The following is a 56,174-nucleotide window of genomic DNA, read 5'->3' on the forward strand; positions in this document are numbered from 1 at the left end:
GCGGGTGCGCCGCGTAGCGGCGGTCTACGGTCGATAGGGCAGAAGCTCGCTACGCTCGCCACCCACCCCAACCCCTCCCTGGAAGGGAGGGGCTATGTCTTGTTCCAACCCAACTCCGTCATCCCCACTCAGCGTGGCGGATGGAGGCCGGGGATATTGTCGATCGTGACCCAGCCCTGCACATAATTGGCATAATAGAGGCCGAACAGGACGGCCGAGAGCAGGGTTGCGCGCAGCATGACGCGACCGGGACGGAAGTTGCTGGGGGCGCTGTCCGCCTGGCCTTTCAGCAGTAGCTCGCCCGTCTCGTCGGGCGTGCGCAGGCCGAAGGGCAGGACGAGGAAGGCGCTGATCACCCAGAACAGCACATAGATGGCGAAGATGGCGTACCAGTTCATCCGGCCCGCCCGTTATTGCAGCGCATGCCTCTACCCTCTCCCGTCACAGCGGCGTTTCGCTCGCTATGACGATTCAATTTTGATCGGCCCGAGCCTAAAGGCTTCCGGCTGTCAACGAAAGCGCCGTTCGCGTTGCTCCCGCAGGATAGCGAACGGCGCTCTCTTATATCATGCGCGGATCAGCAGTACGTCGACGATCGGCTTCTTGCCGGTCCAGCGGGTCGCGGTGCGGCGCACGGCGAGGCGCAGGCGTTCGCGCAGGGCTTCCTGCTCCATCGATCCCTTGGCGACGGCCGCCGCCGCTTCCTCGGCCGCTTCGGCGAGGAAGGCGTCCTTGTCTTCCTCCACCGGCACGCCCTGGGTGCGCAGCACGGGTTCGCCGATCAGGCGGTTCTTCGCGTCGAGCGCCACGGCGACGCTGATCTGACCGTGCAGGCCGAGCTTGCGCCGTTCGTTCATGGTCGCGCCGTCGGCGGGCAGGATGACGTCGCCGTCGAGGACCAGACGGCCGGTATCCTCATGGCCGATGATCGTCGGCTTCCCCGGTGCCAGGCGCAGCAGGTCGCCGTTCGACTGGACCACGGCATCGGGGATGCCGGTGGCGAGGCCAAGCCGCGCCTGTTCCGCCATGTGGCGGCGCTCGCCATGAACCGGCAGCAGGATGGCGGGGCGGATCCAGCGATACATGGATTCCAGTTCCGGACGGCCCGGATGGCCCGAGACATGGACCTCGGCCTGGCGGTCGGTCACCATGATGATGCCCTTGGTCGCCAGCGCATTCTGGATGCGGCCGATCGCGATTTCATTGCCCGGAATCTGCTTGGACGAGAAGACGACGGTGTCGCCCTCGGCCAGCTTGATCGGGTGGCTGTCAAAGGCGATGCGCGAGAGCGCGGCGCGCGCCTCGCCCTGGCCGCCGGTGGCGATGAACATCACTTCCGAACGCGGCAGGTCCATCGCATCATCCCAGTCGACCAGCGGCGGGAAATCCTTGAGATAACCGGCGGCCTTGGCAGTGCTGATAATGCGGTCGAGCGAGCGGCCGGCGACGCACAGCTTGCGCCCGGTGGCGGCCGCGACCTCGCCCAGCGTCTGCACGCGCGCGGCGTTGGAGGCGAAGGTCGTGACCAGCACGCGGCCCTTCGCCGCTGCGACGGTCTGCATCAGGCCATCGCGCACCGTGCTTTCAGAACCCGATGGTTCTGGATTGAAGACATTGGTGCTGTCGCACACCAAGGCCAGCACGCCCTCGTCGCCGATCGCGGTCAGTTCCTCCGGGGTGGAGGGCTGGCCAAGCAGCGGGGCGGCGTCCAGCTTCCAGTCGCCGGTGTGGAAGATGCGGCCGTGCGGCGTATCGATCAGGACGGCATTGCCCTCCGGGATCGAGTGGGCCAGCGGCACATAACGGAAGCCGAACGGGCCGAGATTGAAGCTGCCCTCATTCTCGATGACGTGGAGCTTGACCTCCTTGGTCAGGCCCTCTTCCTCCAGCTTCAGGCGGATCAGGCCTGCAGTGAAGGGCGTGGCATAGAGCGGCACGCCCAGGTCCGCCGCGAGGTAGGGGATGGCGCCGATATGGTCTTCATGGCCATGGGTCAGCACGATGCCGAGTAGGTCGTCCTTGCGCTCCTCGATGAAGGCAAGGTCGGGCAGCACCAGCTCCACGCCGGGATAAAGCGGATCGGCAAAGGTCAGGCCGAGGTCCACCATGACCCATTTGCCCTGGCAACCATAAAGATTGACGTTCATGCCGATCTCGCCCGAGCCGCCGAGGGCCAGGAAGAGCAGCTCGTCCTTGGGTGTCATTCTGTCTGTAAACTCCGTTCGTACAGCAATGCGAGGCCCTGGATCGTCAGGTCGGGCGCGATCGCATCGAAAATATCGCTATTGTCATTGAAGAGGACAGCGAGTCCTCCGGTCGAAATCACTTTGGTCGGGCGGCCGATCTCGGCCCGCATCCGGGCGACCAGCCCCTCCATCATCGCCACATAGCCCCAGAAGACGCCGATCAGCATGGCGTCGGCCGTGGTCCGACCGATAACCGATCGGTTCTCTGGCGGGGCGATCGCGATGCGGGGCAGCTTGGCCGCGGCCGCCACCAGCGCATCGAGCGACAGGTTGATGCCCGGCGCGATGATGCCGCCCTTATAGGCGCCGCGATAGTCCACCACATCGAAAGTCGTCGCCGTGCCGAAATCGATGACGATCAGGTCGCCCTCATAAAGATGGTGGGCCGCGATCGCGTTTACAACCCGGTCGGCGCCGACCGAGGCCGGTTCCGCCACGTCCAGTTCGATGCCCCAGTCGACCGGCGACTGGCCGGCGACCAGCGCGGTCGTCTTGAAATATTTGTCGGCCAGCACCTGAAGATTATGCAGCGCGCGCGGCACGACCGTGGCGACGATCACCGCGTCGACATCGGCCATGGCATAGCCTTCCAGCATCAGCAGCTGGTTCAGCCACACGGCATATTCGTCGGCCGTGCGGCGCGGGTCGGTGGCGATGCGCCAGCGCGTCTTGATCTCACGCCCGTCGAGCAGCGCGAAAACGACATTGGTGTTGCCCGCGTCGATCGCGAGAAGCATGGCCGAACCCTCAGATGAGAAAGATATCGCCGGCATGAATGGCACGGGTATCGCCATTCGCCAAGCGCAGGATCAACATGCCCTGGCTGTCGAGCGTGCCGAAGCCACCCTCCACCACGTCGCCATCGGGCTGGACGACACGCATCGGCGTGCCGGTCGGATGGGCGTTGAGCAGCCAATGGGTGCGCACCGGATCAAGTCCCTGGGCACGCCAGATCGCCAGCCAATGGCCGAAAAGCTGGGCGAGCCGTTCCAGCAGCGCGGCGGCGTCCGCGCCCTGCCCGTCCGCGCCTTGCGCGACGAGGCTGGTCACCGGACGGTCGAGCCCTTCCGGGAAATGGGTGACATTGATGCCGATGCCGACCACCACGGCATCGCCGGTGCGTTCCAGCAGGATGCCGGCGATCTTCGCGCCGTCGACCAATATGTCATTGGGCCATTTGATCCGCGCCTGTCCGGCACAGAGCGGCGCGACCAGCGCATGGACGGCGTTCGCCGCGACCAGCGCCAGCGTGTGCGCCATCGGGTCGCCCGGCTGCAGCCGGATCAGGGTGGAGCAATAGAGATTGCCGACCGGACTTTCCCACGCCCGGCCCAAACGACCGCGGCCTCCGGACTGTCGCTTTGCGCGCAGCCAGAGGCCCTCGGTTTCACCCTGCTCCGCCAATGCCAGCATGTCGGCATTGGTGGAGCCGGTTTCTTCTACGGTGCGAAACTGCGTCAGAACAGCGAAGCCGCCGCAGCCGCGCTGGCCTTGTCCAGCAGCGGGTTGAGCAGATAACCGAAGACGATCACGATGGCGCAGGCAGCCATGATGATATTCTCGACCGCCCCGCCCTTCGCCTCATAGGGCGCGGCCGGTTCGTCGAAATAGATCGTCTTGATGATCTTGAGATAATAGAAGGCGCCGATCACCGACATGGCGATGCCGAAGGCGGCGAGCGCGGTCAGATTGGCGGCGACCGCGGCATCGAACACCAGGAACTTCGCCCAGAAGCCGAACAGCGGCGGGATACCGGCCATCGAGAACATGAAGATCGCGAAAGCGGCCGACAGGCCCTTGCGCGACTGCGACAGGCCGGCAAGGCTGGCGATCGTGTCGACCGGCTTGCCGTCGGCGGTGCGCATCTGGAGGATGCAGGCGAAGGCGCCGATGGTCATGACGACATAGATCGCCATGTAGCTCATCGTCGCGGCAACGCCGGCGGGCGTGCCGGCGGCGAGGCCGACCAGCGCGAAGCCGACATTGTTGATCGACGAATAGGCCATCAGACGCTTGAGGCTGGTCTGGCCGATCGCCGCGACTGCACCGAACAGGATCGAGGCGAGCGCAACGAAGATGATGATCTGCTGCCAGTCGAGGCCGGCCGGGCCAAGCGCTTCGATCGCGACGCGGACCATCAGGCCCATCGCGGCGACCTTGGGCGCGCTGCCGAAGAAGGCGGTGACCGGGGTCGGCGCGCCTTCATAGACGTCGGGCGTCCACATGTGGAACGGCACGGCGCTGATCTTGAAGGCGAGGCCCGCGAGCACGAAGACCAGGCCGAACAGCTCGCCCTTCGACACGCCGTCACCCATGGCAATGGCAATGCCGTCAAACGCGGTCGAACCGGTGAAGCCGTAGAGCAGCGAGATGCCGTAGAGCAGGATGCCGCTGGCCAGCGAACCGAGCACGAAATATTTGAGGCCCGCTTCCGACGACTTCTCGTCCTGGCGCATGAAGCTGGCCAGCACGTAGGATGCGAGGCTGTTCATTTCCAGGCCGACATAGAGCGTCAGCATGTCACCGGCCGAGACCATCATGCCCATGCCGATGGCGGCAAAGACGATCAGGACGGCATATTCGGGACGCAGCGCGCCGCCGGTGGCGAAGAAGCGCGGGGCCAGCAGGATGGCCGCACCGGCCGCGCCATAGATCAGCGCCTTGGCGTAGACCGAGAAGGCGTCGGCACGGACCAGGCCGTCGAACGCGACCGGGCCATGCGCCATCGAGGTGCAGAGGCTGAGGCCGGCGGCGAGCAGTGCCAGCACTGCCAGCCAGTTGACGGCATGGGTCGAGCGGTCACCACCGAAGGCGGCGATCAGCATCAGCACCAGGCCAGAGCCGGTGAGGATGAGTTCCGGCAGTACGGCCAGAAGGGAAGCGGTTTCGATCATTAGTGCGCCTCCCCGTGCGCAGCGGCTTCTTCATGATGGCCCTCGCCTACCGGCTTGGGCGCACCCATCTTGATCTGGGAATCTCCTGCGGGAGCCGCAGGGGCGAGACGCGCTTCGAGCGCGCGGATGTCGGGACGCATCGGGGCCAGGAAGCTTTCCGGATAGACGCCCATCCAGAGCACCGCCGCGGCAATCGGGGCGAGCAGCCAGATTTCACGCGCCGACAGGTCAGGCATGGCGGCGGCATCGGCGTTCACCTGATCGCCGTAGCAGATGCGGCGATAGAGGTAGAGCATATAGGCCGCACCCAGGATGATGCCGGTGGTGCAGATCAGTGCTGCCCAGGTCGAGACCTGATAGATGCCCATCAGCGACAGGAATTCACCGACGAAGTTGCTGGTGCCCGGCAGACCGACCGAAGCCATGGTGAAGAGCAGGAACAGCACGGCGTAGCGCGGCATGTTGATCGCGAGGCCGCCATAGCGGTTGATCTCACGGGTGTGCAGGCGGTCATAGATGACGCCGACACAGAGGAACAGCGCGCCCGAGACGAGGCCGTGGCCCAGCATGACCATCATCGCGCCTTCCAGGCCCGCCTGGTTGAAGGCGAACAGGCCGATGGTGACGATCGCCATGTGCGCGACCGACGAATAGGCGATCAGCTTCTTCATGTCCGACTGAACCAGCGCGATGAGGCTGGTATAGACGACGGCGACCATCGACAGGCCCCAGACCCAGGGCGCGAGCTGCGCCGAGGCTTCCGGGAACATCGGCAGCGAGAAGCGGATGAAGCCATAGCCACCCATCTTCAGCAGCACGCCTGCCAGGATGACCGAACCGGCGGTCGGCGCCTGAACGTGCGCGTCGGGCAACCAGGTATGGACCGGCCACATCGGCATCTTCACCGCGAAGCTGGCGAAGAAGGCGAGGAACAGCCAGATCTGGATCTTCGGATCGAAGTTGTAGGCCATCAGGTCGGGGATGCGGGTCGTGCCGGCCTCATGCACCATCCACATCATCGCGATCAGCATCAGGACCGAGCCGAGCAGCGTGTAGAGGAAGAATTTGTACGAGGCGTAGATACGGTTCGCACCACCCCAGATACCGATGATCAGATACATCGGGATCAGGCCGGCTTCGAACATGATGTAGAAGAGGTAGAGATCCTGCGCGGTGAAGACGCCGATCATCAGCACCTCCATGAACAGGAACGCCGCCATATATTCGCCGACGCGCTTGTTGATCGCGTTCCAGCTGGCGCCGATGCAGATCGGCATCAGGAACACGGTCAGCGCGATCAGCAGCAAGGCGATGCCGTCGATCCCGAGCGCCCACGCGAAGCGGCCGAAGATCGGCGCATATTCGGTGAACTGCCACTGGGCGCCTGCGCCCGACTGATCGAAGTTGACCCACAGGACGATGCCCAGGACCAGATCGACCAGCGTGGCGATCAGCGCAATCCAGCGCGCATTATTGGCGCCAGCGAAGAGGCAGGCGATGGCACCAGCCATCGGCACTGCCATCATCAGGGAGAGGATGGGGAAGCCGTCCATTATCGTGTCATCGCCCAGGTTGCAGCCGCGGCGAGGCCAATCAGCATCACCAGCGCATAGGTGTAGAGGTAGCCGGACTGAAGCCGACGGGTGATCTTGTTGCCCTGCACGACCAGAGCAGCCAGCCCGTTGGGGCCGAAGCGGTCGATGAAGCCGACGTCACCGAACTGCCAGAAGAAGCGGCCGATGGCGAAGGCGGGCTTGACGAACAGGAAGTTGTACAGCTCGTCAAAATACCACTTGTTGAGCAAGAACTGGTGCAGGGCGCCGAAGGTGGCGACAAAGCGCTGCGGCCAGTCGGTGTTCTTGATGTAGGCGAGCCAGGCAATGACCAGGCCGGTCAGCATCACGGTGAACGGACCGAACTTGACCCAGGTCGGCACTTCATGCGCGGCGTGCATCAGGTGGCTGTCGAACGCGAGCGCGCCCTTCCAGAACTCGATGCCCCCTTCCGGACCAATGAACTGGTCGTGGAAGACGAAGCCGGCGAACACGGCGCCCAGGCTGAGCACCAGCAGCGGGATCAGCATGACCAGGCCGCTTTCATGCGGATGGTAGCCACCGGTGCCGTCGCCAGCGTCATGGGCATGATGGTCATGGCCATGATCGGCGTGGGCGTGGGCATGATCGTCATGACCATGGCCCGCATGGGCGTGATCGTCATGGCCGTGGCCGTGATCGTCATGCCCATGGGCATCATGGAGCGCATGCTGGATATGCTCGGACTGGGTCCAGCGCGGCTTGCCGAAGAAGGTCAGGAAGACCAGGCGCCAGCTGTAGAAGCTGGTCAGCAGCGCGGCGAACACGCCGACATAATAGGCACCGATGCCCGCACCGCCCGACGCGAAGGCCGCTTCGAGAATGCCGTCCTTCGAATAGAAGCCGGCGAAACCGACGCCGACGAGCGGCAGGCCGACGCCCGTGATGGCGAGCGTGCCGAGCGTCATGGTCCAGAAGGTCACGGGGATCTTCTTACGCAGGCCGCCATAGTAGCGCATGTCCTGCTCATGGTGCATCGCATGGATGACCGAGCCGGCGCCCAGGAACAGCAACGCCTTGAAGAAGGCATGGGTGAAGAGGTGGAACATCGCCGCGCCATAGGCGCCGCAACCGGCCGCAAAGAACATGTAGCCCAGCTGCGAACAGGTCGAATAGGCGATGACGCGCTTGATATCGGTCTGCACGGTGCCGACGGTGGCGGCGAACAGACAGGTGGCGGCACCGACATAGGTGACCACGGTCAGCGCGGTCGGCGACATTTCGAACATCGGCGACAGACGGCAAACCATGAAGACGCCAGCGGTGACCATGGTGGCCGCGTGGATCAGCGCCGACACCGGGGTCGGGCCTTCCATCGCGTCGGGAAGCCAGGTGTGGAGGCCAAGCTGTGCCGACTTGCCCATCGCGCCGATGAACAGCAGCAGGCAGAGCACGGTCATGGTGTCAAAGCGGTGTCCCAGGAAGCCGATGGTCGAACCGGCCATCGACGGGGCCATTTCCAGGATTTCCGGGATCGAGATGGTATTGAACACCAGATAGGTGCCGAAAATGCCCATCATGAAGCCAAGGTCGCCGACGCGGTTGACGACGAACGCCTTGATCGCAGCCGCGTTTGCACTCGGCTTACGGAACCAGAAACCGATCAGCAGGTAGGAGGCCAGACCCACGCCTTCCCAACCGAAGAACATCTGCAGCAGATTGTTCGCGGTCACGAGCATCAGCATCGCGAAGGTGAAGAGCGAGAGATAGGCGAAGAAGCGCGGCTGATCCGGCTCTTCGTCCATATAGCCCCAGCTATAGAGGTGGACGAGGCTGGACACGCTGGTGATGACCACCAGCATGACCGCCGTCATGGTGTCGACCCGCAGCGCCCACTGGGCATCGAAGCTGCCGCTTTCGATCCAGGTGAAGACGGGCGCGACATAGGGTTCGGCGTGGCCGGTCAGGAAGCTGATGAAGATCGGCCAGGACATGGCGCAGGCTGCGAACAGCGCGCCGGTCGTGACGATCTTCGCCGGGATCTTGCCCAGGGCCTTGTTGCCAAGGCCGGCGATGGCTGCGGCGAGCAGCGGGAGAAGGACGATAAGCTGGATCATGGGATTTGGCTCAGCCCTTCATCCGGTTGACATCGTCGACGGCGATGGTGCCGCGACCACGGAAGTAAATGACGAGGATGGCGAGGCCGATGGCCGCTTCACCCGCCGCGACGGTCAGCACGAACATCGAGAAGACCTGGCCCACCAGATCGCCCAGGAAGGCGCTGAAGGCCACGAGGTTGATGTTCACGCTGAGGAGGATCAGCTCGATCGCCATCAGGATGATGATGACATTCTTGCGGTTGATGAAGATGCCGAGCACCCCCATCACGAAGAGGATGGCGCTGACCACCATATAATGTTGAAGGCCGATCACAGCTCCACCCCCTGCCCCACGGGCTGATTGATGTTGCGCACGGCGTCCTGCGGACGACGGCGGTTCTGCTTGGCAACATTCTGACCACGGACGCCGCCACGGGCACGATGGGTCAGCACGATGGCGCCGATCATCGCGACCAGCAGGACGATACCCGCCGCCTCGAACAGGAAGATGTAGCGGGTATAGAGAATGCCGCCGATCGCCTGGATGTTGGAAAGTTCCGGATTGGCCGGGGCCGCACGCTGCGCAAGCTCGATCGGACCGGCGCTCCACAGGCCGATGCCCAGGACGATTTCCGCCAGCAGCACCAGCGCGATCAGCAGGCCGAACGGCAGATAGCTGACGAAGCCGGCGCGCAGTTCGGCGAAGTCGATGTCGAGCATCATGACGACGAACAGGAACAGCACCGCGACCGCGCCGACATAGACGATGACAAGCAGCATCGCGATGAATTCGGCGCCGAGCAGGATCATCAGACCGGCAGCGTTGAAGAAGGCCAGGATCAGCCAGAGGACCGAGTGGACCGGGTTGCGCGACAATATCGTGAGCGCGCCGCTGCTCACCACCAGAATGGCGAACAGGTAAAAGGCGAGGACGTGGATCACAGGTTCATATTCCCTTTGACGCCGGCGGCTTAACGATAGGGGGCATCGGCAGCAAGATTGGCAGCGATGGCACGCTCCCACTTGTCACCGTTTTCCAGGAGCTTGGCCTTGTCGTAGATCAGCTCCTCGCGGGTTTCGGTCGCGAACTCGAAGTTCGGGCCCTCGACGATCGCATCGACCGGGCAGGCTTCCTGGCAGAAGCCGCAATAGATGCACTTGGTCATGTCGATGTCGTAGCGCGTGGTGCGGCGGCTGCCATCGTCGCGCGGCTGCGCCTCGATGGTGATCGCCTGCGCCGGACAAATGGCCTCGCACAGCTTGCACGCGATGCAGCGCTCTTCCCCGTTGGGATAGCGGCGCAGCGCATGTTCACCACGGAAACGCGGCGAAATCGGGTTCTTCTCGTACGGGTAGTTGATCGTCGCCTTGGGCTTGAAGAAATACTTCAAGGTCAGCCAGTGCGCCTTCACGAACTCCCAGAGGGTGAAGCTTTTGACGTAGTAACCGAGGCTCATTGTGCGCCTCCATAGCGCGTCAGCATGAGGAAGCCCGAAACCAGGAAGACGAAGAAGAGCGAGGTCGGCAGGAAGATCTTCCAGCCCAGCCGCATCAGCTGGTCATAACGGTAGCGGGGCACCGTCGCCTTCACCCAGGAGAAGACGAAGAAGAAGAAGGCGATCTTGAGCAGGAACCAGATGATGCCCGGCACCAGATACAGCGGCGCCCAGTCGAACGGCGGCAGATAGCCACCCCAGAACAGGATCGCGTTGAGGCCGCACATCAGGATGACGTTGGCATATTCGCCGAGCCAGAACAGGGCGAAGGCCATCGACGAATATTCGGTCTGGTAACCCGCGACCAGTTCGGATTCCGCTTCGGTCAGGTCGAACGGCGCGCGCGCCGTTTCCGCCATGGCCGAAATCAGGAACATGATCGCCATCGGGAACAGCAGCGGGTTGAAGCCGTTGCCGTTGAGGAAGCCATAATAGCCCTTCTGGCTTTCCACGATCGCCGACATGTTGAAGCTGCCGGCCCACAGCACGACGGTGATCAGGATGAAGCCGATCGAGACTTCATAGGAGATCATCTGCGCGCTGGCACGGATCGCGGAGTAGAAGGGATATTTGGAGTTGGACGCCCAGCCCGCCAGCACTACGCCATAGACGCCGAGCGACGAGATGGCGAGGATGTAGAGCAGGCCGACATTGACGTTCGACACCATCACGCCGACGCCGAAGGGGATGACGGCCCAGGCCATCAGCGCCACGGTGAAGGTGATGATCGGCGCGATCAGGAACAGCGCCTTGTTCGACGCCGAGGGAACGATGGTTTCCTGCAGGAAGACCTTGAGGCCGTCCGCGAAGGACTGAAGCAGGCCCAGCGGGCCGACGACGTTGGGACCACGGCGCAGCGCCATGGCCGCCCAGATCTTGCGGTCGGCATAGATGATCATGGCGACGGCCAGCATCAGCGGCAGTGCGATGACCAGAATGCCGATAATGGTCGAAAGCAGCCAGGCGCCCTCGAAAGGCAGGCCAAGGCCTTGGAAGAAAGCGGTCACTCTGCGGCCTCCGCGAAGCTTTCACCATGGATCAGCTCGGCCGAGCATTGCTGCATCGTCGGGCTGGCGCGGCAGATCGCGTTGGTGAGGTAGAAATCCTTGATCGGCGAACCCAGCTCGCCGGTCGCACCGGTCGGCAGCGACGGGACCGACCAGCCATAGTCGGCGATACCCTCGACGCCGAGCGCGGGAACCGCCTTGACCATTTCGGCGCGCAGCGCGTCGAAGCTGTCGAACGGCAGCTTGGCACCCAGCGCTTCCGACAGGGCGCGCAGGATCGACCAGTCTTCGCGGGCGTCGCCCGGCGCGAACACAGCCTTTTCACCGAACTGCACCCGGCCTTCCAGGTTGACGTAGGTGCCGGCCTTTTCGGCATAGCTTGCGCCCGGCAGGATCACGTCCGCCGCATGGGCGCCCTGATCGCCATGATGGCCGACATAGACCTTGAAGCTGCCCTCGAAGGCCGAATAGTCGACCTCGTCGGCGCCGAGCGAGAAGAGCAGCTTGGGCGCGGCAGTGGCCACGGCCTTGATGCCGCCCTTGGTCGCATAGCCCAGCATCAGGCCGCCCATGCGGGCCGCCGCGAAGTGCAGGACATTATAGCCGTTCCAGCCGTCCTTGATCAGGCCCAGCGTCTCGACCAGCGCCAGCGTGTCGCCATGCGCGCCGTCCTTGGCCAGCACGCCGCCACCGACGATCATCGCCGGACGGGCAGCGCCCTTGAAGGCTTCGACCACGGCGTCCGGCAGCTTGGCCAGCAGCGACGCGTCATTGCCCAGCCATTCGACCTTGTAGGTAAGGTCGAATTCGGGACCAACGGCGAAGACCTTCGCGCCCTTCTTGATCGCCTTGCGGATGCGGGTGTTCACCAGCGGCGCTTCCCAGCGCAGGTTGGTGCCGACCAGCAGGATGACGTCCGCGGTTTCGAGATCGGCGAGCGGCGTGTTGAACACCACCGACGACAGGCTCGACACATCGTAGGACAGGCCGGTCTGGCGGCCTTCCAGCAGCGAACCGCCGAGCTTTTCGACCAGCGCCTTGCCGGCGAACATGGTTTCGCAATCGAGCAGGTCGCCGGCGATCGCCGCGACGCTGCCGCCATGCTGGACAGCGGCGACGGCGGCGAAAGCTTCCGCCCAGGTCGCCGGAACCAGCTTGCCATCCTTGCGCACGAACGGCTTGTCGAGGCGCTTGCGGACCAGACCGTCGACATTGTGCCGGGTCTTGTCCGACGCCCACTCTTCGTTCACGTCGTCGTTGATGCGCGGCACGGCGCGCAGCACCTGACGGCCACGGCTGTCGAGGCGGATGTTGGTGCCGACCGCGTCCATCACGTCGATCGCATGGGTCTTCTTGAGTTCCCACGGACGCGCTTCGAATGCGTAGGGCTTCGACGTCAGAGCGCCGACCGGGCAGAGGTCGACCACGTTGCCCGACAGCTCGCTCTTGGCGGCATGTTCGAGATAAGTGGTGATCTGCATATTCTCACCGCGATAGATCGCGCCGATTTCCGGCACGCCCGCGACTTCTTCCGCAAAGCGCACGCAACGGGTGCACTGGATGCAGCGGGTCATGACCGTCTTGACGATCGGACCCATATTCTTCTCGGTGACGGCGCGCTTGTTTTCGTCATAGCGCGACGAGCCGCGGCCATAGGCCACCGACTGGTCCTGAAGATCGCACTCGCCGCCCTGGTCGCAGATCGGGCAATCCAGCGGGTGGTTGATGAGCAGGAACTCCATCACCCCTTCGCGGGCCTTCTTGACCATTTCGCTGTCGGTGCGGATTTCCTGGCCTTCCGTGGCCGGAAGCGCGCACGAAGCCTGCGGCTTGGGCGGTCCAGGCTTCACCTCGACCAGGCACATGCGGCAATTGCCGGCGATGGAAAGGCGCTCATGATAGCAGAAACGGGGGATTTCCTTCCCCGCCTGCTCGCAAGCCTGGAGGACTGTGGCGCCCGCCGGGACTTCGAGTTCTACGCCGTCTACTTTGACCTTCGGCATGGTTACTCCGCTGCCTCCATGACGGGGGCACTACCCTTGTTCTCGTTGATCCGGCGCTCGATTTCCGGACGGAAGTGCCGGATCAGCCCCTGGATCGGCCATGCCGCCGCGTCGCCGAGCGCGCAGATGGTGTGGCCTTCAACCTGCTTGGTCACCTGGAACAGCATGTCGATTTCGCTCTGGTCGGCGTCGCCGGTGCGCAGACGCTCCATGACGCGCCACATCCAGCCGGTGCCTTCGCGGCACGGCGTGCACTGGCCGCAGCTCTCATGCTTGTAGAAGTAGGAGAGACGCGAAATGGCGCGGACGATGTCGGTCGACTTGTCCATGACGATGACGGCGGCGGTGCCAAGGCCGGAGCCCAGCGCACGCAGGCCGTCGAAATCCATCGGCGCGTCCATGATCTCCTTTGCGGGAACCAGAGGCACCGACGAACCGCCGGGGATGACCGCGAGCAGATTGTCCCAACCGCCACGAATGCCGCCGCAATGGCGGTCGATCAACTCGCGGAACGGGATCGACATCGATTCCTCGACGACGCACGGCTTGTTCACATGGCCGCTGATCTGGAACAGCTTCGTGCCGCGGTTATTCTCGCGACCGAAGCCGTTGAACCAGGCCGCGCCGCGACGCAGGATCGTCGGCGCAACCGCGATCGATTCCACATTGTTCACAGTGGTCGGGCAGCCATAGAGACCTGCGCCCGCCGGGAAAGGCGGCTTCAGGCGGGGCTGGCCCTTCTTGCCTTCGATGCTTTCGATCTGCGCGGTTTCCTCGCCGCAGATGTAGGCGCCCGCGCCGCGATGGACGAAGACGTCGAAATCATAGCCCGAACCGCAGGCATTCTTGCCGATGAAGCCCTTTTCATAGGCCTGTTCGACGGCGGCGAAGAGCACCTTCGCCTCATAGATGAACTCGCCGCGAATATAGATGTAGGCGGCACGCGCCCGCATCGCGAAACCGGCGATCAGCGCGCCCTCGATCAGCTTGTGCGGATCGTGGCGAATGATTTCGCGGTCCTTGCACGAACCCGGTTCGGATTCGTCGGCGTTGATGACCAGGAAGCTGGGACGGCCGTCCTTGCTTTCCTTGGGCATGAAGCTCCACTTCATGCCGGTCGGGAAGCCGGCGCCGCCACGGCCGCGCAGGTTCGACGCCTTGATGGTGTCGATGATCGCGTCCTGGCCGATTTCCATCAGCTTCTTGGTATTGTCCCAATCGCCACGCTTCATCGCGGCGTCGACGCCCCAATCCTGGAAGCCGTGGACGTTGGTGAAGATGCGGTCCTTGTCGGACAGCGGCCCGACGAAGGGGGCCGGAGTCGGAGCTGCTGCGGGTGCATCGGTCATGCCGTCGCTCCTTCGTTCCATTGACCGCGATAGTCGTGATTTTCGCCGACCATCTCCTTGAGGGTGGTCGGGCCACCTTCCGGCGCGCTGGTCTGACGATCGATCTGCGGGCCGATCTTGGGCTGGCCGCCGGCGGCCAGCGTTTCCAGGATGGCGATGGTGCTGTCGTAGGTCAGATCTTCGAAATTATCGTCGTTGATCTGGACCATCGGCGCGTTGGCGCAGGCCCCAAGGCATTCGACCTCATTGAGGGTGAACAGGCCGTCGGGGGTCGTGCCGCCCTTGACCAGGCCCTTGTTCTTGCACGCGGCGAAGACATCGTCCGACCCGCGCAGCATGCACGGCGTCGTGCCGCAGACCTGCACATGATAGCGGCCGACCGGCGCCAGATTGTACATGGTGTAGAAGGTCGCGACCTCATAGACGCGCATGTACGGCATATCGAGCTGGCGCCCGATATATTCCATGACCGGAACCGGCAGCCAGCCATTGGTCTGCGTTTCCGCACCGACCTGACGCTGGGCCAGGTCGAGCAGCGGCATCACCGCCGACTGCTGGCGACCGGCGGGATAGCGCGCGATGACCTTCTTGGCCTGCTCGGCATTTTCGGGCGTCCACTCGAACGCGCCCCAGCGCGCGCGGGTTTCGGCCTCATCGGGGATATGAACTGCGTCAGCCATTATCGGTCACATTCTCCGAACACGATGTCCATCGCGCCCAGTACAGCGGTTGTATCGGCCAGCATGTGGCCCTTCATCATGAAGTCCATCGCCTGCAGATGGCTGAAGGCGGTCGGGCGGATCTTGCAGCGATAGGGCTTGTTGGAGCCGTCGCTGACCAGATAGACGCCGAATTCGCCCTTGGGGCTTTCGGTCGCCACATAGACTTCGCCCGCGGGGACGTGGAAGCCCTCGGTATAGAGCTTGAAGTGGTGGATCAGCGCTTCCATCGACTTCTTCATCTCGCCGCGCTTGGGCGGGGAGACCTTGCGGTCGAAGCTGGCGATCGGCCCTTCGGGCATCTCGTTGAGGCACTGCTTCATGATGCGCGCGGACTGGCGCACTTCCTCGACGCGGACCATGAAACGGTCATAGCAGTCGAACGCAGTGCCGACCGGAACGTCGAAGTCCATGCGGTCATAGACGTCGTAGGGCTGCGCCTTGCGGATGTCCCAGGCGATGCCCGAGCCACGCAGCATCGGGCCGGAGAAGCCCCACTTCAGCGCGTCTTCCTTGCTGACGATCGAAATGTCGACATTGCGCTGCTTGAAGATGCGGTTGTCGACGACCAGGCTCATCGCGTCCTCGAACAGGCGCGGCAGACGGGTGTCGAGCCAGTCGGCGATGTCGGTCAGCAGCTTGAGCGGCACGTCCTGATGCACGCCGCCCGGCCGGAAATAGGCCGAGTGCATGCGGGCGCCCGACGCGCGCTCGAAGAAGTTGAGGCAGTCCTCGCGAATTTCGAACAGCCACAGGTTCGGCGTCATCGCGCCGACGTCCATGACGTGCGAACCCAGGTTCAGCATGTGATTGCAGATGCGGGTCAGTTCCGCGAAGAACACGCGCAGATATTGCGCGCGCAGCGGCACTTCCAGGTTCAGCAGCTTTTCGACCGCCAGGACATAGCTATGCTCCATGCCGAGCGGCGAACAATAGTCCAGCCGGTCGAAATAGGGCAGCGCCTGCATATAGGTTTTGTGCTCGATCAGCTTTTCGGTGCCGCGATGCAGCAGGCCGACATGCGGGTCGCAGCGCTCGACGATTTCGCCGTCCAGTTCCATGACCAGACGCAGAACGCCGTGCGCCGCAGGGTGCTGCGGACCGAAGTTGATCGTGTAGTTCTGGATTTCCGTGTCACCATAGGCCGGGTCGGCCGCATCGGTGACATGATCCATCTTTTCGAGATAGTCGGACATCAGGCCTTACCTTCGGGCTTGGCAGCCCCCTTGCCTTCATCGGTTTCGGCGGCGGGCTTGGCCGGCGCGTCGGCCGACTTTTCCTCGGCCTTCTTGTTGGCGGCATCGCCAGCACCGGTGTCGGCCTTGCTTTCCGTCGCCTTGGGCGTGGGTGCGGCTGCGGGCGCAGCAGCAGGTGCTGCGGCCTTTTCGTCACCCGGCAGCACGTACTGCGCGCCTTCCCAGGGCGACATGAAGTCGAAGCTGCGGAAGTCCTGGGCCAGCTTCACCGGCTCATAGACGACGCGCTTGTCTTCTTCGGAATAGCGCAGCTCGACATAGCCGGTCAGCGGGAAGTCCTTGCGCTGCGGATGCCCCTTGAAGCCATAATCGGTCAGGATGCGACGCAGGTCGGTATTGCCGTCGAAGATGACGCCATACATGTCGAACACTTCGCGCTCCAGCCAGCCGGCGACCGGCCAGAGGTGCGTGACGGTCGGCACCGGCGTATCCTCGTCGGTCGATACCTTCACGCGAACGCGATGGTTCCGCGTGACGCTCAGCAGATGGTAGCAGACCTCGAACCGGTCCGGACGCTCCGGATAGTCGACGCCGGCGATTTCCATCAGCTGCTGATAATGGCCCATGTCGCGCAGCGCGACCATGGCGTTGGCCAAATCCTCGCGCACGACGGTAAAGCTCAGTTCGTCGGCATGGTCGACGGTTTCGACCAGCATCGAACCCAGCAGGGCGGCGATTTCCTCGGCAATCCCCTCGGGGTTCACGATCTTGGGTGCAGAATGGCCCATATTAACGCTCAATCGTCCCGATCCGGCGGATCTTCCGCTGCAGCTGCATGATACCGTAGAGCAGAGCCTCGGCAGTCGGCGGGCAACCCGGCACATAGATGTCGACCGGCACGATGCGGTCGCAGCCACGGACCACCGAATAGCTATAGTGGTAGTAACCACCGCCATTGGCGCAGCTGCCCATCGAAATCACATATTTCGGGTTGGACATCTGGTCGTAGACCTTGCGGAGCGCCGGAGCCATCTTGTTGCACAGCGTGCCGGCGACGATCATCACGTCCGACTGACGCGGAGACGCGCGCGGCGCGGCGCCGAAGCGCTCCATGTCGTAGCGCGGCATGTTGACGTGGATCATTTCCACCGCGCAACAGGCGAGACCGAAGGTCATCCACCACAGCGAACCCGTGCGGGCCCACTGGAACAGTTCCTCGGTCGAGGTGACAAGGAAGCCCTTGTCGCTGACTTCACTGCTGAGCGCGTTGAAGAAGTCCTGGTCGGGCTGCGTCCCCATTGGCGGCATGGTGCCGGGAATGGGGCTGGTCAGTTCTACTCCCAATCGAGTGCTCCCTTCTTCCACGCATAGACGAGGCCGAGCACCAGCTCCGCTATGAAGATCATCATCGTCGCCCAGCCGGCCCAGCCGATCTGGTCAAGGCTCACCGCCCAGGGAAAGAGGAATGCCGCTTCCAGGTCGAAAATGATGAACAGGATGGCGACAAGGTAGAAACGCACGTCGAACTGGCTGCGCGGCTCTTCAAATGCGGGGAAGCCGCATTCATATTCGGACAGCTTGGCAGGATCGGGCTTGTGCGCACCGGTCAGGCGGCCAACCAGCATCGGCAAGAAGACGAAGGTGCTGGAGAGCAGCAGAGCGATCCCGAGAAAGATCAGGATCGGCAGATATTGGCTGAGATCGACCAATGGAATCCCCTGGGCGAAAATTGTTCTGGGGGGCCTTTAGGCCTGCTGCATATGCGAAGCAAGGGGCGAACCTATGAGAATGATTCGCAACAATTGCAAAGGCTTGATCGCGTTACCAAAAGCGCAAGAGACGATTGCCGCAGACACAAAAAAACAGGCGCCGGACCACCTTTGGAAGCCCGAAGACTCGCCGCGGTGGGCCGACGCCCTTTGCTCTTAAATCAGAAGCTTAGCAGAGCCCGATTCACGCCATCGGCGGAAGCGCGGAGCGCCTCCCCCAATCGCGACCAGGCTCTTAGCGCAGCGCGCCTGCGACCAGCTTGTGCAGCTTGCTGTGGGTCGCGTCATTGCCGGCGATCACTTCCTTGCGGTCGATCATCTGGTCGCCGCCGCGGAAGTCGCTGACGAAGCCACCAGCTTCGCGCACCATCAGGATGCCAGCCGCCACGTCCCAGGGCTGGAGGCCGCTTTCCCAGAAGCCGTCATAGCGGCCCGAGGCGACATGGGCGAGGTCGAGCGAGGCGGCACCGAAGCGACGCAGGCCGGCGACCGAAGGCGCCACCGCACCGAAGATGCGCGTCCATTCGGCCATGTTGCCATGACCCATGAACGGAATACCGGTGGCGATCAGGCAGTCGGCGAGGTCACGACGGGCCGAGACGCGCAGGCGCTGATCATGACGCCAGGCCCCGCGATTCTTTTCCGCCCAATAGCTTTCGTCGGTGACCGGCTGGTAGATCAGGCCCGAGGTCACTTCGCGCTTGCCGCCGAACAACGGCTCCTCGACCGCGATCGAGATGGCGAAGTGCGGGATGCCATGCAGGAAGTTGGTGGTGCCGTCGAGCGGATCGATGATCCAGCGCGGCTTGTTGGGATCTCCTTCGATTACCCCGCCCTCTTCCAGCAGGAAGCCCCAGTCGGGACGCGCCTTCTGCAATTCCTCGACCAGCGTCTGTTCGGCCTGCTTGTCGGCCTTGGACACGAAGTCCGCCGGCCCCTTGCGCGATACCTGCAGATGCTCGACCTCGCCGAAGTCGCGGCGCAGCTTGGAGCCGGCCTTGCGGGCGGCGCGTTCCATGACGGTGAGAAGGCCGGAATGGGATACCATGTAAAATCTCCGCCGCCCCGGTGGGCGGCCTTTGCTTTATTTCTTGGGGGCGGGCTTGGCGGCGGCCGGACGATAGCCACAGGTGCCGGCGATCACCGCCAGCATCTGCGAGGGATCCTTGCGGTTCACCTTGCCCGGATTGCCCGCGATCACCTTGTCGGTCGCCGCACTGATCTGCGACAGCGAATTGCTGTAGAGGCATTCGAACAGCGCGGTCTTGACCGGCTGTTCGACCTCCTTCGACTCCAGCGCGCTGCTGATGACCTGCAGCACATAGGCCGCACTGTCGATCTGCGCCTTGGACGGCTTGTTGACCGTCTGGGCAGGGAGCGCAGCCGGCACAGCGCCGATCGCGAGGATGGCGGCGACTGCCGTGCTGCGCCCGAACCGCATCAGTCGGCCCGCTTCACATATTCGCGCTCATAGACATCGACCACGATGCGCGTGCCGGTGACGATGTGCGGCGGAACCATGACGCGGACGCCATTATCGAGGATCGCCGGCTTGTAGCTGGCCGATGCGGTCTGGCCCTTCACCACGGCGTCGGCTTCGACGATGGTCGCTTCGACCGTCTCGGGCAGCTGGACGCTGATCGGACGTTCTTCATACATTTCCAGCATGACCATCATGCCGTCCTGCAGGAAGGCGGCGGCATCGCCGACCAGGTCCATCGGCAGGTTGATCTGGTCATAGGTTTCGGTGTCCATGAACACCAGCATGTCACCCTCGGGGTAGAGATACTGGAAATCCTTGGTGTCGAGGCGGATGCGCTCGACGCTCTCGGCCGAGCGGAAGCGGACATTGTTCTTGCGGCCATCGATCAGGTTCTTCAGCTCCACCTGCATATAGGCGCCGCCCTTGCCGGGCTGGGTGTGCTGAATCTTGACGGCGCGCCACAGGCCACCCTCATATTCGATATTGTTGCCGGGACGAATGTCCACGCCGCTGATCTTCATGGGAAGAGCCTGCCTATATGTCTGAATGTGGAAAAGAGCCGGCCTCTGCGAGGCTGGCCGCGCCTTTACCGCGAGACGGCGCCAAGGGCAAGAGGGCGGCGTTTCCGCTTAACTTCGCACATTTCCCGCACATTTTGAAATTCGCTTTCCTACTTGAGCAATTTTCGGTCGCGGCTGGCCCCGATGATAGCCGATCGCGGGCCGATAGGACAGGTCATTGGCCGACCAGCAGCGGATAGGGATTGACCGGCTGGCCACCATACCAGGGATCAGCCGGCGCCATGCGGTTAACGGCGAAATGGAGGTGCGGCGCGGCGGGATCGGCATTGCCGGTGCTGCCCACGGTCGCGATGCGCTGCCCGCGCCTGACCGCCTGCCCTTCGTGCAGGCCGGGCGCATAGCTGTCGAGATGGGCATAATAATAGAGGGTGTGCCCGTCGGGCGCGCGTTCATAAAGGGTGCGGCCACCCACCTCGCTCCAAAAGATCTTCTCGATCCGGCCGTCGGCAGCGGCCAGCACCGCCCTGCCCCGCGCCGCCATGATGTCGATCGCATCATGCGGGCGGGCGCCGCCTGCCCGCGCCTGGGTGAAGGTGTCGGTGAGCGCGGACGCCGGCACGCCCTCCACCGGGATCAGCAGCGCGCCGTTGCTGACGGTTGGCGGCGCGGATGCAACGGATCGCACCGGCGCATCGGCCGGGACGATCCGCACGCAATAGCGGGCGAAGGCGATGCAGAGCAGCAGCGCGACCGCGACACCGCCCCACAGCCGGACGTTCATGCCTGGAACTTCGCCTTGACGCCGCTCTTCACCATCTGCGCCAGCCGCGCGGCATCCCAGTTGGTGAGGCGGATGCAGCCATGACTTTCGGTGCGGCCGATCAGTTGCGGCTCGGGCGTGCCATGGATGCCATAATGATCCTTGGACAGATCGATCCACACGACGCCGACCGGGCCGTTGGGACCGGGTTTCAGCACCGCCTTCTGATCCTTCGACGCGGCATCCCAGAACAGGTCGGGATTATAATGGAAATCGGGATTGCGGCTGACGCCCTTGATCGTCCATTCGCCCAGCGGCAGCGGATCATGCTGTGACCCGGTGGTGACCGGGAATTGCGCGATCAGGCGGTTGTCCGCGCCATAGACCTTGAGCAGCCCTTCCGACTTGTCGACCACCAGATGGTCGGCCTGTGGCTGGTCCCTGGCGACGCCCAGGCTGGCGAGCGTTTCGCCCCAGCCACGCTCGTCGCCCTCGATCCGTGCCACTGGCTGGTTGGCGATCGCCGGCACACGGACGGTCGCACCAGCAGCGACCTTCGTATCGGGCGGGTTCATGCCGGTCAGCACTTCGGGCGTGGTGTGGAAGCGCTCCGCCAGCTTTTCGAGCAGGTTGCGATAGGTAAGCACGGGCAGGCTCGCCTGATTGTTCAGGCCCTTGGGGATGTCGAAGAAGGGCCCGCGGGCAAAACCGTCGGGAATGCGCACCAGCCAGGTGGTCGGCTTCGCCTCCCCCTCCAGCAGCGCGGCCGAGGTCTTCTGGTCATAATCGCCAGTGACCGGCAGCTTGTTCGCCTCCTGGAAGCCGCGCAAGGCCGCCTTGAAGCTTATCCCGTCCTTGCCGTCGATCACGCCGGGCGAGAAGCCCCAGCGATCGAGCGCCACCTGCGCCTGCAATATCTGGTTGGGCTGCCAGGGCTTGCCGCCGGGTTCCTCCACGACCTGGAAAGCATAGGCAGCCGAAGGGTCGGGCGCGGCCTGTGTCTGGTTGATCGGTGTCTGGTTGGTTGGAGCGGCTGGCTGGCTTTCATTGGCGTCGGTGGTCGACACATTGCAGGCCGCGCACAGCAGCGGCAGGCCGAGAAGACGATATTTCAAGGCGATACTCTCCCACATCATGGAAGAGACAACGCAGCAGGCGGCAGAAAGCTGCCTGTGCCGCTGCGATCAGATGGCTTCGGCCTCCGCCTTGGCCTTCTCGCGCTCGCGTATCCCCTCCAGATCGCGATCGAGGAAATAGTTGAGGAAGGTGCGGATGGCCGCGATCGCCCCGAGCTTGCCGATTTCCGCCCAGGTCGGGGCGATGCTGGTTTCCACGATATCAGCCGCAAGCTGGAAACTCAGTCCGGCGACCGCCCAGCGGCCAAAGCTCATCCAGACCGGCATGAGCTTCGATTCGTCCGCCTTGAAAAGCAGCAGCCCGGTCAGGCCGATCGCACCCTGAACGGAGCCGATGGCGATCGCCAGGATCGCCAGCAGATTGACCAGCAGCGCGACATATTCCGCCAACTGATGGACGAATTCTTCCAACGCCATGCCCAGCACCCCTTGCCCGATTGCAGGGATGCTGGCCCGGCGGCGGCCCTTTGCCTATCGGGATAAACCCGCGATTAGGCGCCGCCCAGCACCGACGCGAAGGCGGCGACCCCGGCCTTGGGCCCTTCGGGGTGATTCCACACCGTGCCGCTGACCGCCAGGAAGTCGGCGCCTGCCGCGATCAGGGGGGCGGCATTGTCCGGCGTGATGCCGCCGATCGCGACGCAGGGCAGTTCGAACAGGGTGGTCCACCAGCCCAGGATCGACGGTTCGGCGCGGTGCGTCGTTTCCTTGGTCGTGGTCGGGTAGAAGGCGCCGAAGGCGACATAGTCGGCTCCCGCCTCGCCCGCTTCCATCGCCAGATGGCGGCTGTCGTGACAGGTGACGCCGATCTGGACCTTGGGGCCAAGCTGCTTGCGCGCCTCGCGCGGGTCGCCATCTTCCTGCCCCAGATGGACACCATCAGCGTTCAGCCGCTTGGCAAGGCCGATGCTGTCATTGATGATGAAGGCGACCTCGCGCTCGGCACAGAGCGCTTGGATCGGCCCGGCGAGTGCCGCGATGGCATGATCGTCGATCCCTTTGAGGCGCAACTGGAAGGCGGCGACCTTGCCGCCGTCGAATGCCTGGGCGAGCTGATCGACGAAAGTCTCGTCGATCGCCGGCGGCGAAATCAGATAGAGTTGGCAAGCGGGGCGAAAGCCCTTTTCGAACTGCTCGGCAAAATGGGGGTCGAGCGCCAGTTCTTCGTCAGTGAAATCGGTCATGCGCGCCTTATAGCCGCTCGCGCGGCCGCGCCAAGTGCGGCTATGACCGCGATCACAATACCGAAGGATATTCCATGCGCCATGCTTTCGCCGCCCTGCTGCTCCTGTCCGCCGCGCCCGTGCTGGCGCAGGAGGCGCCGCGGCCGCGCGCGCGGGAGGCAGGCGTGACCGTCGGCATCCTCCAGCCCGGCCCGCTCAACGCGATCACCGATGTCGCGGGGGTGAAGGTGGGCCAGGTGACGCTGCCGCGCAGCAAGGACGTCAACACCGGCGTCACCGCGATCCTGCCTCATGGCGGCAACCTGTTCCAGGACAAGGTGCCGGCCGGCTTCGTCGCCTATAATGCGTTCGGCAAGTTCATGGGATCGACCCAGGTGGCCGAACTGGGCGAGATCGAGACGCCGATCCTGCTGACCAATACGCTGAACGTGGCGGAGGCGAGCGCAGCCTCGGTCGAATGGACGCTGGCGCAGACCGGCAATGAGGAGGTGCGGTCGGTCAATGCCGTGGTGGGCGAGACCAATGACGGCATGCTCAATGACATTCGCGGGCGGCATGTCACCATCGCCGACGCGCGGCGCGCGATCGAGAGCGCCAAGGCCGGCCCGGTCGAGGAAGGCGGCGTGGGCGCGGGCACCGGCGCGGTGGCGTTCGGCTTCAAGGCGGGGATCGGCACATCCTCCCGCAAGCTGCCTGCGTCGCTCGGGGGCTGGACCGTGGGCGTGCTGGTCCAGGCCAATTATGGCGGGGTGCTGACGATCGCGGGCGTGCCGGTGGGGGTGAAGCTTGGCCGCTACGACTATCGCCAGCAGGTGGAGGAAAAGAAGGCGGACGGATCGGTCGTGATCGTGATCGCGACCGATGCGCCGCTGTCCGACCGCAACCTGCGCCGCGTCGCCGAGCGCGCCTTTGGCGGCATCGCGCGGACCGGGTCGAGCTTCTCCAACGGGTCGGGCGACTATGCCATCGCCTTCTCCACCAGCGATGCAGTGCGGCGCACGACGGCGAAGCGCAATGCCGTGGCGGCGGTCGATGACCTGCCCAATGACCGCATCTCGCCGCTGTTCCAGGCGACGATCGAGGCGACCGAGGAAGCGGTGTTGAACGCGCTGTTCAGGGCGCAGACCGTGGCCGGCAATCGCGGGACGGCAGAGGCCCTGCCGCTCGACAAGGTGCTGCCGATGCTGAAGCGCACGCGCTGAAGGCAGCGATGAAGGCGACTGGATCGTCAAGCCGGTGGGCAAGGTAGCGGATCGTGCGCCGACCTGCCTTGGCCGGTGGGTCGAGCGCGATGACGACGTTGGGATGGGCGACCAGCGCGCCGTTGAAGAGGCCTGCCGCCTTGAGATCGGCCAGCGTCCAGTCGTCGCGCAGCCCTGCGACTTGCGACCAGGGGATGGAGAGGCTGCGCAGCTTGCCCACAGGCCAGACCAGCCCGTCCGGGCCGATCCGCACCGGATGGTCGCGGAAGGATCGGATGAAAAGGATGAACCAACCGATCGTGGCGAGGCTCAGCAGCGAAAGGACAAGCGCCGCGCGCGGGCTCCACAGCGCGACCAGCAGATGGACCACGGACGTCTCGACGACCATCAGGCCCAATAAAACCCAGAGCATCGGCGCGACCGCGCGATGATAGGAAAAGACGGCGCCGGCGGGATTTTCCCTCTGCCCGGCGCCGTCCATATGCGTCAGGCCGCGACCGGGGTCTTGGTGGCCGAAGCAGCGTAGATCTCGTCGATCGCGCCGCCCAGCGACGCGTTGAATTCGTCGTCGCTCATCTGGTGGCGCAGGTCGTTCAGCAGCGCGCGGCTGAAGCTGGCGATGATGCCGCGATTCTTGGCCAGTTCGGCGCAGGCTTCGGTGCGGCTGAAGCCACCCGACAGGGCGACGACGCGCAGCACCTTGGGATGATCGACCAGCGGATCGAACAGGCCGGCCTTGGCGGGCAGCGAGAGCTTGAGCATCACCTGCTCGCCTTCGGGCAGGGCGTCGAGCTGCTTGAGGATTTCCTCGAGCAGGATCTGGTCGGCCTCGGCGCGTTCGGGCGACTTGATGTTCACTTCGGGTTCGATGATCGGCATCAGGCCGCCGGCCAGCACTTGGCGGCCGACTTCGAACTGCTGCGCGACCACGGCGGCAATGCCCTCACGGTTGGCGAGGTTGACGACCGAGCGTTCCTTGGTGCCGAACACGCCCAGGCCCTTGGCGCGGGCGAGCAGCGCGTCGAGTTCGGGCATCGGCTTCATCAGCTGCACGCCGTTCGCCTCATCCTCCAGCCCCTTGTCGATCTTGATGAAGGGCACGACGCCGCGTTCGAGCAGCGCGGTCGGGGTCGGCTTGCCGTCGACGGTGCCGTCCATGGTGCGCTCGAACAGGATCGCGCCCAGCACCTTGTCGCCGGTGAAGGCGGGCGAAGTGATGACACGGCTGCGCATGCCATGGATCAGGCCGAACATCTCCTCGTCATTGCTCCAGGCGCTTTCTTCGACGCCATAGCCCTTGAGCGCCTTGGGCGTGGAACCGCCGCTCTGGTCGAGCGCGGCGATAAAGCCCTGACCGTCGGAAACCTTCTTGACCATGTCCTGATCCAGCATCTGCACATACCTTCTCTTGGGGCGCGCCGCCCCCTCGGCAGCGCGGAAAGATGGAAGCCATCGGGCAAACCCGAGGGCATGACTGTAGCGCGCCGTCAGGCCCGCCGGTATCCGGGCTGTTAGCTAGTCCCATGTCGCACCGCAAGATGCTTGACCCCGCGCGGCGACGGGGCGGCCGCCAATATCGTTGGCGCGTGCGAAAGTGCCTGATAGGCTGTGGCCAAAGGTCTGAATCGGGGGAAGAATGGGGATCGGGAAGATGCGGCCCGTCATGGCGGCCGCGCTGATGCTGGGGCTGCTCGATATCGGGGCGGCGCAGGCGGCGACCAAGCCGGTCGTCGGCGAGATGGCGCCGGATTTCGAGCTGACGCTGATCGACGGCAGCAAGGTGTCGCTGACGGAACTGAAGGGCCAGGTGGTGCTGCTCAATTTCTGGGCGACCTGGTGCGTACCGTGTCGCAAGGAATTACCGACGCTCGACAGCTATTATGGGCTCCAGAAGAAACATGGGCTGAAGATATTCGCGATCACGACCGAAGGATCGGTGCCGATCGCGCAGCTGAAGCAATTGTTCGCTGCGATGCACATCCCGTCGGCCAAAAGGATCAAGGGGCCTTATGGCCCACTGACCGGGGTGCCGACCAATTTCGTCATCGATCGGGCGGGCCGGCTGCGCTACGCCAAGTCAGGCGCGTTCGATCTGGAGGATCTCAATGCGCTGCTGGTGCCCTTGCTCAACGAACAGCCGCCCGCCTGAGGCCAATTTCCGTTGCATTGCACAATGAAATTTCCGTCATCGGGTTGAAAGCGCTTCCGGGGGTGACCATTAGGGCGGCATGACCCATTCTGCCGCCCTGCCCCTGCCGCGCGATGATGCGCCCCTGTCCCGCTTTGCCATATTGCTGATGGCGGTCGCGTGCGGGACGATGGTGGCCAACCTCTATTATGCCCAGACACTGATCGACGTGATCGGGCCGGAGATCGGCATGTCGGCCGGGGTCGCAGGCCTCATCACCACGCTGACGCAGCTTGGCTATGGCCTGGGCATCATCCTGGTGGTGCCGCTGGCCGACCTGTTCGAGAACCGGCGGATCGTGCTGATATCGGCGGTGGCGACGGTGCTGGGCTGTATCGCCATCGCCCTGTCCAATGGTCCCGCGACCTTCCTGATCGCGTCGGTCATGACCGGCGTCGGCGCGACCGGCGTGCAGGTGCTGATCCCGCTGGCCTCTCACCTCGCCCCACCCGAGCGGCAGGGGCGCGTGGTCGGCACAGTGATGAGCGGGTTGCTGTTCGGCATCATGCTGTCGCGGCCGATCGCCAGCTTCCTTGCTGGTTCGATGGGCTGGCGTGCGACCTTCCTGCTGTCGGCCGGGGTGATCGCGCTGGTCGCGATCGCGCTGCTGATCGCCTGTCCGCAGCGCCGGCCCAAGGGCGGCATGCATTATGGCGAAGTCCTAAGCTCCACCTTCTCGCAGCTTGGCAAATATCGCGTCGTGCGGATGCGCGCCTTCTACCAGGCCTCGATGTTCGCGGCGTTCAACCTGTTCTGGACCGCCGCGCCGCTAAGCCTGATCCATGACTTTGGCCTGGGCCATAACGGCATCGGCGCCTTTGCGCTCGCTGGCGCAGGCGGCGCGCTGGTGGCGCCGGTGGCGGGCTGGCTGGCGGACCGGCGCCTGACCGGCCCGGCCTCGCTCGGCGCGCTGATCGCGCTATCGATCGGCTTCCTGCTGGCGGACTGGACGGTGGCGGCGGGCAGCCTGATCGGCTTCACCATCATGGCGGTGCTGATCGATGCGGCGGTGCAGGTCAGCCAGATCACCGGGCAGAAGCTGATCTTCTCGCTCGATCCCCATGCGCGCGGCCGGATCAACGCGGCCTATATGACGGTGATGTTCGTGGTGGGGGCGCTGGGATCGGTGATCGGGTCGACCACCTATGAAGCGGGCGGCTGGAGCCTGAGCGCGATCGCCGGTGCAGCGATTGGCGGCGTGGCCGCGCTGGTCTTCATCCTGTTCGACCGGGGCGCCAGCGCCACGCGCTGACGCCCCCGCCGTCAAAAGGCTTAGGCGTAGAGCGCCTTCACGCCCGGCAGTTCCTTGCCTTCCATCCATTCGAGGAAGGCGCCGCCAGCGGTCGAGATGAAGGTGAAGTCGGCGGCCGCGCCGGCATGGTTGAGCGCGGCGACGGTGTCGCCACCGCCCGCGACCGAGACCAGCTGCCCTTCCTTGGTGAGCGCCGCCGCGGTCTTGGCAAGGGCGACGGTCGCGGCGTCGAAGGGCGCGATCTCGAACGCGCCGAGCGGGCCGTTCCACACCAGGGTGCGGCAATTCTTGAGCGCATCGCCCAGCGCCTCGACCGCGGCCGGACCGACGTCGAGGATCATCTCGTCCTCGGCGACTTCATGGACGTTGCAGGTCCGGACCGACGGCGGGTTGGCGGCAAATTCCTTCGCCACGACCACGTCATAGGGCAGATGGATGATGCAGCCGGCTTCTTCCGCCTTGTCGAAGATGGCGTCCGCCGTGTCGGCCAGATCCTTTTCGCACAGCGACTTGCCGACATCGACGCCACGGGCATGGAGGAAGGTGTTGGCCATGCCGCCGCCGATGATCAGATGATCGACCTTGGTGACGAGATTGTTGAGCACGTCGAGCTTGGTCGACACCTTGGCGCCGCCGACGACGGCCGCGACCGGCTTGACCGGGGCACCGAGCGCGGCTTCGAGCGCGTCCAGCTCCTTTTCCATCGAGCGGCCGGCAAAGGCGGGCAGCTTGTGGGCCAGCCCCTCGGTCGAAGCATGGGCGCGGTGCGCGGCGGAAAAGGCGTCGTTGACATAGAGATCGCCGATCGCGGCGATCGCATCGACCAGCGCGGGGTCGTTCTTTTCCTCGCCGGCATGGAAGCGGGTATTTTCGAGGATGGCGATGTCGCCGTTGCGCATCACCTTGATACCGTCGGTCGCGGCTTCACCCTGGCAGTCGGGAATGAACTGCACCTCGCGGCCCAGCACCTGGGTCAGCGGACGGGTGATCTTGCTCAGCGAAAATTCCGGGTTCTTCTGACCCTTGGGCCGGCCGAAATGGGCCAGGATCAGCACCTTGGCGCCGCGATCGGCCAGTTCCAGGATAGTCGGCATCGCCGCGCGCAGACGGGTGTCGTCGCTGACCGAACCGTCCTGCATCGGCACGTTCAGATCCTCGCGCACCAGCACCACCTTGCCGGTGATGTCGCCCATGTCGTCGAGTGTCTTGAACGGCTTTGCCATGATCGCTCCTAGAATTTGGAATTATATTAGAAGAAAAACCCCGCCGGTTGATCCGGCGGGGCTGAGAAGGCTTAGAGGAACTTCGCCATGACACCCGAGGTGTCGATCATGCGGTTCGAGAAGCCCCATTCATTGTCGTACCAGCTGAGCACGCGGACCAGGTTGCCCTCGATCACGGCCGTTTCCAGGCTGTCGACGGTCGAGCTGCGCGGATCGCCATTATAATCGATCGAGACCAGCGGCTCGTCCGAATAGCCGAGGATACCCTTGAGCGGGCCGGATTCCGACGCAGCCTTGAGCAGGCCGTTGACTTCCTCGACCGTGGTGGCGCGGCTGGGGATGAACTTCAGGTCGACGACCGAGACGTTCGGGGTCGGCACGCGGACCGACGAACCGTCCAGCTTGCCCTTGAGCGCCGGCAGAACCTCACCCACGGCGCGGGCGGCACCGGTGGTGGTCGGGATCATCGACAGGGCAGCGGCGCGGGCGCGACGCATGTCCTTGTGGATCTGGTCCAGCGTGTTCTGATCGTTGGTGTAGCTGTGGATCGTGGTCATGAAGCCGCGTTCGATGCCGATCGAATCGTTCAGCACCTTGGCGAGCGGCGCCAGGCAGTTGGTGGTGCAGCTGGCGTTCGAGATGATGATGTCGTCGGCGGTCAGCTCGTCATGGTTGACACCGAAGACGACAGTCTTGTCGACATTGGTACCCGGTGCCGAGATGACGACGCGCTTGGCGCCGGCGGTCAGGTGGGCGCCGGCCTTGTCCTTGCTGGTGAAGATGCCGGTGCATTCCAGGGCGATTTCGACGCCCAGTTCGGCGTGCGGCAGGTTGGCGGGATCGCGCTCTGCCGTCACCTTGATCTTCTTGCCGTCGACCACCAGGAAATCGCCGTCGACGCTGACTTCGCCGGCCCAGTTGCCATGGACCGAGTCGCGCTTGAACAGCAGGGCATTGGCCTTGGCATCGCCCAGGTCGTTGATGCTCACCAGTTCCAGATCATGGTCGGTGCGCGAGAGGATGGCGCGCGCCACCAGACGACCGATGCGGCCGAAACCGTTGATTGCTACCTTCGTTGCCACTGCACTTGTCTCCCGGTTTGCGTGTAGGTCTTGGGCTCAGGCGCCGAGCGCGGCCTTGATCTGCGGAGCGATCTTGGCGGCGGTCAGGCCGAAATGGTCGTAGAGCACTTCGGCAGGGGCCGACGCGCCGAAGCTGTCGATGCCGAAGCGCAGGCCGTCAAGGCCGGTATAGCGTTCCCAGCCGAAGGTGGTGCCGGCCTCGATCGAGGCGCGCAGCACGCCGGCGGGCAGGATGTCGGCCTTGTAGGCGGCGTCCTGCGCGTCGAAATGGGCCCAGCTGGGCATCGACACGACGTCGGCGCCGATGCCCTGCTCTTCCAGCGCCTTTGCGGTGGCGACGGCGATCTCGACTTCCGAACCGGTGGCGAGCAGCACGACCTTGCGATCGGCGGTCGCGGCGACCAGGCGATAGGCGCCCTTGGCCGACAGATTCTCAGCTTTTTCCAGGCGCAGCTGCGGCAGGTTCTGGCGGGTCAGCGCCAGCACCGACGGGCCGGTCGCATCCTTGAGCGCCAATTCCCAGCACTCCGCCGTCTCGACGATGTCGGCCGGGCGATAGACGTCGAGGTTCGGGATCATGCGCATCGACATGACATGCTCGATCGGCTGGTGGGTCGGGCCGTCTTCGCCCAGACCGATCGAGTCATGGGTGAGGACGTGGATCACGCGCTGTTCCTGCAGCGCGGCGAGGCGGATGCCGGCGCGCATATAGTCGGAGAATACCAGGAAGGTGCCGCCATAGGGGATCACGCCACCATGCAGCGCCATGCCGTTCATCGCGCAGGCCATGCCGAATTCGCGGATGCCATAATAGACATAGCGGCCCGAATAATCGTCACGGGTCAGCGGGCCGGTCGACTTGGTCTTGGTGTTGTTCGAGCCGGTGAGGTCGGCCGAGCCGCCGACGGTTTCGGGCAGCAGATCGTTGATCGCGCCCAGCGCCAGTTCGCTGGCCTTGCGGGTGGCGACCTTCTGCGGGTTGGCGATCAGGCTGTCGATATAGGCGTCGAGCGAGAAGCCAGCCGGCAGTTCGCCCGCCATACGCCGCAAAAATTCAGCGCCTTCCGAAGCATTTGCCAGGCGACCTTCCCAGGCCTTGCGAACATCACCACCCTTGGCACCGATCGCCTTCCAGGCGGCGTCGATGTCGGCGGGGACGACGAAGGGTTCGGCGGTCCAGCCCAGGAACTCGCGGGCGGCGGCGACTTCGGCCTCGCCCAGCGCCGAGCCGTGGACGCCCGAGGTGCCGGCCTTGTTCGGCGCGCCATAACCGATCTTGGTGGCACAGGCGATCAGCGAGGGACGCGGATCGGCCAGTGCTTCGTCGATAGCGCGGCGGACATCGGCAACGTCATGGCCGTCGCACGACACGACATGCCAGCCGGTGGCGGCATAGCGGGCGCGGACATCTTCGTTGCTCGACAAATCGACGGCGCCGTCGATGGTGATCTTGTTGTCGTCCCACAGCACGATCAGGCGCGAGAGGTTGAGGTGACCGGCAAGGCCGATCGCCTCATGGTTGATGCCTTCCATCAGGCAGCCGTCGCCGGCGATCACCCAGGTGCGGTGATCGACCAGATCGTCGCCGAACTCGGCATTCAGGTGACGCTCGGCAATCGCCATGCCGACGGCGGTGGCAAGGCCCGAACCCAGCGGGCCGGTGGTCGCTTCGACCCCTGCCAGCTCGAAATTCTCCGGGTGGCCGGCGCAGGGGCTGTTGAGCTGGCGGAAGTCGCGGATGTCGTCCATCGTCGGACGGGCATAGCCGGTGAGGTTCAGCAGCGAGTAGATCAGCATCGAGCCATGGCCGGCCGACAGCACGAAGCGGTCGCGATCGGCCCATTTCGGCGCGGCCGGATCGAACTTCACATAATCCTTGAACAGCACGGTGGCGACGTCAGCCATGCCCATCGGCATGCCGGGATGGCCGCTGTTGGCAGCCTGCACGGCGTCCATGGAAAGCGCCCGGATGGCGTTGGCGAGCTGCGTGTCGGAAACGGTCATAGCGGGAAGATGTCTTTCATGACTGGCATGGAATGCCCGCGCGAACGGGCGAGTCGATTTGGGTTCCCTTTGTCGCGTCAATCCACATGCGTCAACCGCAGGCGGGGCGCGGCGCGCGGCAAGCCGTCCAAACAGCGCTTTTGCAAGGCGAAAACATTGGCTATGCAGAAAATATGGCAAGCGACCGCATGATGCAGGCGATCGGCACGCTGGAGCGCGCGATCAGTCGGCTTGAACAGAATGTGGCCAGCCTTTCGCAGGCTGTCCCCCATGGCAATTCCGGCATCGACCAGATGGCCGCCCAGGCGGCATTGCAATCGCTGGACGATCTGATCGGAGAATTGCGAGGGCGCACCGATGGCTGAAATCATGCTGCAGATCGCCGGCCGCCCCTATCAGCTGCGCTGCCGCGATGGCGAGGAAGCGCATATGGCGCATCTGGCCCAGATCATCGAGGACAAGGCCTATCAGGCGCAGCGCAGCACGCCGGGCCTGACCGAGGTGCGCACCTTGCTGTTCGCGGCGCTGTTCATGGCGGACGAACTCAACGAACTGAAGCGCGCCGCAGCCGGCCGACAGGAGCAACTGGCGCTGGATGGCGATGACGAACCGACCGCCCGCGCGGTCGAGGCGTTGGCTGCGCGCGTAGAAAAGCTGAGCGAGGCTCTTGCCGCCCGCGCCGCCGACGCCTAGATTGGCGGCGACGGGCACTGCCTGGTGCGAGCTTTAGCGAACATCCCTGAGGCGATAATCACATCCACGGGGGCTGTCCCTGGGCGGGCTCTGGCCCGATCTACATGGTCCCCACCTGACGTTGAGGCGTCAGAGGATATTCCAGCAAACGGCCAAGGCGGTCCCGTCACCCTCCTCTTCCCAGCAAAGGCACCCCATGCCCGACGACAGTGATGCCGCCGACAAGTCGACCCTGCGCGCGATCGCCCGGCAGCGGCGGCGCAACTTCGTCGCCTCGCTCGACGCGCTGACCCACAGGCTGGCGTTCAAGGCCGTCCCCTCCCCGCTCGCCCAGCGTATCGCCGACGCGCAGGTGATCGCACTCTACATGGCGCTGGATGACGAGGCGCCGGCGCAGCGTCTGGCCCCGCAACTGGGCGTTATGGGCAAGCAGGTGGCGTTGCCGCGCGTACTCGATCGGCTCGGCAGCATGGATTTCCTGCTGTGGCGTCCCGAGGACCAGCTGTTCCCCGGCCTGTTCGGCACCAGCCACCCCGAGCCGTCAGGCGGTGCGGTGGTGCCGGATGTCATCATCGCGCCGCTGCTGGGTTTCGACCAGCGGATGAACCGCCTTGGCCAGGGTGGCGGCTATTATGACCGCGCCTTTGCCCGCCATCCCGATGCCTTGCGCGTCGGCCTTGCCTGGTCGGCGCAGGAACTGGATGATGTGCCGGCCGACCCGTGGGATCTGCCGCTCGACATGATCCTGACCGAAACCGCCGTGATCGAGGCAGGCTGAACCCGATGAGCATCGACCCGCGCCATTATCATCAGCCCAGCTGGCGCAAGCCGGCCGGCATGTTCGCGATCCTGGGACTGATCCTGGGCTGGGCCGTGCTGGTCGGCAGCCTGTCGCCGCTGATCGGCCAGTTGCCGATGTGGGGCCAGGTGCCGGTCTATATTTTCCTGGGCCTGATCTGGATCTGGATCCTGCCGCTGCGGCGGCTGCTCGCCTGGATGGAAACGGGGCGCTGGCGTCAGGGTTAATCCCGATGCCCAGCCCATGGTGTTTCGCCTTATCCCTGAGCGTTAGGCGACCGTAACGGACGCATCGCGGCTCTGCGCGATGCAGGCGGCTCGCCGGAAACGGGGGCAACGGCATGTCCATGCGCCAGTCACCAGCATCGGCCGCCCATGCCGCGGACCGCCCCTCCTGTCATCCTGCATTCTCCGGGCGGCGCCACCCCGCACCGGTCTCAAGCCATGTCCGGTGGCGGGCGCACAGTGCAACAGGAGGATCCGATGGTTCCATTGAGCAAGCGACTATTTGCCGAATGTTTCGGCACATTCTGGCTGGTGTTCGGCGGGTGCGGCAGCGCCGTGCTGGCCGCCGCCTTTCCCGATGTCGGCATCGGCCTGCTGGGCGTGGCGCTGGCCTTCGGCCTCACGGTGCTGACCATGGCCTTCTCCATCGGTCATATTTCGGGCTGTCACCTCAATCCGGCGGTAACGATCGGCCTGTGGGCCGGCGGGCGCTTCCCGGCCCGCGACATCGCCCCCTATATCGTCGTGCAACTGGTGGGCGCGGTGATCGCAGCCGCCCTGCTGCTGTTCATCGCCAGCGGCCAGCCGGGCTATGAGCTGGCGCCCAACGGCCTGGCGGTCAATGGCTATGGCCTGCATTCGCCGGGCGGCTACACGCTTTCATCGGGGCTGGCGATCGAGATGGTGCTGACCTTCGGCTTCCTGAGCGTCATCCTGGGCGCGACCGACAGCCGCGCGCCGGCGGGCTTTGCCCCGATCGCGATCGGCCTGGCGCTGACGCTGATCCACCTGATCAGCATCCCGGTCACCAACACCTCGGTCAATCCGGCGCGCAGCACCGGCCCTGCCCTGCTGGTCGGCGGGCTGGCCCTGCATCAGCTCTGGCTGTTCTGGGTGGCGCCGATCATCGGCGCGCTGGCCGCCGGCGGCGTCTATCGCTGGCTCGCCAACGAACCGCTGCCGCCGCATGTGACCGGCGAGCACCTCTGAGACGAATCGTCACGGGCCGATACCGTTGGTGTCGGCCCGCCGCCAATGTCGATGTGAGGAAGAAGGGATCGCCTTGCGATCGGATCACTTCAAAGATGAAGTGGCGCGAGTGACGGGGCTCGAACCCGCGACCTCCGGCGTGACAGGCCGGCGCTCTAACCAACTGAGCTACACCCGCGCAGGGCGGCATCCTATCGTGACCCATGGCCACCAGATGATGCAAATCTGTTTACCTTCCGACTTTCCTGTCAGGGAAAGTGGCGCGAGTGACGGGGCTCGAACCCGCGACCTCCGGCGTGACAGGCCGGCGCTCTAACCAACTGAGCTACACCCGCGTTCGGTGTGGGCGGCCGTCTATGCGGGTCCGGCCAAGCTGTCAACCGTCCTCGCCATCAGTTTCTTCACTTGTTGCATTTTCTTTGCGACGGCTGACCGTCAGCGTCCCCTGTTCGAACAGGAAACCGGCAATGTCGGGCGTGCCGGCGGCGGCCACCACGGTCTGCACGATGATGAGCAACGGGACGCCGAGCAGCGCACCGGGCGTGCCCCAGACCCAGCCCCAGAAGGTCAGCGAGACGAGAATCAGCAGCGGGTTCATCGTCAGGCGACGGCCAAGGATGGTGGGCGTGATGACATTGGCCTCCACCAGATGGAAGCCGATCTGGAGAAAGGCGGGCAGCAGCGCCGTCCAGACATCGTCGAACACCATGAGGCCGCCCAGCGCCAGCAGCACGGCGGCCAGCATCGGCCCGAAATAGGGAATGAAGTTGAGCAATGCGACGATGCCGCCCCACATCCAGGGCGAGGGCATGCCGATAAGCCAGAGCGCCAGCGCCACGGCGAGCCCCAGGCACAGGTTGATGGTGGCGATCGTCATCACATAGGCGGAGGTCGCGTCGACCACATTCTGGATCACCCGCGCGACCGCCATGGCGCCGTCGAAACTGCCCCGGCTGTTGATCGTGCGGCGGCGCAGCCGGGTCCAGCCGGCAAGGAAGAAATAGATGATGAGCAGCGCAAACACCATCTGGATGATCGCGGACGGGGCGGAGGCGGCCGCGAACTGCAGCAGCGATCCGGGCGTTTCCACCGCCGCCCGGTGCGCGACCGATGCCGGCCCCGCGACCAGCATCTGGACGGTTTCGTCGACGAATCGCTGAGCCTGCGAATAAAAATCGATGAGCGGCGCCAGCGTCGCCTGAATCTTGGGTAGGCGCTGGGGCAGGATGCGGAACCAGTCGGTCGCCGGCACCACGATCAGCACCAGCGCGGTGTTGGCGACGCTGAGGAAGGCGACGACCGCCAGCAGCGCCGACAGGCCCGAGGGCAGCCCGCGCCGCTCCAGCCATTCGAGCAGCGGCACCAGCGCGATCGCGATCACCAGCGCGGCGGTCAGCGGCAGGAAAAATTCGGCCCCCGCGCGCAGCGCGAAGGGCAAGGCCAGCAACAGGCCGACGCCCGAGGACAAGGCGATCGACGCCAGCAAACGGTCGCGCCGCCGATTGACTTCCAGTTCCTCGTTGGTGGTCACGCCCGATCCGTCCCCTGTGCATTCGCCATGTTGCTCTGCACCCGGCGCTCCGGCCGGTCAAATGCCATCGGCGAATCGCATCAGGAAGACGGCAAACAGGGGCTTAACCAAATATTGGGGAGACTGGCCGTAGGAGATGCGGACATTCGATAAGGGGGATATCGCATGGCAAGAGGGTTGATCGCGGGACTGGGCCTGATCGCAGGCATGGCCGCATCCTGGCAGGCCGGGGCGCAGGATATGCGGCTCGACAGCCGGACCTTCGTCGAACGGGTGCAGGCCGACATCAATGGCCGCCCGCGCCGCACCATCGCCAATGCCGAACGCGCCATGTCGGGCGACCAGTTGATCGTCGTGGTCGACTGGCGCCATGAAGGCAGCCGGACGGCCCATGGGCTGACCGTGGTTCGCCAGGTGCCGCGCGGCACCCTGCTCGACCTGACCGATCCCGCCATGCAGGCATCGGTCGATGGCGGCGCCCATTGGGGCCGACTGGAGCAATTATGGCTGCCGACGCCGCTGGGCGGTGTCCGCCGCGCTACGCCCGAGGATATTACCCATATACGCTGGCGCCTGCCCGACAGCGTGGCACCGGGACAATCGGGACGGCTGACCTATCGGGCGCAGGTGCGCTGACGCAGGCTGGACCGGGGCGACAATGGCCGCCCCGGTCCCGTGCATTCATCAGCCCTCGAACAGCAGGACCGGCGTTTCCAGCAGCTTGCGCACCGCCTGGACGAAGCTGGCCGCGTCCCAGCCGTCGACCACGCGATGGTCGCAACTGATCGACAGGTTCATCAGCTTTGCCGCGACGATCTCCTTCCCCCGGAACATCGGCCGCTCGATCACCCGGTTGGGGCCGATGATCGCCACTTCGGGTCGGTTGATGACCGGGGTGGTGGCGATGCCGCCGAGGGCCCCAAGCGACGTCAGGGTCAGGGTGGAACCCGACAGTTCGGCCGACGTCGCCTTGCCGCTGCGCGCGGCGTCGGCGAGGCGGCGGATCTCGGTCGCGAGTTGCCAGACATTCCTGTCCTGCGCGTCGCGGATCACCGGGACCATCAGGCCCGCGTCGGTCTGCGTCGCCATGCCGAGATGGACGGCGCCATGGCGCGTCACCACGCCCGCCTCGTCATCATAACGGGCGTTGAGCATCGGGAAGTCGGGCAGCGTCCTGCAGATCGCCACGATCAGCAGCGGCAGCATGGTGAGCTTGGGCCGATCGCCGCGGTGCGCGTTGAGCTGCGCCCGCGCCTCCTCCAGCGCGGTGACGTCGATTTCCTCGACATAGGTGAAATGCGGGATGTGGCGCTTGGACGCGGCCATATTTTCGGCAATGCGGCGGCGCATGCCGATCACCTTCACCTGCTCGTCGGCGCGCGGTGCGGTACGGCCGGCCGGGCGATAGCCCTGCCCCGAACCGTAGAGGAGATAGGCGTCGAGATCGGCGTGGCGGATATGGTCGCCGTTCGGCTTCACCAGGGCGAGATCGACACCCAGTTCCCTGGCGCGTGCGCGGACGGCAGGGGACGCGAGGATGGGGGCGGCAACATCAGGCCCCCTCCCTTCCAGGGAGGGGTTAGGGGTGGGTACCGGCGAAGCCGGTGCTTCTGGCTCAACGGCAGGCAGCTCGCTTTGCTCGCCACCCACCCCCGGCCCCTCCCTGGAAGGGAGGGGAGCATCAATGGAGGCCTCGACCGTTTCGACCGACGGCACGGGCGCGGCAGCCGCCCCCTCGCCTTCCGTCTCGATCTCCACCAGCATCGATCCGATCGACACCTGATCGCCCGGCTCGCCGGCCAGGCGGACGACCGTGCCCGCGACCGGGCTTTCCATCTCGACCGTCGCCTTGTCGGTCATCATGTCGGCGATCGGCTGGTCTTCCTCGACCCGGTCGCCGACCTGGACGTGCCAGCCGACAATCTCCGCCTGCGCAATGCCTTCGCCGATGTCCGGCAGCTTGAAGGTGAATAGGGCCATCTTACTCTCCGTTCGTGTCGAGCGAAGTCGAGACACGTTTATCATAGGGCGGCGCTTCCGTTTCTCGACTTCGCTCGAAACGAACGGAAGGGGTGCGGGATGGTCAGTCCCGCATGATCTTGTTGATGGCTTCGCGGATGCGCACGGGGCCGGGGAAATAGGCCCATTCCAGACTGTGCGGATAAGGCGTGTCGAAGCCGGTGACGCGCTCGATCGGCGCTTCGAGATGATAGAAACAGCGTTCCTGCACCAGCGCCGACAGTTCGGCGCCAAAACCGCTGGTCCGCGTCGCTTCATGCACGATCAGGCAGCGGCCGGTCTTCCTGACCGACGCCTCGATCGTGTCGATATCGAGCGGCACCAGGCTGCGCAGGTCGACGATCTCGGCATCGATGCCCAGCTTCGCCACGGTATTTTCGACGACATGGACCATCGTGCCATAGCAGAGGATGGTCAGCGCCGCGCCGGGGCGGGCGATCCGCGCCTTGCCAAGGTCGATGCGATAATAGCCCTGCGGCACCTGCGCATCTACATGGCCCGCCCAGCTCTTGGCCGGCGTGTCATAATGGCCGTCGAACGGGCCATTATAGATGCGCTTGGGCTCGAAGAAGATGACCGGGTCATTATCCTCGATCGCCGCGATCAGCAGGCCCTTGGCATCATAGGGGGTGGACGGGATCACCGTCTTGACCCCGGACACATGGGTGAAGATGCCCTCCGGGCTCTGGCTGTGGGTCTGGCCGCCGAAGATGCCGCCGCCAAAGGGCGAGCGCACCGTCATCGGCGAGATGAACTCGCCGGCCGAGCGATAGCGCAGCCGCGCCGCCTCGCTCACCAGCTGGTCGAGCGCGGGATAGATATAGTCGGCGAACTGGATTTCGGGGACCGGCCGCAGGCCATAGGCACCCATGCCGACCGCGACGCCGATAATGCCGCATTCGGTGATCGGCGTGTCGAACACCCGGTTCTTGCCATATTTCTGCTGCAAGCCCGCGGTGGCGCGGAACACGCCGCCGAAATAGCCGACATCCTCGCCCATCACCACGACATCGGGGTCGCGGCCCATCATCACGTCCAGCGCGCTGTTGATCGCCTGGATCATGTTCATCTGGACGGGTTCGTCCTGGCCGCCGGCGGCGACCGTTTCCATGCGCATGTCGTTCACAGCCCTGCCGCCTTCCATTCGTCGAGCATCTGCTGCTGCTGTTCCTTCAGGTGCCAGGGAATGTCCTCGAACACGTCCTGGAACATGCTTTCCATCGGATGGTGGAGGCCATGGCCCAATATGCCGTTCTTTTCGGCCTCGCGCGCGGCGTCGCGGACCATCTCGGCCAGTTCCTGGTCCATCGCGGCGTGGCGTTCCTCGTCCCAGATGCCCAGCGTGATGCAATGCTGCTTCAGCCGCGCGATCGGATCGCCGAGCGGCCATTTGCTGCTTTCCTCGGCCGAGCGGTAGGCGGTCGGATCGTCGGACGTGCTGTGCCCTTCGACGCGATAGGTGAAATGCTCGATCAGGGTCGGGCCGCCATTGGCGCGGGCGCGATCGGCGGCCCAGCGGGTGGCGGCATAGACGGCCAGCACGTCATTGCCGTCGACGCGCAGCCCGGCAATACCATAGCCGATCGCGCGCGCGGCGAAGGTGGTCGCTTCCGCCCCGGCAAAGCCGGAGAAGCTGCTGATCGCCCACTGGTTGTTCACCACATTCATGATGACGGGCGCGCGATAGACGCTGGCGAAGGTGCAGGCCGAATGGAAGTCGCCCTCCGCCGTGGAGCCCTCGCCGCACCAGGTGGCAGCGATGCGGGTATCGCCCTTGGCCGCGCTCGCCATCGCCCAGCCCACAGCCTGGGGATATTGGGTGGTGAGGTTGCCGGAGATGGAGAAGAAGCCGGCCTCGCGCGCCGAATACATGATCGGCAGCTGGCGCCCCTTCATCCGGTCGCCCTTGTTCGAGTAGATCTGGTTCATCATGTCGACGATGGACCAGTCCCGCGCGATCAATATGCCCTGCTGGCGATAGGAGGGGAAGCACATGTCGTCGCGCGACAGGGCAAGCGCGGCGCCGATCGACACCGCCTCCTCGCCGGTCGACTTCATGTAGAAGCTGGTCTTGCCCTGGCGCTGGGCGCGGAACATGCGGCCGTCGAAAGCGCGGGTCAGCGCCATGTAGCGCAGCATTTTGAGCAGCGTGTCCGCCGGCAGCTTGGGGTCCCAGGCGCCGACCGCATGGCCATCCTCGTCCAGCACGCGGACCAGCCCATAGGCGAAGTCGCGCATCTGCGACGGGTGGGTCGCCTCGTCCGGACGCGGCGCCGCGTCGGCCGCGGGAATGTCGAAATGGGTGAAGTCCGCGCTTTCACCGGGCCGCGCGGGCGGCTCGGGCACATGCAGCTGCAGCGGCGGCAGGTTGCGCCCCTGCCCGTCCGTCACAGCGCCGGATTCGATCGAATCGGTCATCCTGCCTCCTATTGTGCGTTGCAATAATATTGCTTGTGGCAATTATTATATTTCAACGCCGCGCAAGGCAAGCCTTACTGACCCAATTCCTTTTCGCCTGTCGCCTTCGCTGTCACCTCAGACGGCGACGGGCGCGGAAATATGGGCCTGCGGCGCATAATCCTGCACCTCGAAATCCTCGATCCCATAGTCGAAAATGCTTGAAGGCCGGCGATTGATCCGCAGCTTCGGCGCGCCCGCCGGGGTGCGGCTGATCTGCTCCTCCACCAGATCGGCATGGTTGAGGTAGAGATGGACGTCGCCGCCCTGCCAGACCACCTCGCCCGGTTCCAGATCGCATTGCTGGGCCAGCATCCGGGTGATCATCGACAGGCCAAAGATGTTGAAGGCAAAGCCCAATCCCAGGTCGCAGCTGCGCTGGAAGAGCAGGCCGTTGAGGCGGCCATCGGACACCTGGAACTGATAGGTCATGTGGCAGGGCGGCAAGGCCATCTGCGCGACTTCCGCGACATTCCAACCGGTGAAGAGCAGGCGGCGCGAACCGGGGTTGGTGCGAATCGCATCGACCAGCGCAGCGATCTGGTTGTGGCCCTGCGCCGCCCGGCGGAACAGGCCGTCGCCGACCGGCTCGTAGCGCGGCCAGTTCACCCATTGGGCGCCATAGACCGGACCGAGATCACCCCATTGCCGGGCAAAGGCTTCATCCTCGATAATTCGCGCCTCGAACGCGTCGCGGTCGATATCCTCGCCGGTCGCCTTGCGGTAGCTGTCGAGCGGCCAGTCGGTCCAGATATGGACATTCTGCTTCACCAGTTCGCGGATATTGGTGTCGCCGGTCAGGAACCACAGCATCTCGCGCGCGGCGACCTTCCAATAGACCCGCTTGGTGGTGAGCAGCGGCACCGCATCGTCGGCCAGCGAGAATCGCAGGGTCGCGCCCAGGATCGATCGGGTGCCAACGCCGGTGCGGTCAATCCGCTCGTCGCCATGGCGCCAGATATGGCGCATCAGGTCGAGATATTGCTCTTCATAATGGGGCGGCTGCGGCGACATGGCGTGCAAGGTCGGTGATCCTGGGATGGGAATGAATCTGGGCGTTCCGTCCATGTAGCATCCCCCCTGCCCCGCTGTCCCGACCAAAGGTCGCGCCATAACGGATGCGACTGCCGGCCCGGCCCGCTCCGTTCCGCCACTACGGATCATTCCGCGTCTCCGCTCCCGGCCCATTGCTGACAGGCTGCGTGCCTAGGGGGTGCGATGCTGACATTGGTGATTCTCGACGAGGACGGCCAGCCGCGCGACCGGCTGCACCCCGATGGCAACTGGCCCTGTCTGGTGGCTCATCTGCTGGCCAGCGATGCGCGACGGGTCATCCTGCACCAGCGGCGGCACAGTGCGGCGCCGCAGCCGGTCGACATCGCCCTGACCCGCAGCCTGCACCGCCGGCTGCGGGCGCTCGACATCCACCTAGCCGACCATCGGATCGACACGCCGAGCGGCTGTTTCAGCTTCCGCGATGCGGGTCTTTTGTAGAATTTTCAAAAAAGCGCATCAGGTGGCTTGCCAGCCCTCAAACCCCTCTCTATAGGCGCACTCCTGCCTTACGGGGCCGCCCCAAAAGCGGCTTCGGCACCGGTCGGGGAATAGCTCAGCCTGGTAGAGCACTGTCTTCGGGAGGCAGGGGCCGGAGGTTCGAATCCTCTTTCCCCGACCAACTTATTCGCCCGAACTTCGGTTCGGAACGATAAGCAGAAAAACCCCGGACTTCCATCGGAAGTACGGGGTTTTTGCGTTCTGTTTCCTTGCATGCCCTTTGGACCGCGGACCGACCGAGGGCATAACGAACCCGGTTCGGTACGCCCCCTGTCCTGACTTCAAGAGCCTATTACTTCTCGGTTGCCGGCACCGCCAATTTGGCAATCGCGTCGATCAAGTCGGCGACCTTGAAGGGCTTTTCGATCACCGGCACCGCATCGAACGCCTCGGGCAGATGATCGCGCCCATAGCCGCTGACGAACAGGAAGGGTATCGCCCGGTCCGCCAGGACACGCGCAACCTGCTCCACCCCCTCACCCTGGAGATTGCCGTCAAGCAGCACCAGGTCGCATTCTGCCTGATCGATCAGGGCCAGCGCATCGGCCACGGTCGCAGCCTGCCCGACGATATGGCCGCCCGCATCCTCCAGCGTCGCGGCCAGTTCGAAGGCCACCAGCGGCTCATCCTCGATCAGCAGCAGGCGGCGGCCGCCCAGATGCGCCTTGCCGTCACTGCCACTGCCGCTCGCGCCCTGTTCTCGAGGCGCCGGACGCGCCTTCTTGCGCAGGCGCGGGCTGGAGGCATAGGGCAGCGTCAGCGTCCATCCCATGCCCTCGGCGCCGTAATGGGGCTGGGCACTGCCGCCGTCGGAACGCAGGCTGCGCTCGATCAGCGCGGTGCCGAAGCCGCGACGGCTGGGCGGTTCGACCGGGGGGCCGCCGCGTTCGCGCCAATCCAGAACCAACTGGTCATTGGTCAGGCGCCATTCCAGTTCGACACGGCCGGCCGGGGCCGACAGCGCACCATATTTATGGGCGTTGGTCACCAGTTCGTGCAGCACCAGCGCCAGGTGCAGCGCCGGTTCGGGCCGCAGGTCGACCTCCGGCCCGTTCCAATGGAAGCGTTCTCCGTCGATCGCGCCGATCGTCACCTGCCCCTCGATCAGATCGCCCAGCCGCGCGGCCTGCCAGGTTTCGCCGCTCAGCAGCGAATGGGCGCTGGCCAGCGCGTGGATGCGACCGATGAAGGTCGGGGCGAAATCGGACGGGCCGGACGAATGGCGCAAGGTCTGGGTGGCGATCGCCTGGACTGACGCCAGCGTGTTCTTCACCCGGTGGTTAAGTTCGCCGATCAGCAGCTTCTGCGTTGCCTCCGCCCGCTTGCGTTCGGTCACGTCAAGGATCTGCAGGCTGATCGAGAAGAGCCGGCCGGCGGCATCGCGCAGCGCCGAGCAATAGCATTCGCAATCGAGGGTCAGCCCCTCGGCCGTGTGGAAGCGCAGCAGGCGGTTGGTGCGCGGCACGGTGCCGGCGATCATCTCGTCCATCAGGCCGGCAAAGTCGCCACGCTGGCTGTCGTCCAGCCATTTGAGTTCGGACGCACCAAAACCAGCCACTTCTGCCGCACGCCAGCCGAACAGTCGTTCCGCCCCCTTGGACCAGGCAACGACATGGCGCTGGGCATCGATTTCCACGATCGCCAACGGGCTGTTGTCGCCATGGGCCTGAATGCGGGCCAGCGCCGCGGCATGGCTGTCCCGTTCCCGCGCCAGTTCCTGCCGCTGCTGGAACAGTTCGACGAACAAGGCGACCTTGTGCCGCAGAATATGGGGATCGACCGGCTTGAACAGATAGTCGATCGCGCCGCTTTCATAGCCGCGAAACTGGCGCCGCTCGTCGGTCGCCACGGCGGTCAGGAAGATGATCGGCACACGCCGGGTCCGTTCCGTGCCGCGCATCAGTTCGGCCAGCTCGAACCCGTCCATACCCGGCATCTGCACGTCGAGCAGCGCCAGCGCGACATCCTCCACCAGCAGCAGTTCGAGCGCCTGCATGCCCGATCGCGCCTTGATGAGGGTCACGCCCTCGTCCGCCAGCAGCGCTTCAAGCGCAGTCAGATTTTCCTCGACATCGTCGACCGCCAGGATCTTGGTGGGCTCAGGCTGCATGGTCGAGCGCCTTCAGATCCTGAAGGTTGCGGCGATAGATTTTCTCGCCCTCGTCGAAATCGGCAAAGCCATCGGAATAACGCGAGAAGCGCAGCGTTTCCTTCGAGCCCAGCCCGAGGAAGCCGCCGCGGACCAGCGATTCCCCGAACAGGCCGAGCGCGCGGTCCTGCAATTCGCGATCGAAATAGATGAGCACATTACGGCTGGACACCAGCTGTACCTCCCCGAAGACCTGGTCGCTCGCCAGATTATGTTGTGCAAAGACCGCGCGGCGACGCAGCGTCTTGTCGAAGACGGCAGCGCCATAGGCGGCAGTATAATAATCGGACAGCGAGGCCTTCCCACCCGCAAGCCGATGATTTTCGCTGAATTGCGGCAGACGATCGATGGCGTAGATGCCCGCTTCCGCCTTTTCCAGCGCGGCCGGGCTGATGTCGGTGCAGTAGAAGATCGTGCGATCCTCCAGCCCTTCCTCGCGGAACAGGATCGCGAGCGAGTAGAATTCCTCGCCATTGGCGCAACCGGCGATCCATACCTTGAGCGAAGGATAGGTCTTGAGATGCGGCACGACCTGCTCGCGCAATGCCCGGAAATAGGCGGGATCGCGGAACATCTCGCTCACCTGGATGGTGAGGAAGCCCATCAGGTCGGCGAATACGGCGGGATCGCGCAGCAGCAGATGCTGAAGCTGGGACAGGCTGTCGCAGCCATGCTGATGCTGGGCACGGGCCAGCCGGCGATGCAGCGATCCGCGCGAATAGCCGCGAAAGTCGTAATGATAATGGCGGAAGATCGCTTCGAGCAGCAGGTCGAGCTCCAGCTCGTCCCGCGGCCCGAAATGTTCTTCCATCAGCGCGGCATCCATACACGCACCAGGCTGAGCAACTTGTCGACGTCGAGCGGCTTGGCGAGATAGTCGTTGGCACCGGCCGCCAGACATTCCTGCTGGTCCTGCGCCATCGCCTTGGCCGTGAGCGCGATGATCGGCAGGCCCACGCCCCAGCCCTGCTTTCGGATTTCGCGCATCGCGGTCAGGCCGTCCATTTCGGGCATCATCACGTCCATCAGCACGAGATCGACCTTGGGCGCATCGGCGCGCGCAGCCTCTTCGAGCGCGACAAGCGCCTCGCGGCCATTGCGTGCGATACGGACATGAACCCCATGGGGTTCGAAAATGCTCGTGAGAGCATAAACGTTCCGTATATCATCCTCGACAACCAGAATATTTTTGCCTTCCAGCGCCTCGTCGCGGCTGAGCGAACGGGCGATCAACTGCTGCTGGGGTTCGGGCAGTTCCGACACCACCTGATGCAGGAACAGCGTCACTTCATCGAGCAGCCGTTCGGGCGATTTGGCGCCCTTGACGATGATCGACTTGGAATAGCGGCGCAGGCGCAGTTCCTCCTCCGCGCCAAGGTCGCGGCCGGTATAGACGATGACTGGCGGGAAGCCGACGCTGTCGTCTGCGCTCAACCGTTCGAGCAGATCGAAACCGGACGCATCGGGCAGGTTGAGATCGAGCACCATGCAGTCGAAGGTCTCGCGGCCCAGCATCTCGAAACATTGGGCGGCCGAATGGGCCTCCAGCGTCTCGACCTCACGCGAGGCGAGCAGCAGCTTGATGCTCTCGGCCTGCTGGGCGTCGTCCTCGACCACCAGAACCCGGCGCATGCGCTGGGCCATGCGCGCTTCGAGCCCTTCGAGCATGTCGATCAGCGCGTCACGCTTCACCGGCTTGAACAGATAGCCGATCGCGCCGCTGGCCAGCGCCGCCTGGCTGTCATCATCGACCGACACGACATGGACCGGGATGTGGCGGGTGCGCATGTCGCGCTTGATCCGGTCGAGCACCGACAGGCCGGTATGGTCGGGCAGGTTCATGTCCAGGATGACGGCATGGGGCAGATATTGCCGAGCCATCAGCGCGCCTTCGTCGGCGGTGCCGGCGATCAGGCACTGGAAGCCCTGTTCATGCGCGATGTCGCACAGGATGCGGGCGAAGACCGGATCATCCTCCACGATCAGGATCAGGCGCGAATCCCCGGACAGGGTTTCGCGATCATCCTGGGTATCGACCAGGCTGGCGACACGCTGGCGCGCGGGCGCCACCGGCTGGGGCCGCGGCGCTTCGGCCAGGCTGATCGAAGGCAGATGACTGAGCGCGGGATCGAAGCGATCGGGCAGCAGCAGCGAGAAGGCACTGCCCTCGCCCGGCTGGCTTTCGACGCGCAGTTCGCCGCCCAACAGCCGCGCCAGTTCGCGCGAGATGGATAGGCCAAGGCCGGTGCCGCCATATTTGCGGCTGATCGTGCCATCGGCCTGGCGGAAGGGTTCGAAGATCAGCTTCTGCTGCGCTTCCGCAATACCGACGCCGCTGTCCTGCACGGTGAAGGCGACCCGGCCATCCGCATGCCGGCCGACGGTCAGCGCGACCTCGCCCCGATCGGTGAACTTGATCGCATTGGACAGGAAATTCTTCAGCACCTGCTCGACGCGCTGCGGATCGGTTTCGATCTCGACCGGATCGGCGCCGGCGGCGAGGCGGAAGGACAGGCCCTTGGCCTGGGCCGAGGGCGCGAAGATCGCCTGCAGCTTGTCCAGCATCGGCGCGATCCGCACCGAACGCGGCTGCAATTCCAGCTTGCCCGCCTCGATCTTGGAAATGTCGAGAATGTCGTTGATCAGGGTCAGCAGGTCATTGCCCGACGTCTCGATCGTCTCGGCATGACGCACCTGATCGGCGCTGAGATTGCCGGCACGATTTTCCGCCAGCAGGCGTGCCATGATGAGCAGCGAGTTGAGCGGCGTGCGCAGCTCATGGCTCATATTGGCGAGGAATTCGGATTTGTAGCGGCTGGCCTGATCCAACTCGGCGGCCTGTTGCTGGAGCGACAGCTGGGCACGGGCGAGATCGTCGCGCTGCGCCTGCATGTGGCGGGCCTGCTCCTCCAGCTGGACATTGGTCTGTTCCAGTTCGCTCTGCTGCGCCTCCAGGCGGGAGGCGGAGTCCTGAAGCTGGCGGCTCTGGGTTTCCAGCTCGTCATTATTGGCGCGCAGTTCCTCGCCCTGGGCCTGCAATTCCTCGGCCTGGCGCTGGGTTTCCTCCAGCGCGTCCTGCAACCGGGCGCGGAAACGGGCCGAACGCAGTGCGATGCCCATGCCGGCGCTCGCTTCCTCCAACAGTTCGAGCACACGGTCATCGACCGGATCGAAGGCGCCCAGTTCGAGCACCGCATTGACGACGCCGTCGGTCACGGTCGGCACGATCAGCAGATGGCGGGGACGATCGCGGCCAAAGGCCGAGCCGATCGTCAGATAATGATCGGGCACGTCATGCAGCAGTTGCGCCCGCCCTTCAGCCGCGACCTGGCCGAGCAGCCCTTCCTTGGCGACGAAGCGCTGCGGCATGTCGGCGTCGGCCGGCACGCCCAGCGTCGCGACGCGGTTGAACTGGCCTTCCTCCCCCTTGAACAGCGCACCGCCCTGGAAGCCGAGATAGCGCGCGAGGAAGGCGAGGATCGCCTCCCCCAGCTGCTCGACGCTCTGGTCGCCACGCATGGCGTCGGCCAGCCCCAGATGCCCCGCCTGCAACCAGGCCTGGCGCGCGCGCGCCTTGCTGTTGCGGCGCACCAGCAGATAGACGGCGATGGTCAACACCACGCCCAGAAGGCCGGTGACAAGCCCCGACATGATCGCGGTCTGCGAGGCCGATGCCATGTCGGCGAGGCGGATTTCCCGCAGTCGCAATTCCTCACGCGCCATCGTGTCGAGCTGGGCCCGGACGGCGTCCATTTCCTGCTTGCCGCGGCCGGTGGTAACGATCGTCAGCGCCTGGATGATGCTCTGGTTGCGCCGCGCCTCGATCGTTTCCCTGAGTTCGGCAAGCTTGGCATCGACATGACGCCGCAGGCGGGCGAGATTATTCTGCTGGGTCGGGTTGTCGCGGGTCAGCCTGCCCAGCGCATCGAGCCGGCCGGGCATGGTCGCCACCGCATTCTCATAGGGCTCCAGATAGCCGCGGTCGCTCGTCAGCAGATAGCCACGCTGGCCGGTCTCGGCATCCTGCGCGGTCGAGAGCAGTTCGTCGAGCGCGATCAGCACATTATGGGTATGGCGGATCGCCCGGTCGCTCTCGCCCAGGCCTTGGATATTGAGATAGGCGACGGCGCCGCTTACCAGGAAGAAGGCAATTCCGAGGAACAGGCCCAGCGCCGCCCATGCATCCGTGCGCCCGCTGACGGAGCCAAATTTCGCCTTGCCCATTATCATCCTGTTGTCGTTGCCGTGACGGAGGTGCCGACTAAGGGGCATTTCCGCGCGAAAGCAAGCGCCACCTTGCGCCGGAGCGCCAGGGCTGATCGAGATCAACCTTTTGATGTGCCTGATCGCATCCCGAGCACCCGCGACCATTGCGCACAGGCTGCACCATCGCCATCATCGCGCGACACGGAGTGGCGGGAGGCCGGCGATGGAAACGATCGGGCGCGATCTGCGGGAGATGCAGCGTGTGCCGCTGACGGCCGAGCATGTCGCGGCGCTGCGGGCCGAGGGCAGCGAGGCGGTCTATCCCGCGGGCACCTATATCGTCCGGCCCGGCGACCCGGTCGACCGCTTCATCTATGTCGAGGATGGCGAGATCGAGGTGGTCAATCCGTTTGGCGAAGAGCGGCATGTCCCCTCCACCATCGGGCCGACCCAGTTCATGGGCGAGATTTCCTTCCTGGGCGGCGGCAGCTGGTCGATCCCGATGCGCGCAGCGCGCGATACCCGCGTGCTGGAAGTGCCGCGCCCGGCGATGCTGCGGTTGATGGCGGCGATCCCGGAAATGTCGGACATCATCATCACCGTGCTGGCGGCGCGACGCCGGCGGCAGCTCGACATGGGCGACAGTACCCTGGTGCTGATCGGCGAGGACGAGGATCGGGCGGTGCGCTGCATCGCCGAATTCGCCAGCCGCAACCGCCTGCCCTACACATCCCACGCACTGGGCAGCGACGACGCCCGGCGGGTCGCTGCCAGTTGCGGGGCGCAGGCGGACCAGCCTGCCGTGATCTTCGGTCGCGACAATGTCGTTGCCGATCCCACGCCCGAGAAGGTCGCCCGGCTGTTCGGCCTCGATCGCGGCTTTACCGAGAATGAGACGGTCGATCTGCTGATCGTGGGCGGCGGGCCAGCCGGCGTGGCGGCGGCCGTCTATGCCGGGGCCGAAGGGCTCAACGCGCTGGTGGTGGAGGATATCGCGATCGGCGGTCAGGCGGGGACGTCGAGCCGGATCGAAAATTATATGGGCTTTCCCACCGGCATTTCGGGCGCCGACCTGGTCTGGCGCGGCGAGGTGCAGGCGATGAAGTTTGGCACCCGCTTCCTGATGCCGCGCCGGGTGACGGCGCTGGAGGAAACCGGCGACGGCCATTATTGCGGCGTCTTCGACAATGGTCAGCGCATCTGCGCCCGCGCAGTGCTGGTCGCGACCGGCGTGGAATATCGCCGCCTGCCGATCGACCGGCTCGCCGAGCTGGAGGGGGCCGGCATCTATTATGCCGCGACCGAGAATGAGGCCCGCTATTGCCGCCAGGCCGAAGCCGTGGTGGTCGGCGGCGGCAATAGCGCCGGCCAGGCGGCGATGTTCCTCAGCCGCAGTGCGCGCCATGTCCATCTGCTGGTGCGCGGGCCTTCGCTCGCTTTCTCGATGTCCAGCTACCTGTCGAGCCGGCTGGAGGCCGACCCGGCGATCACCATCCATTATGACACCGAAATTGACAGCCTGCATGGCGATGCGCAGCTCGACACGGTGACCATCCGTCATGCCGACGGCAGCGCGCGCGAGATCGCCTGCTGCGCCCTGTTCATCATGGTCGGCGCGGCGCCCAATACCGGCTGGCTGTCGGGACTGGTGGCGCTGGACGACAAGGGGTTCGTGCTGACCGGCGATGCGGTCGAGGCCCCCTCCCCCTATGAAACCTCCCGCGCCGGCATCTTCGCGGTCGGCGACGTACGCGCCGGATCGGTGAAACGCGTAGCTTCCGCCGTGGGCGAAGGATCGGTCGTGATCTCGCGCATCTGGAGTCATGTGAATGGGTGAAGCATGAAGGCAGCGCTTCTTTTCCTGCAGGCCGCCACCGGCGCCATGGCCCCTGCCCCGACGATGGACGCCATGCGCCAGCAGGTGACCGATGCCTATCGCCAGGAGGAGGCGCGACAGGCCGCATTGCCACCGGCGAAGGACGATGCCGAGAAGATCATCCGGCTGGGCACGCTGGATCAGGTCGGTCGCATCACCATGATGAAACTGGACTGGTCATTGGTGCCCGCCGACCAGCAACCGAAATGGCGCGGAGCCATATTGGCCGAGATCAGTCGCCATGACAGGCTGAATCAGGAACGGCTCAAGACGTTGATCCCGGAAGAAGGATGGTTCCGGATTAGCGTCTACGGCAAGGAAGCGGCCCGCGCCGCCTTCCTGATCGTTCAGCATGCCGTCGATGATCCGGCGCTGATGCGCGGGACGCTGAACCGGATGGAGGCCTTGCTGCCGGATGGCGAGGCCGAGGGCCAAGCCTATGCGATGCTCTATGACCGGGTGGCGATGACATTCGACAAGAAGCCGCAGCGCTATGGCACCCAGGTCAATTGTGTCGACGGCCGATGGCAGCCGACCGACCTGGAAACACCCGATACGGTGAATTCGCGCCGCCAGGCGATCGGCATGTCACAGACCATCGAGCAATATCTGGCGATGTTCGATAACGCCCAGTGTCCGAGGGCATAGCGCGCCCGGTCAGGCCGCGCGCTGCAGCTTCTCCCGCAGCGTTACCAGCGACTGGTTGAGCGCAGCGATTTCCTCGATCGAGATGCCGACGGCCTCCATCAGTTCGGCCGGGACGCAGGTTGACACGTCCTGCGCCACCGACTGACCCTGCTGCGTCAGGCGCACGCGGACCACTCGTTCGTCGATGATGTCGCGCTGGCGGGTGACGAGGCCCGCCGCCTCCAGCCGCTTGATCAGCGGGGTCAGCGTATTGGATTCGAGGAAGAGCTGACCGCCCAGTTCGCCGACCGTCTGATCGTCGCGCCGGGCCAGCGCCACCATCACCAGATATTGGGGATAGGTGAGGCCGTAGCGATCGAGCAGCGGCTTGTAGAGCCGGTTGAAGGCGAGCCCGGTCGAATAGACGCCGAAGCAGAGAAAATCATCGAGCGCGCCGCGCGCGGCATCTTGGGTAGTCATGGCGGGGGTGGTCATGGCGATACTCCTTGCCCCGAAATATAAATCGCACGCGATATGATCGCAAGGGTTGACGACGCACGTCGGCAGGCACATATAGATCACACGCGATTTAATCGCAGATGATTAAACGAAAGGACCGATCGATGAGCAGCAAGATCCTCTATTCCACCAGCGCCACCGCAACCGGCGGCCGTGACGGCAAGGCCGCAACCACCGATGGCAGCTTCGCGGTGACGCTGGGCACGCCCAAGGAACTGGGCGGCAATGGCCAGGGCAATAATCCCGAACAGCTGTTCGCGTCGGGCTATGCCGCCTGCTTCCTGGGTGCGATGAAGTTCGCCGCCAGTCAGGACAAGGATCTGCCCCGCGTACCCGCCGACGCCAGCGTCACCGCCACGGTCGGCATCGGCCCGCGCAGCGACAAGGGCTTTGGCCTGGACGTCGCGCTGGAAATCAGCCTGCCGGGCGTCGACAAGGCTGCTGCCGAGGCGCTGGTCGCCGAAGCGGACACGATCTGCCCCTATTCGCACGCCACCCGCGGCAATATCGAGGTGCGCCTCAGCGTCGCCTGACGCGCGGCATTCTAGCCAAAGAAAAAGGGCGGCCTTTGCGGGCCGCCCTTTTCATCATCAGCCGATCATCATCAGGCTGGCATTGCCGCCCGCGGCGGTCGTGTTGATGGAGGTCGACACCTCCTCCAGCAGCCAGTCGAGATGCCAGGCGCGCTCGTCGCCCGGCGCGGCGGCATGAACGGTGACGATCGGCCCATCCAGTTCGGCCACCGCCTGGGTTGCGGCGAGGATCTGGTCGGCATCCCCCTCCACCAGCATCGCGGCGAAAGGCGCGTCAGGCTGGGCGTGAAAATGAGCGGCGACGCTGGCGGGCAGGCCCTGTGGCAACAGCGCCCCTTCGATCACCGCGCGATTGCCGGTCGCCAGCACGGCGGCCATCTGGGCCAGCAGGCCCCGCCGCGTGCCCGGACGCAGCAGCAGCAGGCCGCGCGGATGCAGCGCATAGAGGTTGGTCTCGCCGACCGGGCCGGGCAGCGCCAGTTCGACGCCGAGCGCCGACGCATCACCATAATGGCGCGCAACCGCCGCCGCCTCATGATCGTCCTGCGCCTCCAGCCAACTGACGAAATCATGGATGGGCGAGGCGAGATAGCCGACCCGCTCGGCAAAGACCGGCGCGGTGCGGGTCAGGCGGCCGAGATAGAGCGGCCCGCCCGCCTTGGGTCCGGTGCCCGACAGGCCGCGCCCGCCGAACGGCTGAACCCCGACGATCGCGCCGATGACGTTGCGGTTCACATAGATATTGCCGGCCTTCACCCGCGCGGTGACGCGCGCCACCGTCTCGTCGAGGCGGGTGTGCAGGCCGAAGGTCAGGCCATAACCGGTGGCGTTGATCGCATCGACCAGCGTATCCATCCGCTCGCGACGGAAACGGATGACGTGCAGCACCGGGCCGAATATCTCGCGGGTGAGGTCGGCGATGCTGTCGAGTTCGATGATGGTCGGCGCGACGAAGGTGCCGTGCGCCGCCTCCTCGGGCAGTTCCTGCTGCTCGACCTTGCGGCCGAGCGCACGCATCGCGGCGATATGCTGTTCGATGCCCGCCTTCGCCTCGGCCGTGATGACCGGGCCGGTATCGACCGCGAGCCGATCGGTGCGGCCGATGCGCAATTCCCTGAGCGCGCCCTTCAGCATGGTGAGGGTGCGATCGGCGACATCCTCCTGCAGGCACAGGATGCGCAGCGCCGAACAGCGCTGGCCGGCGCTGTCGAAGGCGGAGGCGATGACGTCGGCCACCACCTGTTCCGCCAGCGCCGAACTGTCGACGATCATCGCATTCTGGCCGCCGGTTTCGGCGATCAGCGGGATCGGCTTGCCCGCGGGCGACAGGCGGGTGGCGAGCTGGCGCTGGATCAGCCGGGCGACCTCGGTCGAGCCGGTGAACATGACGCCCGCCGTTTCCGGCGCGGCGACCAGCGCGGCGCCGATCCGGCCGTCACCGGGTAACAGTTGAAGCGCTTCGCCGGGCACGCCGGCCTCATGAAGCAGGCGGACGGCTTCGGCCGCGATCAGCGGGGTTTCCTCGGCAGGCTTGGCCAGCACCGGATTGCCCGCGACCAGTGCCGCCGCGACCTGTCCAGTGAAGATGGCAAGCGGGAAGTTCCAGGGGCTGATGCAGACAATCGGCCCCAGCGGCGCCTGATCCGGGCCGAAGGTGCCGCGCGCCTGCGCCGCATAATAGCGCAGAAAGTCGATCGCCTCGCGCACTTCGGCAATGGCGTTGGGCAGCGACTTGCCCGCTTCGCGCATGATGAGGCCGAGCAGCACCGGCATCCGGTCCTGCATCGCGTCGGCCGCCCGATCCAGCATGGCGGCGCGATCGGCAACGGGCGTGTTGGGCCAGCAGGCGTTGGCGGCGCGGATCGCGGCGGCGCGGGCGTGATCGGCGCTCGCTTCCCAGACGGTGCCGACAATGTCGCGATGGTCGGCGGGGTTGCAGACCGGGCGCGCCTCCCCTTCCCCGCCTTCGGGCCCTTCCCCGCCCTCGGGCGCGGCGGTCCAGGCGATGGTGGCGCTGTGCTGCAGCGCCTGTGTCAGCGCGGCGAGCGCGCCTTCGTCACTAAGGTCGATGCCGTCAGAATTGCGGCGATCGGGATAAAGACCGGCGGGCGCGGCGATCTGGTCGTGCCGGGCGCCGGGATGCGGCATGGCGCGGACGATCTCGACCGGATCGGCGATCATCTCCTCGATCGAGACATCGGGGTCGGCGATGCGGTTGACGAAACTGCTGTTCGCGCCATTTTCCAGCAGGCGGCGGACGAGATAGGCGAGCAAGGTCTCATGCGTGCCGACCGGCGCATAGATGCGGCACGGACGGTCCAGCTTGTCCTTGCCGACGACCTGCTCATAGAGCGGCTCGCCCATGCCGTGCAGGCACTGGAACTCATATTTGCCGATCGCGAAGTCCGGCCCGGCCATCTGGTAGATGGTGGCCAGCGTCTGCGCATTATGGGTCGCGAATTGCGGGAAGACGGCGTCGGGCGCGGCCAGCAGCTTCCTGGCGCAGGCGACATAGGCGACGTCGGTATGGACCTTGCGGGTATAGACCGGGAAATCGGCGAGGCCATCGACCTGCGCGCGCTTGATCTCCGCATCCCAATAGGCTCCCTTGACCAGGCGCACCATCATCCGGCGATTGGCGCGGCGGGCGAGATCGATGATCCAGTCGATGACGAAGGGGCAGCGCTTGCCATAGCCCTGGACGACGAAGCCTAGGCCATCCCAGCCAGCAAGGTCGGGATCGAGCGCCAGGCTTTCGAGCAGGTCGAGCGAGAGTTCGAGGCGATCCGCCTCCTCCGCATCGATGTTGAGGCCGATGTCGTAGCGCTTCGACAGCTGCGCGAGTTGCTTCACCGCCGGCAGCAATTCGCCCATCACCCGGTCGGCCTGGGCCCGGACATAGCGCGGATGGAGCGCCGACAGCTTGATCGAGATGCCGGGGCCGGCATAGATGCCGCGACAGGCCGCCGCCTTGCCGATGGCGTGGATCGCCTTTTCATAATCGGCATAATAGCGCGCGGCGTCGGCGGCGGTGGTCGCCGCCTCGCCCAGCATGTCATAACTGTAGGCGAAGCCCTTGGCCTCCAGTTCCTTGGCGCGCTTGACCGCTTCCTTGATCGTCTCGCCGGTGACGAACTGTTCGCCCATCATCCGCATGGCAAGATCGACGCCGCGACGGATCACCGGTTCGCCGGCACGGGCGACCAGGCGGGCGAGCGCCGCCGCCAGGCCGCGATCATCGACGCTGCCGACCAGCTTGCCGGTGACGACCAGACCCCAGGTCGCGGCGTTGACGAACAAAGACTTGCCGCCGCCCAGATGCGAACTCCAGTCGCCATCGGCGATCTTGTCACGAATGAGCGCGTCGCGCGTGTCATTGTCGGGAATGCGCAGCAAAGCTTCGGCGAGACACATCAGCGCCACGCCCTCCTGACTGGAGAGCGAATATTCCTGGACCAGCCCCTCGACCCCGGTGCCCTTGTGATTGGCGCGCAGGGTGGTGACCAGATGACGCGCCGTGTCGGCCACGGCGGCGCGGGTGGCGCCGGGCAGGGTCGCCGCGTCGAGCAGCGGGGCAAGGCACTCCGCCTCATCGCGGCGATAGGCGGCGGTGATCGCCTGGCGCAGCGGCGACTGATCGCGGATGGCGGGG

At 65.0% G+C, this 56,174-nt stretch carries 53 protein-coding genes and 3 tRNA genes (1 of these 56 running past the window's edge); 14 read left to right on the plus strand and 42 right to left on the minus strand.

Features of this window, described 5'->3' with window-relative positions:
- Positions 1-128: 128 nt before the first annotated feature.
- The 25 genes from A0U87_RS08670 to thiE form a co-directional block, all read right to left on the minus strand.
- Positions 129-398 (minus strand): DUF1467 family protein, encoded by a 270-nt coding sequence (locus tag A0U87_RS08670; RefSeq protein ID WP_007714730.1) that lies wholly within the window; start codon positions 396-398, stop codon positions 129-131.
- A gap of 168 nt (positions 399-566) precedes the next feature.
- Complete coding sequence (locus tag A0U87_RS08675; RefSeq protein ID WP_037507521.1) at positions 567-2,204, minus strand: ribonuclease J; 1,638 nt, start codon at positions 2,202-2,204, stop codon at positions 567-569.
- On the minus strand, positions 2,201-2,983 hold the full coding sequence (locus A0U87_RS08680; RefSeq protein ID WP_037507523.1) for a type III pantothenate kinase: 783 nt from the start codon (positions 2,981-2,983) through the stop codon (positions 2,201-2,203). Before A0U87_RS08680 ends, A0U87_RS08675 begins: the two co-directional genes overlap by 4 nt.
- 10 nt (positions 2,984-2,993) lie before the next feature.
- Positions 2,994-3,707: a biotin--[acetyl-CoA-carboxylase] ligase gene (locus tag A0U87_RS08685; protein ID WP_080993553.1), complete on the minus strand. Its 714-nt coding sequence runs from the start codon at positions 3,705-3,707 to the stop codon at positions 2,994-2,996.
- Positions 3,704-5,140, minus strand: a complete 1,437-nt coding sequence (nuoN, locus tag A0U87_RS08690; protein ID WP_048937332.1) for an NADH-quinone oxidoreductase subunit NuoN — start codon at positions 5,138-5,140, stop codon at positions 3,704-3,706. Before nuoN ends, A0U87_RS08685 begins: the two co-directional genes overlap by 4 nt.
- Positions 5,140-6,693 carry an NADH-quinone oxidoreductase subunit M gene (locus A0U87_RS08695; protein ID WP_007714750.1) on the minus strand — a complete coding sequence of 518 codons (1,554 nt, stop codon included), beginning with the start codon at positions 6,691-6,693 and terminating at the stop codon, positions 5,140-5,142. Before A0U87_RS08695 ends, nuoN begins: the two co-directional genes overlap by 1 nt.
- A complete protein-coding gene (nuoL, locus tag A0U87_RS08700; protein WP_017501780.1) occupies positions 6,693-8,789 on the minus strand; it encodes an NADH-quinone oxidoreductase subunit L in 2,097 nt (698 codons plus the stop codon). The genes A0U87_RS08695 and nuoL overlap by 1 nt, the downstream gene beginning before the upstream one ends.
- Before the next feature lie 10 nt (positions 8,790-8,799).
- Positions 8,800-9,105 (minus strand): NADH-quinone oxidoreductase subunit NuoK, encoded by a 306-nt coding sequence (gene nuoK / locus A0U87_RS08705; protein ID WP_004211745.1) that lies wholly within the window; start codon positions 9,103-9,105, stop codon positions 8,800-8,802.
- A complete protein-coding gene (locus A0U87_RS08710; protein ID WP_004211740.1) occupies positions 9,102-9,713 on the minus strand; it encodes an NADH-quinone oxidoreductase subunit J in 612 nt (203 codons plus the stop codon). The genes nuoK and A0U87_RS08710 overlap by 4 nt, the downstream gene beginning before the upstream one ends.
- Positions 9,714-9,742: 29 nt before the next feature.
- A complete protein-coding gene (gene nuoI / locus A0U87_RS08715) occupies positions 9,743-10,228 on the minus strand; it encodes an NADH-quinone oxidoreductase subunit NuoI (RefSeq protein ID WP_004211738.1) in 486 nt (161 codons plus the stop codon).
- Positions 10,225-11,274: an NADH-quinone oxidoreductase subunit NuoH gene (gene nuoH, locus A0U87_RS08720; protein ID WP_017501781.1), complete on the minus strand. Its 1,050-nt coding sequence runs from the start codon at positions 11,272-11,274 to the stop codon at positions 10,225-10,227. The genes nuoI and nuoH overlap by 4 nt, the downstream gene beginning before the upstream one ends.
- A complete protein-coding gene (gene nuoG / locus A0U87_RS08725; protein ID WP_137405444.1) occupies positions 11,271-13,277 on the minus strand; it encodes an NADH-quinone oxidoreductase subunit NuoG in 2,007 nt (668 codons plus the stop codon). The genes nuoH and nuoG overlap by 4 nt, the downstream gene beginning before the upstream one ends.
- 2 nt (positions 13,278-13,279) lie before the next feature.
- A complete protein-coding gene (gene nuoF, locus A0U87_RS08730) occupies positions 13,280-14,626 on the minus strand; it encodes an NADH-quinone oxidoreductase subunit NuoF (RefSeq protein ID WP_017501783.1) in 1,347 nt (448 codons plus the stop codon).
- Complete coding sequence (locus A0U87_RS08735) at positions 14,623-15,306, minus strand: NAD(P)H-dependent oxidoreductase subunit E (protein WP_004211734.1); 684 nt, start codon at positions 15,304-15,306, stop codon at positions 14,623-14,625. Before A0U87_RS08735 ends, nuoF begins: the two co-directional genes overlap by 4 nt.
- Positions 15,306-16,541 carry an NADH-quinone oxidoreductase subunit D gene (locus A0U87_RS08740; protein WP_048937334.1) on the minus strand — a complete coding sequence of 412 codons (1,236 nt, stop codon included), beginning with the start codon at positions 16,539-16,541 and terminating at the stop codon, positions 15,306-15,308. Before A0U87_RS08740 ends, A0U87_RS08735 begins: the two co-directional genes overlap by 1 nt.
- Positions 16,541-17,329 (minus strand): NADH-quinone oxidoreductase subunit C, encoded by a 789-nt coding sequence (locus tag A0U87_RS08745; protein ID WP_048937335.1) that lies wholly within the window; start codon positions 17,327-17,329, stop codon positions 16,541-16,543. Before A0U87_RS08745 ends, A0U87_RS08740 begins: the two co-directional genes overlap by 1 nt.
- Before the next feature lies 1 nt (position 17,330).
- On the minus strand, positions 17,331-17,849 hold the full coding sequence (locus A0U87_RS08750) for an NADH-quinone oxidoreductase subunit B (protein ID WP_017501785.1): 519 nt from the start codon (positions 17,847-17,849) through the stop codon (positions 17,331-17,333).
- Positions 17,850-17,875: 26 nt separating this feature from the next.
- Positions 17,876-18,250, minus strand: coding sequence for an NADH-quinone oxidoreductase subunit A (locus A0U87_RS08755; protein ID WP_004211729.1), 375 nt, complete (start codon positions 18,248-18,250; stop codon positions 17,876-17,878).
- 295 nt (positions 18,251-18,545) lie between these two features.
- Positions 18,546-19,358, minus strand: a complete 813-nt coding sequence (locus tag A0U87_RS08760; RefSeq protein ID WP_004211727.1) for an inositol monophosphatase family protein — start codon at positions 19,356-19,358, stop codon at positions 18,546-18,548.
- Between the two features lie 36 nt (positions 19,359-19,394).
- Positions 19,395-19,751, minus strand: coding sequence for a hypothetical protein (locus A0U87_RS08765; RefSeq protein WP_010337223.1), 357 nt, complete (start codon positions 19,749-19,751; stop codon positions 19,395-19,397).
- Positions 19,751-20,314 (minus strand): elongation factor P, encoded by a 564-nt coding sequence (gene efp / locus A0U87_RS08770; RefSeq protein WP_004211725.1) that lies wholly within the window; start codon positions 20,312-20,314, stop codon positions 19,751-19,753. Before efp ends, A0U87_RS08765 begins: the two co-directional genes overlap by 1 nt.
- A gap of 214 nt (positions 20,315-20,528) precedes the next feature.
- Positions 20,529-21,095: a M23 family metallopeptidase gene (locus A0U87_RS08775; RefSeq protein ID WP_048937336.1), complete on the minus strand. Its 567-nt coding sequence runs from the start codon at positions 21,093-21,095 to the stop codon at positions 20,529-20,531.
- On the minus strand, positions 21,092-22,210 hold the full coding sequence (locus tag A0U87_RS08780) for a L,D-transpeptidase family protein (protein ID WP_137405445.1): 1,119 nt from the start codon (positions 22,208-22,210) through the stop codon (positions 21,092-21,094). The genes A0U87_RS08775 and A0U87_RS08780 overlap by 4 nt, the downstream gene beginning before the upstream one ends.
- A gap of 48 nt (positions 22,211-22,258) precedes the next feature.
- A complete protein-coding gene (locus A0U87_RS08785) occupies positions 22,259-22,627 on the minus strand; it encodes a DUF1622 domain-containing protein (RefSeq protein ID WP_004211722.1) in 369 nt (122 codons plus the stop codon).
- Between the two features lie 74 nt (positions 22,628-22,701).
- Complete coding sequence (gene thiE, locus A0U87_RS08790) at positions 22,702-23,394, minus strand: thiamine phosphate synthase (protein WP_010337227.1); 693 nt, start codon at positions 23,392-23,394, stop codon at positions 22,702-22,704.
- Positions 23,395-23,468: 74 nt separating this feature from the next.
- Here thiE and A0U87_RS08795 point away from each other — a divergent pair, with 74 nt between their 5' ends.
- Complete coding sequence (locus A0U87_RS08795) at positions 23,469-24,596, plus strand: P1 family peptidase (RefSeq protein ID WP_137405446.1); 1,128 nt, start codon at positions 23,469-23,471, stop codon at positions 24,594-24,596.
- Here the strand turns inward: A0U87_RS08795 and A0U87_RS08800 are convergent.
- Positions 24,508-25,077, minus strand: coding sequence for a hypothetical protein (locus A0U87_RS08800; protein ID WP_048937339.1), 570 nt, complete (start codon positions 25,075-25,077; stop codon positions 24,508-24,510). The two genes, A0U87_RS08795 and A0U87_RS08800, sit on opposite strands and share 89 nt — an antisense overlap.
- 5 nt (positions 25,078-25,082) lie before the next feature.
- Positions 25,083-25,988, minus strand: a complete 906-nt coding sequence (locus tag A0U87_RS08805; RefSeq protein WP_048937340.1) for a fructose bisphosphate aldolase — start codon at positions 25,986-25,988, stop codon at positions 25,083-25,085.
- Positions 25,989-26,247: 259 nt separating this feature from the next.
- Here A0U87_RS08805 and A0U87_RS08810 point away from each other — a divergent pair, with 259 nt between their 5' ends.
- On the plus strand, positions 26,248-26,745 hold the full coding sequence (locus tag A0U87_RS08810) for a TlpA disulfide reductase family protein (RefSeq protein ID WP_053094329.1): 498 nt from the start codon (positions 26,248-26,250) through the stop codon (positions 26,743-26,745).
- A 79-nt stretch (positions 26,746-26,824) separates the two neighbouring features.
- Positions 26,825-28,036 (plus strand): MFS transporter, encoded by a 1,212-nt coding sequence (locus A0U87_RS08815; protein ID WP_048937341.1) that lies wholly within the window; start codon positions 26,825-26,827, stop codon positions 28,034-28,036.
- A gap of 20 nt (positions 28,037-28,056) precedes the next feature.
- Here A0U87_RS08815 and A0U87_RS08820 read toward each other — a convergent pair whose 3' ends face one another.
- The 3 genes from A0U87_RS08820 to tkt all read right to left on the minus strand — a co-directional run bounded on the left by A0U87_RS08820 (position 28,057) and on the right by tkt (position 32,345).
- Positions 28,057-29,259 carry a phosphoglycerate kinase gene (locus A0U87_RS08820; RefSeq protein ID WP_037507546.1) on the minus strand — a complete coding sequence of 401 codons (1,203 nt, stop codon included), beginning with the start codon at positions 29,257-29,259 and terminating at the stop codon, positions 28,057-28,059.
- Between the two features lie 71 nt (positions 29,260-29,330).
- Positions 29,331-30,341, minus strand: coding sequence for a type I glyceraldehyde-3-phosphate dehydrogenase (gene gap, locus A0U87_RS08825; protein WP_004211711.1), 1,011 nt, complete (start codon positions 30,339-30,341; stop codon positions 29,331-29,333).
- A gap of 36 nt (positions 30,342-30,377) precedes the next feature.
- A complete protein-coding gene (tkt, locus tag A0U87_RS08830; RefSeq protein WP_048937342.1) occupies positions 30,378-32,345 on the minus strand; it encodes a transketolase in 1,968 nt (655 codons plus the stop codon).
- Between the two features lie 32 nt (positions 32,346-32,377).
- Here tkt and A0U87_RS08835 point away from each other — a divergent pair, with 32 nt between their 5' ends.
- From A0U87_RS08835 to aqpZ, 5 genes are all read left to right on the plus strand, one after another.
- The gene (locus tag A0U87_RS08835; protein ID WP_137405447.1) at positions 32,378-32,710 is read left to right on the plus strand and encodes a hypothetical protein; all 333 of its coding nucleotides are present in this window, start codon (positions 32,378-32,380) and stop codon (positions 32,708-32,710) included.
- Positions 32,703-33,038, plus strand: a complete 336-nt coding sequence (locus tag A0U87_RS08840) for a cell division protein ZapA (protein WP_048937343.1) — start codon at positions 32,703-32,705, stop codon at positions 33,036-33,038. The genes A0U87_RS08835 and A0U87_RS08840 overlap by 8 nt, the downstream gene beginning before the upstream one ends.
- A 196-nt stretch (positions 33,039-33,234) precedes the next feature.
- Positions 33,235-33,816 carry a 5-formyltetrahydrofolate cyclo-ligase gene (locus A0U87_RS08845; RefSeq protein WP_048937344.1) on the plus strand — a complete coding sequence of 194 codons (582 nt, stop codon included), beginning with the start codon at positions 33,235-33,237 and terminating at the stop codon, positions 33,814-33,816.
- A 5-nt stretch (positions 33,817-33,821) separates the two neighbouring features.
- Positions 33,822-34,064: a DUF2842 domain-containing protein gene (locus A0U87_RS08850; protein WP_010337236.1), complete on the plus strand. Its 243-nt coding sequence runs from the start codon at positions 33,822-33,824 to the stop codon at positions 34,062-34,064.
- 255 nt (positions 34,065-34,319) lie between these two features.
- Complete coding sequence (gene aqpZ, locus A0U87_RS08855) at positions 34,320-35,051, plus strand: aquaporin Z (protein WP_048937381.1); 732 nt, start codon at positions 34,320-34,322, stop codon at positions 35,049-35,051.
- 101 nt (positions 35,052-35,152) lie between these two features.
- Here the strand turns inward: aqpZ and A0U87_RS08860 are convergent.
- The 3 genes from A0U87_RS08860 to A0U87_RS08870 form a co-directional block, all read right to left on the minus strand.
- Positions 35,153-35,229 (minus strand) — tRNA-Asp (locus tag A0U87_RS08860).
- An 80-nt stretch (positions 35,230-35,309) separates the two neighbouring features.
- Positions 35,310-35,386: transfer RNA gene (locus A0U87_RS08865), tRNA-Asp, on the minus strand.
- A 41-nt stretch (positions 35,387-35,427) separates the two neighbouring features.
- The gene (locus tag A0U87_RS08870; RefSeq protein ID WP_004211703.1) at positions 35,428-36,582 is read right to left on the minus strand and encodes an AI-2E family transporter; all 1,155 of its coding nucleotides are present in this window, start codon (positions 36,580-36,582) and stop codon (positions 35,428-35,430) included.
- 165 nt (positions 36,583-36,747) lie between these two features.
- Between A0U87_RS08870 and A0U87_RS08875 the strand changes: the two genes are divergently transcribed.
- Positions 36,748-37,218 carry a hypothetical protein gene (locus tag A0U87_RS08875; RefSeq protein WP_048937345.1) on the plus strand — a complete coding sequence of 157 codons (471 nt, stop codon included), beginning with the start codon at positions 36,748-36,750 and terminating at the stop codon, positions 37,216-37,218.
- A 48-nt stretch (positions 37,219-37,266) separates the two neighbouring features.
- Here the strand turns inward: A0U87_RS08875 and A0U87_RS08880 are convergent, their stop codons facing one another.
- The 4 genes from A0U87_RS08880 to thyA form a co-directional block, all read right to left on the minus strand.
- On the minus strand, positions 37,267-38,562 hold the full coding sequence (locus tag A0U87_RS08880; protein WP_048937346.1) for a dihydrolipoamide acetyltransferase family protein: 1,296 nt from the start codon (positions 38,560-38,562) through the stop codon (positions 37,267-37,269).
- 103 nt (positions 38,563-38,665) lie between these two features.
- Complete coding sequence (locus A0U87_RS08885; protein WP_048937382.1) at positions 38,666-39,670, minus strand: alpha-ketoacid dehydrogenase subunit beta; 1,005 nt, start codon at positions 39,668-39,670, stop codon at positions 38,666-38,668.
- Positions 39,671-39,723: 53 nt separating this feature from the next.
- Positions 39,724-41,019 carry a 3-methyl-2-oxobutanoate dehydrogenase (2-methylpropanoyl-transferring) subunit alpha gene (locus A0U87_RS08890; protein WP_137405448.1) on the minus strand — a complete coding sequence of 432 codons (1,296 nt, stop codon included), beginning with the start codon at positions 41,017-41,019 and terminating at the stop codon, positions 39,724-39,726.
- 117 nt (positions 41,020-41,136) lie between these two features.
- A complete protein-coding gene (gene thyA, locus A0U87_RS08895) occupies positions 41,137-42,072 on the minus strand; it encodes a thymidylate synthase (RefSeq protein WP_048937347.1) in 936 nt (311 codons plus the stop codon).
- 204 nt (positions 42,073-42,276) lie between these two features.
- Here thyA and A0U87_RS08900 point away from each other — a divergent pair, with 204 nt between their 5' ends.
- Together A0U87_RS08900 and A0U87_RS08905 are read left to right on the plus strand one after the other, a co-directional pair.
- The gene (locus A0U87_RS08900) at positions 42,277-42,552 is read left to right on the plus strand and encodes a JAB domain-containing protein (RefSeq protein ID WP_048937348.1); all 276 of its coding nucleotides are present in this window, start codon (positions 42,277-42,279) and stop codon (positions 42,550-42,552) included.
- A gap of 104 nt (positions 42,553-42,656) precedes the next feature.
- Positions 42,657-42,733: transfer RNA gene (locus A0U87_RS08905), tRNA-Pro, on the plus strand.
- Between the two features lie 171 nt (positions 42,734-42,904).
- On the opposite strand, the gene A0U87_RS08910 is transcribed toward A0U87_RS08905, so the two are convergent.
- The 3 genes from A0U87_RS08910 to A0U87_RS08920 are packed head-to-tail and all read right to left on the minus strand — an operon-like array spanning position 42,905 to position 48,985.
- Positions 42,905-44,722, minus strand: a complete 1,818-nt coding sequence (locus A0U87_RS08910; protein ID WP_048937349.1) for a response regulator — start codon at positions 44,720-44,722, stop codon at positions 42,905-42,907.
- Positions 44,712-45,587: a CheR family methyltransferase gene (locus A0U87_RS08915; RefSeq protein WP_048937350.1), complete on the minus strand. Its 876-nt coding sequence runs from the start codon at positions 45,585-45,587 to the stop codon at positions 44,712-44,714. Before A0U87_RS08915 ends, A0U87_RS08910 begins: the two co-directional genes overlap by 11 nt.
- Positions 45,572-48,985, minus strand: a complete 3,414-nt coding sequence (locus A0U87_RS08920) for a response regulator (protein ID WP_048937351.1) — start codon at positions 48,983-48,985, stop codon at positions 45,572-45,574. The genes A0U87_RS08915 and A0U87_RS08920 overlap by 16 nt, the downstream gene beginning before the upstream one ends.
- A 205-nt stretch (positions 48,986-49,190) precedes the next feature.
- On the opposite strand from A0U87_RS08920, the gene A0U87_RS08925 reads away from it, so the two are divergent.
- Together A0U87_RS08925 and A0U87_RS08930 are read left to right on the plus strand one after the other, a co-directional pair.
- Complete coding sequence (locus A0U87_RS08925) at positions 49,191-50,804, plus strand: cyclic nucleotide-binding domain-containing thioredoxin-disulfide reductase (protein ID WP_137405449.1); 1,614 nt, start codon at positions 49,191-49,193, stop codon at positions 50,802-50,804.
- 3 nt (positions 50,805-50,807) lie between these two features.
- Positions 50,808-51,491 carry a DUF6624 domain-containing protein gene (locus tag A0U87_RS08930; RefSeq protein WP_048937353.1) on the plus strand — a complete coding sequence of 228 codons (684 nt, stop codon included), beginning with the start codon at positions 50,808-50,810 and terminating at the stop codon, positions 51,489-51,491.
- A 9-nt stretch (positions 51,492-51,500) separates the two neighbouring features.
- Here the strand turns inward: A0U87_RS08930 and A0U87_RS08935 are convergent, their stop codons facing one another.
- The gene (locus A0U87_RS08935; RefSeq protein WP_048937354.1) at positions 51,501-51,965 is read right to left on the minus strand and encodes a MarR family transcriptional regulator; all 465 of its coding nucleotides are present in this window, start codon (positions 51,963-51,965) and stop codon (positions 51,501-51,503) included.
- A gap of 128 nt (positions 51,966-52,093) precedes the next feature.
- On the opposite strand from A0U87_RS08935, the gene A0U87_RS08940 reads away from it, so the two are divergent.
- The gene (locus A0U87_RS08940; RefSeq protein WP_017502198.1) at positions 52,094-52,522 is read left to right on the plus strand and encodes an organic hydroperoxide resistance protein; all 429 of its coding nucleotides are present in this window, start codon (positions 52,094-52,096) and stop codon (positions 52,520-52,522) included.
- Between the two features lie 57 nt (positions 52,523-52,579).
- Here A0U87_RS08940 and putA read toward each other — a convergent pair whose 3' ends face one another.
- Positions 52,580-56,174, minus strand: the 3' portion of a protein-coding gene (gene putA, locus A0U87_RS08945; protein WP_048937355.1) for a trifunctional transcriptional regulator/proline dehydrogenase/L-glutamate gamma-semialdehyde dehydrogenase. It continues 32 nt past the right edge of the window; the window shows 3,595 of its 3,627 coding nt (coding positions 33-3,627); the start codon falls outside the window, past its right edge; it ends in the stop codon at positions 52,580-52,582.

It is taken from the genome of Sphingobium sp. MP9-4, assembly GCF_005281675.1.
Classification (GTDB): domain Bacteria; phylum Pseudomonadota; class Alphaproteobacteria; order Sphingomonadales; family Sphingomonadaceae; genus Sphingobium; species Sphingobium yanoikuyae.

Bases quoted from the DNA above. Each gene is read 5' to 3' on its own strand.
- A0U87_RS08775 (WP_048937336.1), bottom strand. From the start codon at position 21,095: ATGAACGTCCGGCTGTGGGGCGGTGTCGCGGTCGCGCTGCTGCTCTGC.
- A0U87_RS08880 (WP_048937346.1), bottom strand. From the start codon at position 38,562: ATGGCCCTATTCACCTTCAAGCTGCCGGACATCGGCGAAGGCATTGCG.
- A0U87_RS08695 (WP_007714750.1), bottom strand. From the start codon at position 6,693: ATGGACGGCTTCCCCATCCTCTCCCTGATGATGGCAGTGCCGATGGCT.
- A0U87_RS08910 (WP_048937349.1), bottom strand. From the start codon at position 44,722: ATGCAGCCTGAGCCCACCAAGATCCTGGCGGTCGACGATGTCGAGGAA.
- nuoN (WP_048937332.1), bottom strand. From the start codon at position 5,140: ATGATCGAAACCGCTTCCCTTCTGGCCGTACTGCCGGAACTCATCCTC.
- A0U87_RS08930 (WP_048937353.1), top strand. From the start codon at position 50,808: ATGAAGGCAGCGCTTCTTTTCCTGCAGGCCGCCACCGGCGCCATGGCC.
- thyA (WP_048937347.1), bottom strand. From the start codon at position 42,072: ATGTCGCCGCAGCCGCCCCATTATGAAGAGCAATATCTCGACCTGATG.
- A0U87_RS08675 (WP_037507521.1), bottom strand. From the start codon at position 2,204: ATGACACCCAAGGACGAGCTGCTCTTCCTGGCCCTCGGCGGCTCGGGC.
- A0U87_RS08815 (WP_048937341.1), top strand. From the start codon at position 26,825: ATGACCCATTCTGCCGCCCTGCCCCTGCCGCGCGATGATGCGCCCCTG.
- thiE (WP_010337227.1), bottom strand. From the start codon at position 23,394: ATGACCGATTTCACTGACGAAGAACTGGCGCTCGACCCCCATTTTGCC.
- aqpZ (WP_048937381.1), top strand. From the start codon at position 34,320: ATGGTTCCATTGAGCAAGCGACTATTTGCCGAATGTTTCGGCACATTC.
- A0U87_RS08835 (WP_137405447.1), top strand. From the start codon at position 32,378: ATGCCCGCGCGAACGGGCGAGTCGATTTGGGTTCCCTTTGTCGCGTCA.
- A0U87_RS08750 (WP_017501785.1), bottom strand. From the start codon at position 17,849: ATGCCGCCAATGGGGACGCAGCCCGACCAGGACTTCTTCAACGCGCTC.
- A0U87_RS08875 (WP_048937345.1), top strand. From the start codon at position 36,748: ATGGCAAGAGGGTTGATCGCGGGACTGGGCCTGATCGCAGGCATGGCC.
- A0U87_RS08915 (WP_048937350.1), bottom strand. From the start codon at position 45,587: ATGGATGCCGCGCTGATGGAAGAACATTTCGGGCCGCGGGACGAGCTG.
- A0U87_RS08805 (WP_048937340.1), bottom strand. From the start codon at position 25,988: ATGCTGGATCAGGACATGGTCAAGAAGGTTTCCGACGGTCAGGGCTTT.
- A0U87_RS08885 (WP_048937382.1), bottom strand. From the start codon at position 39,670: ATGAACATGATCCAGGCGATCAACAGCGCGCTGGACGTGATGATGGGC.
- A0U87_RS08920 (WP_048937351.1), bottom strand. From the start codon at position 48,985: ATGGGCAAGGCGAAATTTGGCTCCGTCAGCGGGCGCACGGATGCATGG.
- A0U87_RS08845 (WP_048937344.1), top strand. From the start codon at position 33,235: ATGCCCGACGACAGTGATGCCGCCGACAAGTCGACCCTGCGCGCGATC.
- A0U87_RS08850 (WP_010337236.1), top strand. From the start codon at position 33,822: ATGAGCATCGACCCGCGCCATTATCATCAGCCCAGCTGGCGCAAGCCG.
- A0U87_RS08810 (WP_053094329.1), top strand. From the start codon at position 26,248: ATGCGGCCCGTCATGGCGGCCGCGCTGATGCTGGGGCTGCTCGATATC.
- A0U87_RS08680 (WP_037507523.1), bottom strand. From the start codon at position 2,983: ATGCTTCTCGCGATCGACGCGGGCAACACCAATGTCGTTTTCGCGCTG.
- A0U87_RS08820 (WP_037507546.1), bottom strand. From the start codon at position 29,259: ATGGCAAAGCCGTTCAAGACACTCGACGACATGGGCGACATCACCGGC.
- A0U87_RS08735 (WP_004211734.1), bottom strand. From the start codon at position 15,306: ATGGCTGACGCAGTTCATATCCCCGATGAGGCCGAAACCCGCGCGCGC.
- A0U87_RS08840 (WP_048937343.1), top strand. From the start codon at position 32,703: ATGGCTGAAATCATGCTGCAGATCGCCGGCCGCCCCTATCAGCTGCGC.
- A0U87_RS08890 (WP_137405448.1), bottom strand. From the start codon at position 41,019: ATGACCGATTCGATCGAATCCGGCGCTGTGACGGACGGGCAGGGGCGC.
- A0U87_RS08780 (WP_137405445.1), bottom strand. From the start codon at position 22,210: ATGATGTGGGAGAGTATCGCCTTGAAATATCGTCTTCTCGGCCTGCCG.
- A0U87_RS08935 (WP_048937354.1), bottom strand. From the start codon at position 51,965: ATGACCACCCCCGCCATGACTACCCAAGATGCCGCGCGCGGCGCGCTC.
- nuoF (WP_017501783.1), bottom strand. From the start codon at position 14,626: ATGACCGATGCACCCGCAGCAGCTCCGACTCCGGCCCCCTTCGTCGGG.
- tkt (WP_048937342.1), bottom strand. From the start codon at position 32,345: ATGACCGTTTCCGACACGCAGCTCGCCAACGCCATCCGGGCGCTTTCC.
- A0U87_RS08795 (WP_137405446.1), top strand. From the start codon at position 23,469: ATGCGCCATGCTTTCGCCGCCCTGCTGCTCCTGTCCGCCGCGCCCGTG.
- A0U87_RS08940 (WP_017502198.1), top strand. From the start codon at position 52,094: ATGAGCAGCAAGATCCTCTATTCCACCAGCGCCACCGCAACCGGCGGC.
- A0U87_RS08670 (WP_007714730.1), bottom strand. From the start codon at position 398: ATGAACTGGTACGCCATCTTCGCCATCTATGTGCTGTTCTGGGTGATC.
- A0U87_RS08740 (WP_048937334.1), bottom strand. From the start codon at position 16,541: ATGTCCGACTATCTCGAAAAGATGGATCATGTCACCGATGCGGCCGAC.
- A0U87_RS08760 (WP_004211727.1), bottom strand. From the start codon at position 19,358: ATGGTATCCCATTCCGGCCTTCTCACCGTCATGGAACGCGCCGCCCGC.
- efp (WP_004211725.1), bottom strand. From the start codon at position 20,314: ATGAAGATCAGCGGCGTGGACATTCGTCCCGGCAACAATATCGAATAT.
- A0U87_RS08800 (WP_048937339.1), bottom strand. From the start codon at position 25,077: ATGGACGGCGCCGGGCAGAGGGAAAATCCCGCCGGCGCCGTCTTTTCC.
- A0U87_RS08785 (WP_004211722.1), bottom strand. From the start codon at position 22,627: ATGGCGTTGGAAGAATTCGTCCATCAGTTGGCGGAATATGTCGCGCTG.
- A0U87_RS08900 (WP_048937348.1), top strand. From the start codon at position 42,277: ATGCTGACATTGGTGATTCTCGACGAGGACGGCCAGCCGCGCGACCGG.
- A0U87_RS08925 (WP_137405449.1), top strand. From the start codon at position 49,191: ATGGAAACGATCGGGCGCGATCTGCGGGAGATGCAGCGTGTGCCGCTG.
- nuoI (WP_004211738.1), bottom strand. From the start codon at position 10,228: ATGAGCCTCGGTTACTACGTCAAAAGCTTCACCCTCTGGGAGTTCGTG.
- A0U87_RS08745 (WP_048937335.1), bottom strand. From the start codon at position 17,329: ATGGGCCATTCTGCACCCAAGATCGTGAACCCCGAGGGGATTGCCGAG.
- nuoL (WP_017501780.1), bottom strand. From the start codon at position 8,789: ATGATCCAGCTTATCGTCCTTCTCCCGCTGCTCGCCGCAGCCATCGCC.
- A0U87_RS08765 (WP_010337223.1), bottom strand. From the start codon at position 19,751: ATGCGGTTCGGGCGCAGCACGGCAGTCGCCGCCATCCTCGCGATCGGC.
- nuoG (WP_137405444.1), bottom strand. From the start codon at position 13,277: ATGCCGAAGGTCAAAGTAGACGGCGTAGAACTCGAAGTCCCGGCGGGC.